Origin of the sequence: Rhizobium sp. N621 (assembly GCF_001664325.1) — a bacterium.
GTDB lineage: Bacteria > Pseudomonadota > Alphaproteobacteria > Rhizobiales > Rhizobiaceae > Rhizobium > Rhizobium esperanzae.
The window spans coordinates 2,424,710-2,481,781 of sequence record NZ_CP013495.1 but is presented as its reverse complement, the minus strand read 5'-3'; the positions used below and the strand labels follow the sequence as shown (position 1 = coordinate 2,481,781).

The following is a 57,072-nucleotide window of genomic DNA, read 5'->3' as shown; positions in this document are numbered from 1 at the left end:
GCGTCCGCCGAGGATGCGCTCGCGACGGCTTTCCTCACGGCTCTCGAAAAATGGCCTGTCGATGGCGTGCCCGACAACCCCGATGCCTGGCTGTTGACCATCGCCCGCAGGCGCAAGCTCGATGACTGGCGCAGGCACAAAGTGAAGGCGAAGAGCGCCGATCATCTTGCTCTCATTACCGAGGAACTCTCGACCGCGGCGGAAATGGACGAGGAGATTGCGGACAGGCGACTGGCGCTCATGTTTGCCTGCGCACATCCTGGCATCGATGTCTCGGCGCGAACGCCGCTGATCCTCCAGACCGTGCTGGGCTTGACCGCTGCAGATATCGGCGCACGGTTTCTCGTCTCTCCTGGGGCCATGGGGCAGAGGCTTGTAAGAGCCAAAGCGAGGATCAGAGATGAGAAAATTCCGTTCCTTGTGCCGGAGAAGGAGGAACTGTCGCACCGCTTGCCGCCTGTACTCGCCTCCATCTATGCCGCCTATACCAGCGGGTGGATGGACATCGACGGGGCGGAAGCGCTTGGACAAGAGGCAATCTGGCTCGCAAGCGTGGTCGTATCCCTGCTTCCGCAAGAGCCGGAACCGAAAGGTCTTCTCGCGTTGATGCTTTATACGGAGGCGCGGCGATCGTCTCGCAGAGGCCCCGACGGCGCATTCGTACCGCTGGACAGCCAGGATGTCGGACTTTGGGATCGCAAGCAATTGCGCCTCGCCGAAGGACTCCTCAGAGAAGCAAATGCAAACGGTCCGACCGGCCGCTACCAGATCGAGGCGGCCATCCAATCTGCTCATGTCGCGCGCCGTTTGAGCGGTATCTCAAACTGGCAGGCCGTCGTTTCTCTCTATGACGTGCTGGGCAGGATTGCCCCGTCGCCTGTCGTGACACTCAATCGGTGCGTGGCCCTCATGCGGATAGGGCAGGTGGACGCGGCTCTTGATGACATACATGCGCTTGCCCGCGATCCGCGAATGGCCGACTACCTGCCGTATTGGACGGCCCGCGCGCAGATTTGCGCCGATCTAGGCAGGCATGTCGAGGCGGCGGAAGCTTTCACGATCGCTATCGGATTGTGTTGGTCGGAGGCAGAACGACGCCACCTCGAAGAACAGCGCTCAAAAGTTTTGTGTTGATGCGAGCTTTTTTGCGCGGCCTGTCGAAATCGACAACTCCTTCACGACATCCGTTTGTCCAACCAAGGAGTACGACATGACCACCACTTCAATAACTGTCCAGAGCATCTTCGCCTCCGCCGCCGTTTCCAACTTTGACGAGGCGCTCATCTGGTATGAGAAGCTCATGGGACGTCCCGCAGATAGCAAACCGATACCGGGCATGGCTCAGTGGCGTAATATGGGCGGAGCCGGCCTGCAGGTCTGGAAGGATAACGAACGCGCCGGCAACGGGATCATAACGATCGTCGTCCCCGAGCTCGAGGTTGAGCTCGAAAGGCTTTCGCGTCAGGGCTTGCAACTCGCCAACAAAATCGAAGGCGACTTTGGGCGCGTGGCTCAGATATTCGACGGTGAGGGCAACCGGATCAACCTGGCCGAGCCTCCCAAACGATCTGCGAACAACTGACGTCGCCGTCTCCAGACCGTTCAGCCTTTGGCCCAGAGCAATGCCTGCTTTGGGCCAAGGCCAGAAGCGGCTGCCAGACCATCGGCGCCGCTGACATCAGTAGTTGACACAACGGAAGGTACAATTCCAATGTCCGCTTCGGGCAACGGGCTTAGCGAAGGCGAAAATGGCAGTCATTTCCACCGAGCTATGCTGCCCCGCAATGACAGCCGGGGTGCCGGAAGCTCAACACGGGCTCCACGTCTTCGTGGACGGTTGTTATGACCCCTGTTCCGGGCACGGAGGCTGGGCCTTTGTCGTCTATCGCGAGGCGGCGGAAATCGCATCCAGCTTCGGCGGTGTGCGTGATTCCGCCAATAATTCGATGGAATTGACCGCCGTCTTGCAGGCAGTCATGTGGATCAATAGCGAAGCAACGGGCGAAGCCGCGACCATCTGGTCGGATTCGATCTATGCCGTCAAAGGCTGCAACGACAGGCGGCACATTTGGAAGAATAACGGCTGGAAGAAAAGCGGTCCGAACGGGCACGCCCGAAGCCGGACCATCGCTAATGCGGAACTCTGGAAAGCGGTCGATCTTCAACTATCACAGAATGCCCTGGTAACCATTGCCTGGTGCAAGGGTCATTGCGGCATCGCCGGCAACGAACGCGCGGATGAGCTTGCGGATGGAGGACGGCTATCGGTACAGGGTGCGTGACATCTCTAGCATATCAACCGCTGGAGATGCTCGGGACAAGCCCGAGCATCACGAAATAGGCCCTGCCGACTTTATCAGCAGCCTGCAGCTTTCACGCCGGCTGCGATGCCTCGACGACGGCGAGTGCGGCCATGTTGACGACGCCGCGAGAGGTGACCGAGGGTGCGAGGATGTGGGCCGGCATGGCGGCGCCGAGCAGGATCGGGCCGACATGCAGGCCGTCGGTCATCGACTTCACAACGCCGAGCGTGATGTTGGCGGCATCGAGGTTCGGGAAGACGAGGAGGTTCGCCTCGTCATGCAGCGTGGTGTGCGGCATGACGCGCTTGCGTAGCGCTTCGGTGATGGCGCTTTCGCCGTGCATTTCGCCATCGACTTCGAGATCGGGGGCAGCGTCGCGTACAAGCTGTAGCGCGTTGCGCATCTTTGTCGCGCTTTCGGACTCGCGCGAGCCGAAATTGGAATGCGAGACGAGGGCAGCGCGCGGCGTGATGCCGAAGCGGCGGATTTCCTCGGCCGCCATGACAGTCGCCTCGGCGATCTCTTCGGCGCTCGGATTGAAAGTGACGTAGGTGTCGGTGAAGAAGGTGGCGCCACGCTGCGAGATCATCAGGCTCAGCGCCGAGAAATCGCGGACATCCTTGCGTTTGCCGATGATCTGACGCACGTCGCGCAGGTGCTTTTCATAACGGCCTTCGAGGCCGCAGATCAGCGCATCGGCCTCGCCGCGCCTCAGCGCCAGCGCGCCGATGACAGTCGTATTGGTGCGCACGATGGTGCGGGCGGCTTCCGGGATGACGCCGCGGCGGCCGACGAGCGAGAAATAGAGATCGACATATTCGCGGAAACGCGGATCGTCTTCCGGATTGATGACCTCGAAATCCTGCAACGGCCGGATGCGCAGCCCGTAGCGTTTGAGGCGCGTCTCGATGACCTGCGGGCGGCCGATCAGGATCGGTTTGGCCAAGCCTTCCTCGAGCAGCACCTGGGCGGCGCGCAACACGCGCTCATCCTCACCTTCGGAGAAGATGACGCGCTTGCGCTCGGCGGTCTTTGCCGCCGTGAAGATCGGCTTCATGACGAAGCCGGAACGGAAGACGAAACGGTTCAGCTGATCGAGATAGGCGTCGAAATCCTGGATCGGGCGGCGCGCGACGCCGCTCCGTTCGGCGGCCTTTGCGGCGGCAGGGGCGATGCGCAGGATGAGGCGCGGATCGAAGGGGGAAGGGATCAGATAGTCGGGGCCGAAGACCGGAGTCTCGCCGGAATAGGCGCGGGCAGCGACGTCGGAGGGTTCTTCGCGGGCAAGCGCTGCGATAGCGCGCACGGCCGCCATCTTCATTTCCTCATTGATCGTCTCGGCGCCGCAATCGAGCGCGCCGCGGAAGATGTAGGGGAAGCAGAGGACGTTGTTGACCTGGTTGGCAAAGTCCGAGCGGCCAGTGCAGATCATTGCGTCGGGGCGGGCGGCGCGGGCGAGATCCGGCATAATCTCCGGCGTCGGATTGGCGAGCGCCATGATCAGCGGCTTGTCCGCCATTTGCGCCAGCAGCTCCGGCTTTAGGACGCCTGCAGCCGAGAGACCGAGGAAGACATCGGCGCCGCCGATATTTTCGGCGAGCGTGCGCGTGTCGCTCTTCTGGGCATAGACGGACTTCCACTCGTCCATCAGCTCGGTGCGGCCCTCGTAGACCAGGCCTTCAATATCGTGGACCCAGATGTTTTCGCGTTTAGCGCCGAGCGTCACCAGCAGATTGAGGCAGGCAAGGGCGGCCGCTCCCGCGCCCGAGGCGACGATCTTGACGTTCTCGATCGCTTTACCGGCAAGTTCCAGCCCGTTCAGGATTGCGGCGGCGACGATGATCGCGGTGCCGTGCTGGTCATCGTGGAACACCGGAATTTTCATCTTCTCGCGCAGGCGCCGCTCGACCTCGAAACATTCCGGCGCCTTGATGTCTTCGAGGTTGATGCCGCCGAAGGTCGGCTCCAGCGAGGAAACGGTCGAGACCATCTGATCGACGCTTGCGGCGTCGACCTCGATGTCGAAGACGTCGATGCCGGCGAATTTCTTGAAGAGCACGGCCTTGCCCTCCATGACCGGCTTCGAAGCCAGCGGCCCGATATTGCCGAGACCGAGCACGGCGGTGCCGTTGGAAATGACGGCGACGAGATTGGCGCGCGAGGTATATTCGGCCGCCATCTCCGGATTGTCGCGGATGGCAAGGCAGGGGGCGGCAACACCAGGCGAATAGGCGAGCGCCAGGTCGCGCTGATTGCCGAGCGGCTTGGTCGCCTGGATCTCCAGCTTGCCGGGGCGGGGATAGCGATGGAAGAAGAGCGCCTGCTCGTCGAGATCGCCGCCCGGCAGGTTCTTGTCCGTCTTGGATTTATCCTGGTGATCCATTGCCGCCTCCGTGCACGTCTTTTTCTGGAGTTCCCTCCATACATCAATCAGATACGGGCGACAGTATGGAAATGAGGGATGGTAGAAGTTTTCGTCGAGAGCGAGTGCCGTGTACTGCGGGTAGGCCTGACGTACCGTCATCGCCGGTACTAATCCTTTTGGAAAACTTGTTTGACGCCCCCTGCGAGCGCAAGATGCCGGCCGCGACGGTGCGGGGCGCCGGTCGCATGGAGGAAATCATGGACAATTTGAACCTCACGACCCTGCAACGGGGTCAGACGATGGTCAATGACGTGGCCATGGATGCGTTTGCCGCTGGTTTTCGCGGCAGTCTCCTGACCAGCAAAGACATGAATTACGGCGAGGCGCGGGCGATCTGGAACGCGATGATCGATCGCCGGCCGGGTCTGATTGCGCGCTGCGCAGGGGCGGCTGATGTGGTGCGCGCGGTGCGCTTTGCGCGCGACAACAATCTGCTCGTTTCGGTGCGCGGCGGCGGGCACGGCATTGCCGGCAATGCGGTCTGCGAAGGTGGTGTCGTTATCGACCTATCGCCGATGAAGTCCGTGCGGGTCGATCCCGAGATACGCCGCGCCAGGATCGAACCCGGCGCCACGCTCGGCGATGTCGACAAGGAAACGCTGGCCTTCGGACTGGTGCTGCCAACCGGTATCAATTCCACGACCGGCATAGCCGGCCTGACGCTCGGCGGCGGTTTCGGCTGGCTCACCCGGAAATTCGGTCTGACGCTCGACAATCTGATTTCCGTCGATGTGGTGACGGCCGATGGCGAACTGGTGAAGGCGAGCGAGACGGAGCGGCCGGACCTGTTTTGGGCGCTGCGCGGCGGCGGCGGCAATTTCGGTGTCGTGACCTCATTCGAATTCCAGCTCAACCCACTCCATCCGGAAGTTTTCGCCGGACTGGTGGTGCATCCCTTCGCCGATGCGGAAAAAGTTCTCAGGGAGTATCGGGAGGCGCTGGAAACAGCACCCGACGAGCTGACCTGCTGGGTGGTGATGCGCCAGGCGCCGCCGCTGCCTTTCCTTCCGGCTGAGTGGCATGGCAAGGAGATCGTGGTGCTCGCCATGTGCTATTGCGGGGACATGGCGGCGGGCGAAAAGGCGGCGGCTGGATTGCGCGGGATCGGAAAGCCGATCGCCGACATCGTCGGCCCAATGCCGTTCATCGGCTGGCAGCAGGCATTCGACCCGCTTCTAACGCCAGGCGCCCGTAACTATTGGAAGAGCCAGGATTTCGCCTCCCTTTCCGACGCGGCGATCGAGGTTCTCATCGATGCGGTGCGGAAGCTGCCGGGGCCGGAATGCGAAATATTCATCGGCCATGTTGGCGGCGCCGCCGGTCGCGTGCCGACCGAAGCCACGGCATTTCCACAGCGCAGTTCGCATTTCGTCATGAATGTCCATGCACGCTGGCGGGAAACCGAGATGGACGGAAACTGCGTTGGCTGGGCGCGCGAACTTTTCGAGGCAACCAAGCCGCATGCTGTGGGTACTGCCTACATCAACTTCATGCCGGAGGACGAGACCGACCGGGTCGAAATGGCTTACGGGGCCAATTATGCGCGCCTTTCGGAAATCAAGCTGCGCTATGATCCCAACAACCTGTTCCGGATGAATCAGAACGTGAAGCCGATGGCGGCGGTGCGAGCTGCGTGAAGAGCGTAGAAAACCCCGCCCCAACCCCTCCCCACAAGGGGGAGGGGCTAGGATGCCGCACCGTCCTTCTTTAACTCACCGTTTCATCCGCGGAGAGGCCGGGGTTTATCACCGTTGATGCCGCTCGTTAGTCCCTCCCCCTTGTGGGGAGGGGTTGGGGAGGGGTCTATCCGCCGCGCTTCGGGCGTCATCGTCACATCAGCGCCATATGCATCGCGCAGTCTGTCCTCCTGTCCCGGCTGCCGGTCGGCGGCCTGGTGCAGCAGTGTGGTGTCGTAGCCTTGCAGACGCGTTCCCTCGATCAGCGTGACGTCGGAATTCCCAGGATTGTCGGAGCGCTCGAACCAATCGACGGAGTGGTGCAGGAAATTCATTTCGACCGCCCGGTTGGTGACGCCATGGCCGACGATCGCGACATTGTGGTTGCCGCTTTCGGCCTCGCGCATGACGGTCTGGAGGAAGAGACGCACCCGCTGCGCCACATCTGCCCGGCTTTCGCCGTCCGGCGGCCGCGCATAGAACTTGCCGCTATTATTGCGCAGCCTCGCCCATTTTTCGAATTCCTCGGGGAATTTCTGTTTCTGCTCGGCATGGTCGTATATTTCGGTGAAGAGGCCGAAATCCTGCTCACGCAGGAGATAATCTTCCCTGACATCGCCGACGATGTTTTCCGGCAGCGCTTCGAGCAGCGCATCCTTGCTCTGGCGCGTGCGCAGAAACGGCGAATACCAGATATGCAGCTTCTGAAATCCCTGGCTCGGCAACCCTCTCAGGTACGAGGCGATGACAGCGCCTGCCTCCGCTGCCTGGCGATAGCCCCATTCCGTCAGCGGCACGTTATGATCGCCGAACTGGCGGTAGGCCTGCTCGTTGATATTGCCGAGGGATTCGCCATGGCGAACGAGAAAGAGACGCATCGGCCATCCCGCTTTTTCGGATATGAAATCGTCGTCATCATGAACGCGCTCGATCGGCAGGGCAACATCGCCGTCCGAAAGAGGGGCGAGTGTCCAGTGGCCGCTCCCCCCCCCCAATCCGCTTGGCCCGTCGAACTTGTTCACGTCGGTTTCAAAATCGACGAGCGAGAGGGCGTCTTCCGGGCTATCAGCGGCCCTGGAAGATCTTGATGAGCTTTGGCGTAAACCGGTGAGCCTTGATGTCGAGCAGATCCTGATACGTGGCGCGACCGGAGGTCGCGGCCGTCAGATATCGCTGGCAGGCGACCCTCGGAGCGTCCTTGTCGGAGGCGTTTGTCACGATCCCTGCGGTGCGACGCGCATTTGCATCGAAATCCTTTGCGCACACTTTGACGAACTCATTTCTCGCTCTCGCGCTGCCCTGCAGCAGCGTGACTGTCGCATCATAGTCCTGCTGCGTCGGTGCGCAGCCTGCAAGCAGTGCAATAGAAATCATTATTGTCGCGGTGTGGGCGCGCATCATCAATCCCCCAGGTTACGCCTTGATCGGCAGCTGCTGTTAATTTGATTCTCGGTATACGGGAAAGATCCGGAACATCGCGGCGAGAAATTATGATGATCGGATTTCCGATGTCGGTATTGCGAGCTTCGCCACCGACGAGATCGGCGTTTACCATCCGGACGGAATGGGTGGAGTCTGAAGGGCTTTTCCCCAGCTTGTCATCTTCCTGAAACACGAGTCTGGTTTTGGAAGGCTAGATGAAAGATGGGGCATGAGCGGCAGCTCGTGATAGACATGATGGAACCCAGACATTTCCGCACGCTCTTCATTTCCGATGTCCATCTCGGCTCGAAGGCCGCGAAGGCTGATTTCCTGCTGGATTTCCTGCGCTACCACGAGGCGGACACGATCGTGCTCGTCGGCGACATCGTCGACGGCTGGCGCCTGAAGCGCAGCTGGTATTGGCCGCAGGTCTGCAACGACGTCGTTCAGAAGCTGCTGCGCAAGGCGCGCAAGGGCACGCGCGTCGTCTACGTCCCGGGCAATCACGACGAATTTCTGCGCGACTTCCCGGGCATGCATTTCGGCGGCATCGAGGTCGTCGAGCGTATGATGCATGACGGCGCGGACGGCAAGAAATACCTGATCCTGCACGGCGACGAGTTCGACGTCGTCGTCCGCAACGCCCGCCTGCTCGCCTATCTCGGCGACTGGGCCTATGATACGGCGATTCGGATCAATATCCTGCTCGCGGCCGTACGCCGCCGCCTCGGTATGCCCTATTGGTCGTTCTCCGCCTGGGCGAAGCTGCAGGTCAAGCATGCGGTCAATTTCATCGGCGAGTTCGAGCGCGTCGTGGCCGAAGAGGCCCGCAAGAGCGGCGCCGACGGCGTGATCTGCGGCCACATCCACCACGCCATCATCCAGGACATGGACGGCATTCGCTACATCAACACGGGTGACTGGGTGGAAAGCTGCACGGCGGTTGCCGAACATGCCGACGGCACCTTCGAACTGATCACCTGGCGGGCGCTTGCCACCGCCGTACCGGCGCTTACCGCCGTCGAGCGTCCCGAAGAGGCGGAACTCGCCCCGCAGGCGGCTTGATTTTGGCGCCGTCGCAGTCGCGGCGGCTCTCCAGCAATTTAGCCGTTACCGCGAGGTGACAGGCCCAATTTATTTCTTAAAACGTTTCCGGACGGCTATTTCTCGCAATAGTCGCTTTCCGGGTGGTGTGTTAGGACAACGTCCAGTTTCCTTCAGGTCCACCCATGATTCCCGCTCAACATTCCTCGGGTGAGGGAGCGCCGCAGCGCTTCCGGCTGCTCAGCGCGCTGTCCTATTGCGCGCCGCTGCTCGTCAACGGCGTCGTGCTGCCGTTCTTCCCCGTTTGGCTGGAAACCCACAGTTTCAGCGACCATGAAATCGGCATCATCCTTGCCATACCAATGGTGGTTCGTGTTCTGGTGGCGCCTGTCGTCGCCATGATCGCCGACCGCCTGAAGGAGCGCGCCGACGTGTTGCTGTGGTCGGGCGGCCTGTCGCTGCTGACCGCAATCGCACTTTATTGGACGACGAGCTTCTGGCCGGTGACGATCGTCTTCGCGCTGCAGGGCGCCACCTTCGCGCCTTATCTGCCGGTCGTCGAATCGATCGTCATTTCGGGTGTGCGCCGCTGGGGGCTCGACTATGGATCGATGCGGGTGTGGGGGTCGATCGCCTTCATCATCTCGACGCTCCTCGGCGGTCAGCTGATCGGCCGGTGGGGCGGCGGCATGGTGCTCGTCGTGATGGTGTTCGGCTTCACGATGACCGTGGTGATGGCGATCTTCTGTCCGCGGATCGGACCGACGCGGCGGCGCGGCCAGCCGATCGATCTTCCGGCCGCCACCGGGCGCGGTCTGAGCGAGCCGCATTTGCTGCTGCTTCTGATCGGCGTCGCCATCCAGCAGTCGAGCCATGCGGTGCTTAATGCTTTTTCCTCGATCTATTGGCATCAGCTCGGCTTTTCCGGCACGCAAGTCGGCCTGCTCTGGAGCGCCGGCGTTGCCTCGGAGGTGACGGTGTTCTTTCTGTCGAAGCGTCTCAATCGGCGCTTCAGCGCTTGGACGCTTATCCGCTTCGGCTGCGCCGTCAGCGTCTGCCGCTGGATCCTGTTTCCCATGAACGCCGGTTTTGCCGGCTTCTTCCTGCTGCAATGTTTCCACGGCTTCACCTATGCCTTCGTGCACACCGGCGTGCAGCGGCGGATCATGGCGACGGTGCAGGAAACGCAGGAGGCCTCGGCGCAGGGCGCCTATTTCTTTTATGTCGGCATGGCGATGGGGTTGATGACCATCGCTTCGGGCTATCTTTACGCCTGGCTCGGCCTCGTCAGCTATTACGTTATGGCGCTCGTCGCGCTTTCCGGCCTCGGACTCGTCATCTCAGCCTATTATCTTCAGCCCCAGAGGGCGCTTTCCGGTGGAAAGACCACGGAAGCGGCGTAGCGCAGGCCGGGCTCGCGGTCGCGGGCAAGCAGCAGCGGGCCGTCGAGATCGACGAAATCGGCATTCTGCGCAAGCAGCACGGCCGGCGCCATGGCCAGCGAGGTGCCGACCATGCAGCCGATCATGATCGAAAAGCCGAGTCTCTCGGCTTCGGCCTTCATCGCCAAGGCCTCGGTGAGGCCGCCTGTTTTGTCGAGCTTGATGTTGATCGCATCATAGCGGTCGGCAAGACTTGCGAGATCGCCGGTGTGATGCACACTCTCGTCGGCGCAGACCAGCAGCGGGCGGCGGATTTCGGCAAGCAGCGCATCGCGGCCCGCCGGCAGCGGTTGCTCGACGAGGGCAACGCCCGCCTCTGCGGCGATCTGCAGATGACGTTCCAGCACCGCCTCCGGCCAGCCCTCATTGGCGTCGAGAATGATGGCGGCGTCGGGTGCGGCCGCGCGGACGGCGCGGATGCGGCTTTCATCGTCGCCGGTTCCGACCTTCACCTTGAGCAGAGCGCGACCGGCATGTTCGCGTGCGTGCGCGGCCATCACTTCCGGCTCACCGAGCGAGATGGTGTAGGCTGTCGTGAGCGGTTTGAGGGCGGTGAGGCCGAGGCGGGCAGCGACCGTTTGGCCAGTCCGTTTTGCTTCGAGATCCCAGAGAGCGCAATCAACGGCGTTGCGTGCCGCACCCGGCGGCATCGCCGACAAGAGATCGTCGCGCGAAATGCCGGATTCGACCAGCGGGCGCGCTGCCTCGATCTGCGCGAAGACGCTCTCCATGGTCTCGCCGTAGCGGCGGTAGGGCACACATTCGCCGTGCCCTTGCGCGCCTTCTTCTGTGACTGTGCAGGTAATGACCTCGGCCTTGGTCTTTGCGCCGCGCGAGATGGTGAAGGTCCCGGCAATCGGAAAGGAATTCATCTGGATATCGAGGGTGCGCGGCATTATTGCTATCCTGCGAGCATGGAAATTGGACGTTGCTTCTGTATATTGACGCGCCGGCGGCGACGATCCGCTTCGCGAGTCGGCAATGTCGCCGTAAGCCTTGAAAGACACAAGTATCTTGAACGCCGAGAATCGCAACGCCGCCTCGCTGCAAGTGGACGACCGGTCAGATGGTTCGGGGCAGCATGTTCGTCTCAGCGGCAACTGGCGCAGCGCCTATGTGCATCTTGTGCTGCGCGACTTCGAAAAGCTTCAGCGAGAGAAGACCGGCAATCTGACGCTCGATCTCTCCGATGTATCAGACATCGATACCGCCGGTATCTGGCTTCTGTGCCGGCTAAAGAAGGAGGCGGAGGCGACCGGACGCACGGTGCGCTTCGTCGGCACCAATCCGCATATCGACGAAATGCTGGAGATGTTTTCCGAGGAACCGGCCAAACCGGAGCCTGAACAGAAGGAAAAGGTCTCGATTGCCGCGCGTATCTTGGCGCCGGTCGGCAAGATGACCTACGACATCTGGGACAATCTCGCCGCCTCGATGTATATCCTCGGCTCGGCGGTGCGCGGGGCGCAGATGAAGCTCGGCCGCGGCAGCGGCGTTTCGCCGGCCTCGATCGTCAATCAGATCGATCACATGGGCGTGCGCGCCGTTCCGATCATCCTGCTGATGTCGTTTCTGATCGGTGCGATCATCGCCCAGCAGGGCGCCTTCCAGCTACGGTATTTCGGGGCGGAGGTGTTCGTCGTCGATCTCGTCGGCATTCTGCAATTGCGCGAAATCGGCGTGCTGCTGACCTCGATCATGATTGCCGGCCGCTCCGGCAGCGCGATCACCGCCGAAATCGGCTCGATGAAGATGCGCGAGGAGATCGACGCGCTGAAAGTGATGGGGCTGAACCCGATCGGCGTGCTGATCTTCCCGCGGCTAGTGGCGCTGACCATTGCCTTGCCGCTTCTGACGGTGCTGGCGAACTTCGCGTCGCTCGCCGGTGCAGCGGTTGTCGCCTGGGGCTATTCCGGCATCACCTTCGCCAATTTCCTGTCGCGGCTGCATGAGGCGATTACGCTGTCGACCGTGCTGTCGGGCATGATCAAGGCGCCGTTCATGGCGCTCGTCATCGGTATCGTCGCCGCCGTCGAAGGGCTGAAGGTCGGCGGCAGTGCGGAGTCGCTCGGCCAGCACGTGACGGCCTCGGTGGTGAAGGCGATTTTCGTCGTCATCCTGATGGACGGGCTTTTTGCGATGTTCTATGCAGCGATCGACTTCTAGCATGGCGGGCAGCGTGGACGAGCAACCGATCGAAAACGAAGGACAGGGCAGGGATGTCGTGCTTTCGGCGCGCGACGTCACCGTCGCCTTCGGCTCCAAGGTGGTGCTCGACAAACTGAACCTCGATATCTATCGCGGTGAGATCCTCGGCTTCGTCGGTGCGTCGGGCACCGGCAAATCGGTGCTGATGCGCACGGTGCTGAGGCTGCTGCCGCGCCGCTCCGGCACGATCAAGATCCTCGGCCAGGATTTCGACGAGCTCAACGAGCCGCAGCGCAACGCGCTCGACATGCGGCTCGGCGTGCTCTTCCAGCAAGGCGCATTGTTTTCATCACTGACCGTCAAGGAAAACATCCAAGTGCCGATGCGCGAATATCTCGATCTGCCGCACTCGCTGATGGATGAGCTGGCGCATCTGAAGATCCGCATGGTGGGGCTGGCGGCCGATGCCGCCGACAAATATCCGTCCGAGCTTTCGGGCGGCATGATCAAGCGTGCCGCGCTTGCCCGCGCCCTGGCGCTCGATCCCGAGCTCGTCTTTCTGGACGAACCGACTTCAGGTCTCGATCCGATCGGGGCGGCCGAGTTCGACGAACTCATTGCCAATCTGCGCGATAGTCTCGGACTGACCGTCTATATGGTGACGCACGATCTCGACAGCCTGTTTTCGGTTTGTGACCGTATTGCCGTGCTCGGAAAGAAGCGGGTAATGGTGGAAGGCACGATCGACGACATGCTGGCCTATGACGATCCGTGGGTGCAGGCCTATTTTAGAGGAAAGCGAGCACGGTCGATCGTGCCGCAGGACAATGGCGCGCGGCACGATAATGGCAGCGGCGGGAAGTGATCGGATAGATGGAAACCAAAGCCAATTATACGATTGTCGGTTTTTTCACGGTGCTGGTGATCGCGGCCGCCTTCGGCTTTGTTTACTGGATGGCCGAATATGGCCGCGGCGGCCCGATGACGGAGCTGATCGTGCGTATTCCCGGCTCGGCCAACGGGCTCAGCGTCGGCTCGCCGGTGCGCTTCAACGGTATCCAGGTGGGCTCGGTGCAGACGCTGTCGATCGATGCCGACGATCCCCAATATTCGCTCGCCTTCACCCAAGTGCGCACGGACGCACCGATTTATCCCTCCACCAAGGCCGCGCTGGAAATTCAGGGCCTGACGGGGGCCGCCTATATCGAACTGTCGGGTGGCCGTAAGGGTGAGGAGAGTATCCTTAAACATGCGATCGAAAACGGCAAACGCGCCGTTATCGTCGCCGACCAGTCGAGCGTCACCAATCTTCTGGCGACCGCCGACAAGATTCTTGATCGCGCCAATGACGCGGTCGGCGAACTTCAGGGTTTCATCGAAGATTCGCGTGCTCCGCTGACCCAGACGTTCAAGAATGCCGAAACCTTCTCGGATGCGCTGGCCAAGAATTCCGATAATATCGACGCCTTCCTGCAGAGCGTCGGTGAGCTCTCCAACACGGTGAAGGCGGTTTCCGGGCGTGTCGATTCGACGCTTCAGGCGGTGGAATCGCTGGTCAGGGCCGTCGACGCGCAGAAGGTCGACAATATCGTCTCCAATGCCGAGAAGATCACCGCCAATGTCGCCGATGCCTCGGGCGATCTCAAGGGCGCGATCCAGAAGTTCGACGAGACCGCCACCACCTTCAACGATTTCGGCAAGCAGGCGCAGGCAACGCTCGACCGCGTCGACACGCTCGTCGCCCAGATCGACCCGGCGAAGATCAAGGGTTCGGTCGACGATATCTCGCAAGCCACAAAGGATGCGCGTGCGGCCGTCGCCTCGATCCGCGACGTCGCCAACACCGTTTCGTTGCGCCAGAAAGATATCGACCAGACGATCCAGGACGTGTCGCAGCTTGCCAACAAGCTGAATTCGGCCTCGACACGCGTCGACGGCATTCTCATCAAGGTCGATGCGCTGCTTGGAACCGACAACACGCAATCGCTGTTCGCCGAGGCGCGCGGTACGCTGGAATCCTTCAAGAAGGTGGCCGACAATCTGAACTCGCGAATCGGTCCGATCGCCGATAATCTTCAGAAGTTCTCGAGCGGCGGCTTGCGCGACGTGCAGACTCTCATCAACGACATGCGCGGAACCGTGAGCAATCTCAACGATACGATCAGCAACTTCGACCGCAATCCGCAACGCCTGATCTTCGGCGGGGACACGGTCAAACAGTACGACGGCCGGACGCGGCGTTAACAGGGAAAGTCAGGGGTAGCCCAGTATGGTCGCATCGCATCTGTTGTCGCGCCGTTCGTGGATCAGGGGAACGGCGATCGCGCTGCCGCTGACTGCGTTGATCCTGTCGGGGTGTGGCACTTCAGCCAAGAACGATACCTATGATCTCTCTGCGGCCGTCGATGGCGATGGGCCTGCTGCCAAATCCCGCCAGATCCTGATCGCCGGCCCGACGGCACTCAGATCGCTCGATAGCGAGCAGATCGTCATCCGCGTCTCCTCGTCGGAAATCCAGTACCTGTCCCGGGCGCAGTGGGGCGACAAGCTGCCGCGCATCGTGCAATCGAAACTGGTCGAGGCCTTCGAGAATTCCGGCAAGCTCGGCGGGGTCGGCATGCCGGGGCAGGGGCTGGCGATCGACTACCAGATCGTCACCGATATCCGCGCATTCGAGATCGACGCTTCGAATGGCAACCAGGCGGTAGTCGAAATCTCCGCCAAGATTCTGAACGACCGAAACGGCTCGGTGCGCGCCCAGAAGGTGTTCCGCGCCATGACGCCGGCCGGCGGCGACAATGTCGGCTTCGTCAAGGGTCTCGACCGCGCCTTTTCGACGGTGGTTTCGGAGATTGTCAGCTGGACGCTGCGCTCTATCTGACAAGACGTTTGTTAAACGCTGCGCCGACGTCAAAAATTGCTGATTGCGGAATATTGGCCCCATCAGATTGGAGCGGCCACCCTATTTAAATTTCTTCATGAATTTGTGAGCTTGACTTGCCGGCTACTTCGTCGGCAGCGCATCCGTCATCGTCGCTGCAGGCTGGCTGCCTGGGATGGTGGAGGCGGTGGCGGTTGGTGATGACGGCAGGGTGCTGTCGAGGAGGCCCGCCATCTTGTCGTCGCGCAGGCTTGCAGTCTTTTCACCCATGACGACGCCGACGACGCGGCGGCCATCCTTCAGCGCCGAGGTCACGACATTGTAGCCGGATGCATCGGTATAGCCCGTCTTGATGCCATCGACGCCGTCATAACGATACATCAGATTGTTATGGCCGCGCAGTTTCATGCCGCGGAACTGAAAGCCGCGCATCGAGAAGAGCTTGAACTCCTCTGGAAAGTCCCGCATCAACGAAAGGCCGAGCGTAGCCATGTCGCGCGCCGTGGTAACCTGCTCCGGATCGGGAAGGCCCGACGGGTTCTTGAAGACCGTGTCCTTCATCCCCAGCTGGCGTGCCTTGTCGGTCATCGTTCTGGCGAAAGCCGGTTCGGAGCCGCCGAGCTGTTCAGCGATCGCCACGGCGGAATCGTTGGCAGACAGCACGACGATGCTTTCGACCGCTTCACGCAGCGTTACCTTGCGGCCGGCGCCGACGGCAAGCTTGAAGGGTTCCTTGCTCTCGGCATTTTCCGACATGGTGAGCTTCTGATCCCAGGTGAGGCGTCCATCGTGCAGCGCCTCGAAAGCGAGATAAAGCGTCATCATCTTGGTTAGCGACGCGGGATAGTTGAGATCATCCTGGTTGGAGGCTTCAAGGACCTGACCGGATTGCGCATCAATGACGAAGCTTGCCTGACCGGCCTTAGCCGGAATGAAAGCGCCCATCAGCAGGGTGGACGAGAGCGCGATGGCAAGGAGCCGGGATGTCGTCGTGGTCATCGGTATTGCTGTCTCTTTCGTTGCACGGCCGAGGCGCCGTTGGCTTTAAACGCAAGCGGATCGAAAAAGTTTGTGACGGAATGAAGGAAGGTGGGCAATAAAAAAGGCCTATCCACAGATGATACCTTTTGTCTCGGCCCCTGCGGTTTTGACAATCGCGCGCATGGCATGTAGAAATTTGTCATGAGCATGAAGCGCGCGCCTTTCTCCCACCATGACCGCACCTGCCCGCAGGTCGCGATCGCGCGCGCCATTGGCGGACGAGGTCTCCGCGTCCTGCTGTGACGTCCGGGCGCTGCATGCGTCCGGCGCGCCGCCGGACGTAAAGCCCTTCACCACGTCAACAGGGTTGCCCGGGAGACAGGCAGCATGCTCAATATTTATCACGTCAATTCGCTCGTCCATTGGGAGGAGCGCGAGATCAATCTGCGCGATCATATGATCGGCTTTTTCTCCCAAGAGGTCCGCAGCTTTCTCAGATCGGTCAATCCAGCCTGGGATATGCGAAGGGTCGAGGCGCCGGCGCTGACGCCGCGGTCGCTGGTTTCAAGTGCCTATTCGAATGCCGACATCTGGGTCCAGGAACAGCTCGCGGCCGGCGATACTGCGCTGGTGCTGAGGCCGGAGACCACGCCTTCGACCTATGTCTACATGCAGCATATTCTTGGAAACCATTCAAAGACGCGGTTGCCTCTGTGTGTCTGGCAGGCCGGCAGGTCCTACCGCCGCGAGCAGGAGCAGCCGACGAAACACATGCGGCTGAAGGAATTCTGGCAGCTCGAATTTCAATGCGCCTTCACCGCCGACAGCGGCAACGACTATCACGCGGCGTGCCTTGAGCCGGTGCGCCGCATGATCGCCTCGCTGATCCATCTGCCGACGCGGGTCGTGCCCTCCGACCGGCTGCCGGCCTATTCAGAGGTGACGATGGATGTCGAGGTCGATAATGGCGACAAGTGGATGGAGGTCTGCTCGATCTCGCGGCGTACCGACTTTCCATACCGTTACCGGTCGCAGCCCCGGAAGGCAGCGGCCGTCGATCACAACGTCCTCGTGCTCGAAATCGCCATCGGCCTCGACCGTTGCGTGTACAACTGGGGCATAGCGGCCGAGGCATGAGGGACGGAAAACCGGGACCGCATGGCGATCCCGGTTTTAGCTGCAGTTGTTCGGAAGATATAAGCGGTTGTTGCCGGAGCCTTATGAAAAGGCAATGTCGGCGGCAGGGCGGACATCCACAATCGCCTTGCCCGCATCGAAACCATCAAGCGTTTCGTTGTGGTGGGCGACAATCGCGGAGAATTTAAGGGTCGCCGTGTCGCCAGTTGTATGGCCGTCGGCAACCAAGGTCACGTCATAGCCGAGCGAAACGGCCCGCCTGACGGTCGTGTCGACGCAGAATTGCGACATGCAGCCGCCGACGATGAGGTGGGTAACCGATCGCTCTTGCAAGCGGTCGGCTAGATCGGTCCCGAAGAAGGAGTCGGCGCTTTTCTTGCGCACGACGACCTCACCTGTTTGCGGCGCAATCTCCCCGCGCAGCGCCCATCCTGGCGTGCCCACGGCCAATCGGTGACCGCTGTCGCCATCATGCTGCACCAGCACGACCGGTACGCCGGCCTGACGCGCCTTTTCCTTGAGCAACGCCAATCGAGCGACGGTCTCATCAAGTGCGGAATCGACCTCGGGCTGGCGCTCCGGCGTGGCCTTTCCGGAGAGAATTGCGTTCTGTACGTCGATAATCAGAAGGGCCTTGGTCATTTCGTTCGCGGTTCCGGGCTGGGCAGCAGATCATATCCCCATCATCAGGGAAAGCCGCCTGACACATGTTCAGGCGGCTTAAGCTCCACGATATCGGCCAGACTCTATCTCAGCCTGCCCGCTGCATGGGCGAGCATGGTGTAAACCTTGCCCGTATCCGAGGTCAGATAGGACTGTGTGACTGTCTGGTTCGGGTCGGTTCGGGCGACGTCGGCGAGCAGCTTTTCGAAATCGCCGATATAGCGGTCGACGGCGGTGCGAAATTCCGGTTCGCGGTCGTATTTGCGCTTGATCTCGTCGAAGGTCTGCTGGCCCTTCAGCGTGTAGAGCCGGCGGGTGAAGACGTCGCGCTCGCCGCGCTGGTAGCGGCGCCAGAGATCGACCGACGCATCGTGATCGATGGCGCGGGCGATATCGACGGAGAGCGAATTCAGCGATTCCACGACATGGCGCGGATTGCGGCTGTCGTTGCTGCGTGCGGCCGGTGCGGCGGTTTCCGCCGGGCGCGCGGGAGCACGGGCCGGCGCCACGTCCGCAGCGTCTTCGCGGGATGCGCCTCGCAAAAGATCGCTGATCCAGCCACCGCTTTCCCGCGCCGGTTCCTGGCGGCCCAATTCCTGGCGAGCGGGGGCTGGCTGCTGGGCGGCCCGCTGAGGAGCGGCGGCCGGAGCGGATGGCGCAATCGTTCCGCGCAGACCGGTGGCTTCGATCGGCGGAGGCGCTGCCGGCTGCGGCGGCTGGGCTGCGATCGGCGGGGTCGGGCGCGGAGCCGGCTGCGCCTGGGCAAGCGAGCGGGCGGCGGGCTCTGAGATTTCGAGCTGCTGGCTGGAGCGGCCGACAAGCTGCGAGATATCCTGCAGGGCCTTGATCTGTTCGGCGACGGCGCGGCGCATGGCCGAGGCGCTTTCCTTGGCTTCCTCCGGCAGGTCGAAGGCGCCGCGCTTCAGTTCGGCGCGGGTGGCGTCGAGTTCGCTGCGGATGTCGGCAGCGGAGCGGCGGATGTCCTCGGTGGCGCCGGAGAAGCGGCCGACGGCATCCTCGATCGCCTCACGCAGCGATTCCCGCATATGCTGGGCGGCGCCGTCGGAGGCGCGGCCGGCTTCGCCGAGCATGCGCTCGACTTCCGACAGCGAGGCGGTGAGGCCGCCGCGAATACGATTGGAGAGATCACCGGAACGGCGCTCGACATTAGCGAAGGTGCTGTCGATCGTCGTATTGGCCTCGTCGCCGGCGCGGGTGATCGCCTCGCGCATGGTTTCGGCCGCTTCCTGGGCGCGCTTCTCGGTTTCCGTCAGAACGCGACCGATATCGGCAAAGGAGGACTGAACGCCCTGGCGCAGGTTGCCGGTGACCTGGTTGGAGCGCTGCTCGGCCCGCTCGAACACGGTCTCGATCATGCCGCCGAGCCCGCGCATGGTCTTTTCGATCTCGTCGGAGCGTTGGACCAGGCTGACGGAGAGGGCTTGCAGCGCGCCTTCACGCTCTTCGAGCGTCGAGGCGAGGTTGGACTGGGCGGCACCCAGAAGCTGCGAGGCCTGGGTCAGAACCTTGGAATGGTCGTCGAAGCGGCCGATGATGCTGCCGACCTGAGCCAGAGTCTGGCCAGAGATGTCGGAGAGGCGGTCGACCTTGCCTTCGAGAAGCCTGGTCGAGGCGCTCACCATTTCGGCAGCCTTGGTGGCGGAGTCGGCAAAGCGGGTCGTGGTTTCGCCGAGACGCCCGTCGACGCTCGTCAGCTGCTCGGCGGCGCGATTCATCATCATTGCCATTGCCGCGCTGCTTTCCGACATGCGCTGGACCAGGCCGTTGACGTTGCCGACCAGGCTGTTCTCGATGGCGCTGACGGCGTTGGCAACATTCTCGGTGCGGGCGGCCACGGCGCTGGCGAGCGCTTCGTTCTCGGCACGCAGGCGATCGGCGCTGAGATTGGCTGCGGCGGTGATGCGGGCAGCGGCCTGCTCGCCGGCATCGGTGTAGCGATCGATGATCGGGCGGGCCGTTTCATCGAGTATGCGGGTCAATTCGACAGAGCGGCCCGATAGCATCGAGTTGAGGTCGCGGGTGCGTTCCTCAAGCGTCGAGCGGATCGAGTTGCCACGCGCTTCGAGCGCCCGGTCGACATCGGAGAGGGAGGTATCGATCTCGCGGACACGCTCCTCGAGATTGGAGCGGATGGCGCTGCTGCGCGCTTCGAGCGCCCGCTCGACATCCGCCATGGTGGCGGAAATCTCGCTGCCGGCCCCCGACAGCGTCGTACGGATGGCATTGCCGCGCGCCTCGAGAGACTGGCCGGCGTCCGACAGGGCCCTGGAAATGGCATTGACCTGCGTGCCGACAACGGTCTCAGCCTCGGCGACCTTGTTGACGATGGCATTGCCGGCTTCCGAGAAGGTCTGGGCGACGGCAGCGGCCTGGGTTGCCAGGCGGTTCTGAGCTTCGGCAACCCGCGTGACGATCTGCGACGAGCGCTCATCCATGGTGCGGGTGAATTCGTCGCTTTTTGCATTGAGATCCTCGGCGAACTGCTGGCCGGTCTTGCCGAGCAGTTCCGTGGTTCTCGTCGCTTCGCCTTCCATTCCCTGGGCGGCTTCGGCCACCGCGCTGCGTAGCGTCGAGGCGAGGCCGGCGGCCTTGCCCTCGATGGTGCGGTTGACGGCGTCGAGGCCGACGGTCAACGCGCGATCCATGGTGGAGAGGCGTTCCTCGATGCGTTCGTTGCCGCGGTCCAAGGTTTCGCCGAGACTTGCCGTGCGGCCCTCGATGGCGCCTGCAAGCGTGGTCGTGCGGCTGTCCAGCGTCTCGGCCAGATTGGCGGTGCGGCTGTCGATTGCCTGTGTAAGATTGGCGGCGCTGCCTTCGAGCGTCGCCGAGATGCGCCGGGTGGCGTCGTCACCGAGCGCGCCGAGCCGGGAAATGCCGTCGGTAAGCACGCCGGAGAGCTGGCTGTTGGCGGCCTCGACCTTTTCGGCAACGCCGCCGACGCCGTCACGGATGCGGGTCTCGATCGCCGTAAGGTCGGCTTCCATACGAGAACCGGTTTCTTCAAGACGTCCCGCAAGGTTCTCGACCGACTGATCGAGATGGGCCGAAAGGTTCTGGGCGGAGCTCGAAATCGTGTTTGCCGCCTCCTGGAAGCGGCCGGCGATCTGGCCGGCGCCGGCGCGCATGCGATCTTCCAATGTCTGGGCGCCGGCGTCGATCGCCTGGCGGATCGAGGCTTCACGATCTTCAAGCGACATTTCGAGCATGCTGACGCTCGTCGCCACCGAAGTGCCGATGCTGGTCGCCTGTTCGGTGAGCGTATCGCTGATCTGCGCATGCGCCTGGCTCAGCGACAACTCGATGGCATTGCCGCGATCCTCAAGCGTCGTGCGGATGCGCTCATGGGCAGAAGCGAGCCCGCCTTCGATGCGCGCCGCGGCTTCCTCGGCCAAGCTCCCGAGCCGCGCATGGGCATCGCTGAGGCGGCCTTCGATGCGGCCGGTCAAGCCGCCGACGAGATCCTCGAAGCGGGCACCGCCCGCATCGAGAACGCCCGAAAGCGCCGCGCTGTGCTCGGAGAGGGCGGATTCAAGCCGCCGCTGATTGTCGGCATAGGCGTTGTGGATGGCGTCTGTCTTGTCGGCAAAGGCGCCGGCGACGCGGGCCTCTGCACTGGTGACGGCCTCCATGATCGCATTGCTGCGGGCTTCGAGGGCGCTGTCGAAGCGGCTCTGGTTGTCATCGAGCGAAATGGCGAGCGCCATGGTCTTTTCATCGAGCGTATCGGTGAGCCGGTCATGGCTTGCCGTTACGGCACCGACGAGCGCGGCGGCGCGGTATCCCAGGGCTTCCTCGAGGCGGACCTGCCCTTCGTTCAGCGAGGCGGCCAGGGCGCTGGCCTTCTGGTCGAGCACGCCGTTCAGGCGTTCATGTGTGCCGGAGACCGCATTGGTGATCGCATCGGCGCCTGATGTCAGCGTCTCCTCGAGGCGGCTCTGGCTCTCGTTCAGCGAAATGGCAAGGGCCATCGCCCGATCGTCGAGCGTCTCGGACAGGCGGTCATGGGTGGCGGAAACCGCACTGAGGAAGGATTCCGAGCGGCTCTCCAGCGTGTCCTGCAGGCGGCTCTGACCTTCGCTCAAGGAGGCGGTCAGCGCCGATGCCTTCTCATCAAGGGTTTCGGCGATACGCTCATGCGTACCGGAGACGGCCTTGAGGAAAGCTTCGGAGCGGGCTTCCAGCGTGTCTTCGATCCGCGTCTGGTTCTCGTTGAGAGAGATTGCGAGCGCCATCGCCTTCTCGTCCAGCGTTTCCGACAGGCGGTCATGCGTGCCGGAAACGGCGTTCAGCAGCGCCGACGACCGGGTCTGCAGCGTGTCCTCGATGCGGGCCTGGCCTTCGCTCAGCGAGATGGCAAGCGCCATCGCCTTTTCATCGAGCGTCTCGGAGAGACGGTCATGAGTGCCGGATACGGCATTCAGCAGGGCCGCGGAGCGGGTTTCGAGGGTATTTTCGATGCGTGCCTGGGTCTCATTTAGCGAGTTGGCAAAAGCTGCCGCCTTATCTTGCAGCGTCTCGGCAAACCGGTCATGGGTGCCGGAGACGGCGTTCAGCAGGCCTGCAGAACCATTTTCCAGCGTTTCCTCGATCCGGGCCTGGCTCTCGTTCAAGGAAATGGCAAGCGCCATCACCTTTTCATCAAGGGTTTCGGCAAGCCGGTCGCTCGTGCCGGACACGCTGTTCAACAATGCTTCGGCGCGGGTTCCGAGCGCGTCCTCGATGCGGGCATGGCGCTCGTCCAACGAGGTCGTCAGGGCCGCTGCCTTGGTATCCAGCGTTTCCGACAGCCGATCATGTGTGCCCGAGACGGCGTTGAGAAAGGCTGCGGAACGGGTCTCTAGCGTGTCTTCGATGCGGCTCTGGCTTTCGTTCAACGAGATGGCGAGCGCCATTGCCTTTTCGTCGAGCGTCTCGGAGAGGCGGTCATGAGTGCCGGAAACGGCGTTGATGATGGCGTCGGAGCGGGTCGTCAGCGCTTCCTCGAAGTGGCCGTGATGGGTGGTCAGCGCATCGATCAGCGCGCCGCCGCGCTCCGCCATGACGCTGTCGATACGCTCATGGGCTGTGCCAACCGCGTCCCGGATTTCTGCTGCGCGCGCTGTCAATACGCTGGTCAGTTCCTCGGCGCGGCCGCCGAAGGCCGTCGTAACCTGCTCGGTGCCGGCGGCAACGGCGGCGGTCAAATCGGTGGTGGTTGTGTGCAGCGTATCGCGGAACTCGGCCGAGCGGGCCTGAAGATTGTTCTGCAGGTCGGAGGTGCCGGATGCAAGCGCCAGCGCGATGTCCGACGTGGCGCTCTGCAGCGCCGAGGTCAGCTCGCCGGTGCGGCTGGTGAGTGCGGTGGTGATTTCTTCGGTGCGGCTGCTGAGCGTGCTCTCCAGCACTTCATGACCGGTTGCGAGCGCCGCCGCGAGCGCCAGCGACTGGTCGGTCATCGAGGAGCCGAGCCGGTCGATGCTGGAGCTCAAAATGCCCTCGATCGAATCCGACCCGCCGGTCAGCGTTTCGTTGATGCGGGCAAGGCTCTCCATCAGCTTGGTGTCGAGCGAGCCGGTGCGCTTGTCGAAAGCGCTGGTGAATTCGGCGACCCGCTCGTCGAAGGCGGTCGACAGCTGGGCGACGGTCGTCTGCAGCCGCTCTTCGAAGAAGCCGGAGCGCAGGTCGAGATCCATGACGGCGTCGTCGGCGGTACTCTGCAGGCTCTGGCGGAAGCTTGCGCCCTTCTCATCGAGCGCGCTGTTCAGCTTCGAGAGCACATCGTCGAGCGTCCCGCCGATGGTGCGTTCGCCCGATGTCAGGCTCTCGTTGATCTCGCGGGTGCGGGCGATCAGGATCTCGTTCAGCTGATGCGTGCGCTCGTTCAGCGCCGCGTTCAGCTTCTCGGTGCTGCTGTCCATGGTCGAGGCGCGCGTCTCGAACTGGCTGAGAAGTTTTTCGCCGTGTTCGTTGAGGTTGACGGAGAGCGCCTCGAGGCGGTTGTCGAATTCGGTGGCGAGCGCAAAACCGGAAGCGTTGAGGGTCTGGAGCAGGCTGTCGGTCTTGGCGGCAAGCAGGCTGCCCATCGACTGCAGGGCGCTGTCCGATTTTTCCAGGATGGTCGCCGCCCGCGTGTCGATCAGCGAGGCGAAGGCTTCGCCCGATGTGGCGAGCCGCACGGCGATCTCTTCGGTCGCCAACGACAGTTCTTCCTTCAGCTGGTCGTGGACGCTGCCGATCGAGGTGCGGATGCGGTCGGCATGGTTGACGATCGCCTCCCGCTCCGAACCGAGTTCATGGACAAGACCGCGCACGCGCAACTCGTTGTCCGCATAGGAGCGTTCGAGAGCGTTGACTTCGGAATGGACCAGCGTTTCCAGCTCGGAAGCGCGCGCGATGGTGCGCTCGATGCCTTCGTTCATCGCCGAGACTTCGCGGCGCACCGCCTGGCCAACGGTCATGATGCGTTCGGAGGCGATGGTTTCCGGCTCCGCCAGGCGCAATGCCACCTCTGCCATCGAGCGGGCGGCGTTGCGCATGTCCTGGGCGCGGGAGATCATGATGGCGAAAGCATAGAACATCATCACCGGAATGATGATGCCGACCAGGCCGGCAATGACGCCGGGCAGGGCGACGAGATCGGCGATCGAGCGGATCTGCCAGATCTGCGGCGCATATAGCAGCGACATCAGGCCGAGGCCCGCCATCACCCAAAGCACGGAAAACAGGGTAGCGGTGCGCATGGCCGAGCGGCTGGAAGCGCCGTCGAAAGATTTCAGGATCGAGGCGGGCGTATTGCGGCTAGCATCATTGGCGGGCGCGAAGGACGAAGCCCTGGAAGCCTGCTCGGCCCCGGCGCCGCGGCGGCTGCGGCGCTGCGCTTCTTCCTGGCCCTGTTGATTGCGCGCATTCGATGGATCAGACACATTACCCTCCGGCGCCTGCGGCGCGTCGCCGCGGCGAGACGGCACGTTATCCTTGCCGAAGTCGATCTGGAGCGCCTCGTCCAACGCCTTGAACGCCTTGTCCTCGATCGACTCGTTATATTTGTTATTCGCCATTCGGTTACGCCTCGTTACTGTCGGCCGGCCCGGCAGCACATCCCCGGCTTCCACCTTGTCCGGGAACAACTTTGCCGTAACGGCCCTCCATCCCAACCGCGGACGGATAAGCATGTCATTTCAGAGTAGATAGCCGCTTTTTCAAACGGAAGGTATCAAAACACTACCATTATCCACTCACTCGGCAAAGGCGCGTACCATAAACCCGCTCCACCAGTATCGTAGTGACACATCTGGGCTCTGCACACAATTAATGAAGGCCTGAGATTCATGGCTCATTAACCCGTTGTTAACATCTTTGAATCCGAGGCCCTGCTTAAAAACCAATAATTTAGGGATATTTAACGGATGTTAACCATATGGCGAGATTTCCGCGCCGGATGTGCCGGAATTTAACGCGATGGCCACCCTTCTGACGCAGAACTGTAGCAAGTGCGGACGATCTGAGACGGGAGAAATGGCAAATGGCGGCCCAGCTGGCAGCATTGAAGATCGTATTCGAGGCGCCTGATAATGCAAAGGGGTCGTGCCCCTCGAAGGTCCGGCCGATCGATCTCGTCCATCTCGCAAAGCAGACGATGGGCGACAAGTCTCTGGAAATCGAAGTCCTTCAAATGTTTGCGCGCCAGGCGCGGGCGTGCCTCCAGGACATGACGAGCGGTGAGACCGTGCGTGTCGGCGCGGCCGCGCACCGGCTGAAGGGCGCGGCGAGCTCGGTCGGCGCATTCCGCGTGTCGCAGACGGCTGAGGTCGTAGAGGAGACCGGCGGCGATGCCAGCGCAGTGGCGGCGCTCGGCGCTGCCGTCCTCGATGCCGAGAACTTCATTCTCAAGCTCTGCCGCGGCTGACCTCCAAGTCTTCTTTCGTTGATCGAACGAGGCCCGTTGTTTCATTGCGGAACCACGGGTCTTTTTGCGACGTCCCAGATGACGCTTTGAAGACGGCGGGCGAAGGCCCGATCTGCGAGGTTATGGCGGATTTCCGAATGTTGACTGACGCGTCGAATTGTCGGAAGAAACTTCGCCCACCCATTTGAAGACCGGAAATAGTCCTGATGCCCAAACTTACCATCGTCGCCTTCGACGGCACGCGCTTCGACCTCGACGTCGACCAAGGCTCCACCGTGATGGAGAATGCCGTGCGCAATTCGGTGCCCGGCATCGAGGCCGAATGCGGCGGCGCCTGCGCCTGCGCCACCTGTCACGTCTATGTCGACGAGGAATGGACGGAGAAGGTCGGCCAGCCGGAAGCGATGGAAGAGGATATGCTCGACTTCGCCTTCGACGTGCGCCCGACCTCGCGGCTCTCCTGCCAGATCCGGATGAAGGCCGCTTATGACGGGCTCGTCGTGCACGTGCCCGAACGCCAGGCCTGAGGCGCCCCGCGTTTCGCGCTAACGTATCGGCCCGAAAATCGGAACCGATTTTCGGAGTTGAATAACCGACACCATCACCACAAAAAAGACGCCTCGCGCGCTGGTGCGAGCGAGGCGAGGCGGGCGCATTACCAACGGATGAGGGAGGAACATCCGCGGCTTCGGAACGCGCCAGGAGAACCCAGCGAGGAAAGTCCAGATGCCGTAGCTGAACTTTCGAATGTGTTCATATTAACGCGTTACGGTTGAGTCTGCCAGGATGAAAAATGACCATTAAAACGCTGGGGAAGGGGTAAGTTTCGCACAAGTTTCGTTGCGCAGCTAAGTTTTTCCGCTCGTCACCAGTTCGAAAAAGCCTTATTTTCCGCCGGCTCGACCGTTGATTCGATTTTTCAGCAATCTCAGCATGCGCTTCTGGAAGTTGACCGCCTCAACCCGGTCGAATCGCGCCTGCAGCCGATCGTGCTCCTCTATGCCGCGAGTTGATTCGTTGGAGACGAGCTCCTGCATGGCCTCGCAGCTGCGCTGCTGCGGCAATGCGCGGATGGCGCGCTCCATGGCGCGGGCCTGATCTCTGGCGATCTCGGCGTGACGCTCCTCGTGGCGCTTGATGTCACTCGACAGTGCGTCCCATATCATCGACAGCTCCTTGCTGGCGCCTCTGCGGCTATTCCAGCGCGGCAGGATGATCTGGGTGTGAACGGTGACCTTGACATTGCCGACGCGGCATCTGCCATTATCCTGGATATAGGTGGCCTCGCCGCCGAAGCGAATCTTGGTGGCCCCGGGATGGCGTGCCGACGAACCGCTCGCCGTCGGGCCGCGCCGGCTGAGTTCCCGGTCTAGCTCATCGGCGGTTTTGCCGCGGATGTCGAAATAGGAATAACTTTTCGATGCGATCACTTCGGCTGCCGCTGGACTGCTGAGAGAAAGAGCAATGGAAAAGGCGACAGGAAGGCACATATAACGCATTGCAAGCGGCATTCTGAACGCAACCCATGTTGAAATCGGCAGGAGCTTGGGGCATAGCCACCGTAAGCGCAATATCGGATGGCGGCTTTTTTCGTCATCAATAGGACAAGTCTGGTGACAGGGCTCGAAGGCAGTTTCTGGCGTGTCGGCCATGGCCGGGAAATCGAACTCGGCCGTCGGTCGGCGATCATGGCGATCGTCAATGTGACGCCGGACTCCTTCTCCGACGGCGGACGTTTTGAAACCGTCGATGCCGCCGTCGAACACGCATTGCAGGCGGTCAGCGACGGTGCTGCGATCGTCGACATCGGTGGTGAATCGACCCGGCCGGGTGCGGCATCGGTCAGCCCTTCGGAAGAGCAGGCGCGGGTGTTGCCGGTCATCGAGGCGCTACGCGGTCGCACCGAGGCGCTGATCTCGATCGATACCTATCGCGCCGAGACGGCGCGGCTGGCCGTCGGCGCCGGCGCCCATATTGTCAACGACGTCTTCGGACTGCAGAAAGATGCAGGTATCGCGGATCTGGCCGCGGCCACGGGGGCGGGGCTCTGCATCATGCATACCGGCCGCGACAGGGCCAAACTTGCCGATGTGATCGCCGACCAGGCGCATTTCCTCGAACGGTCGCTGGCGATCGCCGCCGCGGCCGGAGTAAACAGCGACCGGATCGTGCTCGATCCGGGTTTCGGCTTCGCCAAGGAGACGGCGGAGGAGAACCTGGAGCTGATGGCGCGGTTTTCCGAACTGTCGCGCTTCGGCCTGCCGCTGCTTGCCGGCACCTCACGCAAACGCTTCCTCGGCGCGGTCACGGGGCGCGAGGCGCCGGAGAGGGATGCGGCGACGGCCGCATCAAGCGCGCTGCTCAGGCTTCAAGGGGCTGCGGTTTTCCGGGTGCACAATGTCGCAATCAACAGGGATGCGCTTGCTATCGCCGATGCTATGCTCAATGCGCGCCAGGAATTCGAGAGGAAGCGGCCGACATGACGACCTACACGATCACGCTGCAGAACTGCGCCTTCTTCGCGCGCCACGGCGTGCATGACGAGGAGGAATTCCTCGGCCAGCGATTCTTCGTCGATGCCGAGCTCGATGTCGTCGCGGGCGAGGCGCTGGAAAGCGATTCGATCAACGACACCGTCAATTACGGCATTGCCTTCACGGTGATCGAGGAGATCGTCACCGGCAAGCGACGCTATCTAATCGAAGCCCTCGCGCTCGATATCGCCAAGGGCCTCTGTCAGACGTTCCCGCAGGTGCGGCGGGCGAAGATCACGGTGCGCAAGCCGAATGCGCCGGTGCCCGGCGTGCTCGATTTCGTGCAGGTGAGTGTTGAACATTTTGCCTGAGGCTGCATCGCAATCAGCCACGCTCGGCCTCGGCGGCAATATCGGCGATCCGGTAAAGGCGATGGCCGCGGCGCTGCAGAGACTGGACGGGCGCGACGACTGTCGTGTCACCGCCGTGTCGCGGCTCTATCGCACGCCGCCGTGGGGCAAAACCGACCAATCGTTCTTCTTCAATGCCTGCGCCGCCGTCGAAACCCGGCTCCCTCCAGAGGCGCTGCTCGACGTCTGCCTGTCGATCGAGCGCGAGATGAAACGCGAGCGTGTCGAACGCTGGGGGCCTCGCACGCTCGATATCGACGTGCTGACCTATGGCGACGTCGTCCAGCAGGCGCCGCGGCTGGAGTTGCCGCATCCCCGTATGACCGATCGCGGTTTCGTCCTGATGCCGCTTGCCGATATCGCCCCAGGCCTTCTCGTCAGGGGCCGGCCGGTAAGCGACTGGCTGCTCGATGTTGACGTGACCGGCATCGAGGTCGCCGATGACAGCGGCGACTGGTGGCGGAACGCCTAAGGCCCTAAAATGCGAAACGGCGGGAAACCCGCCGCTTCAGGAAAACCCGTCATGCAGTCCGTCTACTGGATGGAGCCGACTGCCATTTCGTCGACCTGACGAGTCAATGTCAGGCCGATGACCGGGATCATCTGGCTTTCGACCTTGACCGACACGGTGACGTTCATCGTCTTGTCGTCACGCACGCGAGCGATCATCGCGCCATTCAGCTTGGCGCGGTTGATGCCGACCACGACGGTATCCTCGGTTACGGCGCCGGAGACGACGTCAAGACCCTTGCCGGCGGCGCCGTCGAGGAACTTGCCCGTGTAGGTGGAGCCCGACTGCGAGATGACGGCGCTCATCGGCTGCTTGAAGACGCCGACGCGGCAGGTTCCATCGAGCTTGATGCCAGCAGTGCCGTCGCCGGTGGGTTCACCGGTCAGATTGCAGGTGAATTTCGTGCCCTTGTACTTGCCGGCGACGATCTCGCCGGGGCCCTTCCAGGAGCCGGTGACGGATTCGAAGAAGGCCTTGTCGCGGGTTGCGGCAGTGGCTGCCGGAGCGACGTCTGCGACAGGAGACAATGCCGCGGCGGCGAGGCCGCATAAGAAGAGAAACTGGCGCGAATACATGGATTTTCCTTGGCAAACACCACTCACGAAGTGGTGCCAAGTTTTGCCGAAGAATGGTTAATCCTTCCTTTCGATTGTGCCGAAATGCGAGGGGTTGGATTTCTGTCGCGCCCGCGGATCTTAGGATCCGGCGGCTACGGTGTTGAATCTGCTTAATTTCGCCAACTTCACCTACGGGAAGGTGAGAGCTACGGAATCGCCTCGTCGGTTAAGGATTGTTGCCGCGCGGCGACATTGAAGGTGTGAGATCGCCGATAAAATCGCCGATTCCCGGTCGCTTCACCGCACGAAAGGCAAGCGGGCGACAGAGATCCATCGCCGCGATTCCGATGCGAGCGGTCATCAGGCCGTTGATCACGCCTTCGCCGAGTCGGGCCGATAGCTTCGAGGCAAGCCCATGGCCGAGCACCTGCTGGACGAGACTGTCGCCGACGGCGATCGAGCCGGTGACGGCGAGGTGGGCCAGCACGTCACGCAGGAGGCGGAACATGCCGAGCGTGCCGGGGCGGCCGCCGTAGAGCTCGGCCATGGCGCGGATGAGGCGCACGGATTCGTAGAGCACGTAAAGCAGATCGACGATCGCGCGCGGGCTGACGGCGGTGACGATCGAGACGCGCTTGGAGGCGTTGACGATGAGCGCCCGCGCTTTGCGGTCGAGTGGGGCCAGCAGCTCGCGTTCGGCCAAGACGATCAGATGCGGGGGGTCGATGACCTCACCCTCGGTCGCCTTCAGCGTCGCGCGACCCTTCGATGTCTCGGGATTGGCCGCAAGAAGCGTGGTGAGTCGCGCAACGACGGCGCGCGCTTTCGCCGGCCGTGTTTCGAGGATCGCCGCCTCTGCTTCCGCCTTGATCGCCTGAACAGCGGCAAGGCGCATCATGCCCGCGGTCTCGCGGATGACGAGGGCAAGCACGGCGAGGACGCCGATCGCCAGCACGCCAAGAGCTGCATAACCCAGCCAGTCGGCGCGGGTGAAGAGATCGCGGATCAGGCGGTCGGTCCAGAGGCCGATGCCGAGCGATAGCAGGATCCCGAAGGCGCCTAGCGCAATCTTGCCAAAAGAGGTGCGCCGCTTGCGCGGTGTTGCCACCGGCACTGCGCTCGCATCCCTGTCAGGATTGATGAAGGGATCCTCGTCGTCGGGCGTCAAGATGATCTCGTCCGAGAAGCTTTCCGGTTTGCGCCGGCCTTGCTGTTTCCGACCATTGTCGCGCGACACGGCAGCCTCATCCTCATAGGCGAAGGCGGCGGGTGGGCGGTGCGGCAAATCGGAGGGGGGCTTACTCATGCGAGACGGTCTCCGAACAGGAACTGCATGGCGCGGTCAAGGCGGATATGCGGCACCGACAGCTTGATGCCGCCGCCGGTCTCCTCGAGATGCGGCGGACGGAACCTGACGACGTTGACCTCGGGCAGGGTATCGGCGGTCTCGCCCGAGGCGATGCGATTGAACAGGCTTTCCGGATCCTGCGGCAGGTCTCCGGGGAAGATTGCGGTCTTTCTCTGGCCGTCGAATCGCTCGCCGGCAATGGTTTCGCCCTCCATTGGCGTGCCGACGATGACAGGCAGTTCATGGCCGTCGCGCTTGACCGATGCCTCGCGCGTGGCGCGCACGGAAGCGAGCGCCATCACGTCGATGCCGGCTCCGGCCATGCCGATGCGGGCGATGGCGCGATCGACGAGGCGGCGGGTCAGCGCATCGAGCCGATCATGGCTCTCATGATGGAGATGGTCGGCCTTGGTTGCGGCGACCAGCACACGGTCGATGCGGCGCCCCAGCAGCGACGAAAGCAGCGAATTGGTGCCTGGGCGGAAGCAGGCAAGCACGTCGGTCAGCGCGCGCTCCAGATCCTGGACGGCTTCGGGGCCGCGGTTCATCGCCTGCAGTGCGTCGACCAGCACGATCTGCCGGTCGAGCCGGGCGAAATGTTCGCGGAAGAAAGGTTTGACGACGACCGATTTATAGGACTCGTAACGCCGCTCCATCATCGTCCAGAGTGAGCCGCGATCGGGACGCGCGCCCGGCGACAGGACGAGCGGGGCGAAGGTCAGCGCCGGCGAGCCGTCGAGATCGCCGGGCAGAAGCAGGCGCCCGGGCGGCAAGGTGGAGAGCGAGCGTTCGTCGGCCTTGCAAGCCTTGAGGTAATCGGCAAAGGCGGTGGCAAGCTCGCGGGCTGCCATCTCGTCGGCGCCGGCATTTATATCGGCGGCACGGGTCAGCGCCAACCATTCCCGCGACAGTTCGGAGCGCACGCCATTTTGCGCAAGCGCGATCGTTTCCTCGCTGAAGGTGCGGTAATCCTTGCCGAGCAACGGCAGGTCGAGCAGCCATTCGCCTGGATAATCGACGATATCGATCGACAGCCGGCCGGGCGAGAACAGGCGATTCCAGCCGCTGGCGCTCTGATAATCGAGCGTGATGCGCAGTTCGGAAATGGCGCGAGTGGAATCCGGCCAGACGCGGTCCTTCACCAGCGCCCGGATATGATCCTCATATTGGAAACGGGGCACGGCGTCATCCGGCTGAGGCTCCAGCCGCACGGCTGAAACGCGGCCCGACTGCACCGGCTCGAACAGCGGCAGTCGGCCGCCATGCAGGAGATTGTGGACAAGGGAGGAGATGAAGACCGTCTTTCCGGAACGGGAGAGGCCGGTGACGCCGAGCCGTACGATCGGATTGACGAGGCCGCTTGCCCTGTCGGCGAGATTGTCAAACGCGATGCGGGCGTCGTCGGCGAGGGATGTCAGGCGTGGCGGCAAGGCGCAATTCCGGTTGATGACTGCCGGCAATATAGGAAGACTGCGCTGCTCGCAAAAGAAGCGGAGCGAAAGACTTCAGACGACGAGGAAATCGATAAGCCGCCAACCGCTGGCGGAAGCGTCGAAATCGATAACGGCGAGACCTGCCGTCGGAAAGCCGGCGGGAAGTGCGTTCACCATGGCCTCGTGGCCGATCAGCGCCTCAAGCGCCTGCTCGATCGTCGGGTTGTGGCCGACCAGCATGACGGCGGCATTATGCTGCGCGTCGACGATTTCGACATAGGTATCGACCGTGGCGTTGTAGAGCGCATCGACGTAACTCACGTCCAGTGCTACACCCATCGCCCGATGGACGGCATCGGCGGTATCGCGGCAGCGCAGCGCCGTCGAACTGATCAGAAGATCGGGACGGTAGCCCTTATCGGCGGCTTTGTCGGCGATAACCTCGGCATCGCCGTAACCTTTTTCGTTGAGCGGCCGGTCGAAATCGCGCTGTCCGGGTTCGGCCCAGGCGGCCTCGGCATGACGCAGGAGATAGATGCGATTGGGCGGAGGCAGCGGTACGGTCATGGGCAAATCCAGGATCGGCGGGTCTTTTCAGTAGCGGTTGCGATCATCCGCCGTCAACCGCCAGCCATGCCGCAACGGCCCAAAACGTGGCCGACAACACGGCGTTTTGAAGACCAAACGAAAATTGCGAACGCGAATAATCATGAGAAAATAGTCCGTTAGCCGAAAATTGTAACAGATTTAAAAATCTGTTTAGCTGTCGTATTTGGCTTGAATCGCGGCTAGCGCTTGGGATATACACCCCGCCAGATGAGATGTTCTTCAGGAGAATCGCGTTGAGTGAGAAGATCGATCTTAGCAATTACGTTCCCTCGGAAGAGGAAGAATTCATGAACGTAAACCAGCGTGCCTACTTCAGGGCAAAGCTGGTCGCCTGGAAAAACGATATCCTTAGAGAAGCGCGCGAAACACTCGACCATCTGGCCGAGGAAAGCGCAAACCATCCCGATCTCGCCGACAGGGCGTCGTCGGAAACCGACAGGGCGATCGAACTTCGCGCCCGCGACCGGCAGAGAAAATTGATCTCCAAGATCGACGCGGCGCTGCAGCGCATCGAAGACGGCACCTACGGCTATTGCGAGGAAACCGGCGAACCGATCGGTCTCAAGCGTCTCGACGCCCGTCCGATCGCGACGCTGTCGATCGAGGCGCAGGAACGCCACGAACGTCGCGAAAAGGTCTACCGCGACGAATGATCTTTCCCATGCAGAGATGAGACACATTCAGCGCCGCGATCCGACCGCGGCGCTTTTTGTTGAGCCATCTCCGGCGTGTCGAAGAGGCGGTTACGGGAAAGAGTCGGTCGCCAGAGCTTTCCAGAATGGCTCCCGCTCTGCCTGCGTGGCGAGATCGATTGTGACGAGGGTGCCATTCATGATCCGCCGCCTCATGATGTCGGCCCGCTCGGGTTCCGTTCGACAGAGGCCCCGATCGTGAAGAGCCTGCAGGCGGGAGCGTGATATCTTCAACTCGCCGGCCAGCAACCGGTCCAGGCGTAGGCTTGTTGGAAACGGGGCCGTTAGTTCGATTTCCAGGCTCGTCCAGCCTTCGGTCTCGTGCCGAATTTCCTTGGCGATCTCGAATTCGGCGAACTCGTCCACGCGCTGTGACTTGCGCCGCAGCGCATCAAGATTGAAGGTTTCCGCCCGAATCCAGTCCGGGTCGTTGGACTGCAGCGCGTCGAGAATCATCGGATCGACGTCTCGGATATTTCGGCGTTCGAAGATTGGTCGGTTCCACGTCCTGTCGCAGATCAGGCATTTGTAGATCAGCCAGGCGTCGAGCTTGCGACCGTTGGCATTGAGCCGGATCTTGCCGCTGGATCGGAAAGCTCTGAGGCCCCCGCATCCGCCGCAGGCGATCCATGGCTGGGGCGCCGTCTTGGGAGTGATGGTCCATCGGACCCGAAGTGTCTTGCACATATCGTCTTGGTCTTCCATTCGGAAGTCCACCAAGATGGTGCATGAGAAAACCCTTGCGGGCGCGGTATGGCGATGTCTTGGGCGGCTGAAGAGCTGAGACAGCGGAGCTGCACATGGCAAGTTGTAACAATGCCAAACCGGTCTCTCGCCACCACCCGATGAACATGTTCGCATGCCGCCAGCGCGTCGCTTGCGACAATACGGGTGAAACTGGGGTGAGACCGGTATTTACTTAGGCAAAGTCTACCTCGAATGCGCCAACGCTCTTCAGCCTGATCGATAGCAAATGATCAGTGAGATAGGGAGTCCCCGAGGCATCGGTGACGTGAAAGCCGCAGCATTGCGGCTTTTATGCAACTTCATGACGAAGGCTGAGCGACGGCAACCGGATGTAAGCGTTGTCTTACTTGTCGCGATTGACACTCATTTCGCCGAAGATGCGGGCAACTTCTTTCTGCAGGTCGGTGTCGGCACCAGTGATGGGGGCAAGCTCGGGATCGCGGCGCGGCAGGTTGGCTGGCTGCGGTGCGGCCTGGCGAGCGGCCTGGTTTGCCGGGGCCGGCACGATGCGCTCGGCGGTCAGATTGTTCGACATTTCCTCTTCCAGCACCCGTTGGAAATCACGGCGGATCGCCGCTGCCGATTGCGCAGCCGCATCGTCCTCGGCCGTAGCGGCTGCGGCGCGGGGCGCGGGCATGTCCGGGGCGGAGACCTCGGGCTCGATGCGCTGCTGCGGCAGCACGCGCTGGCGGGCGGCATCCAGGATTTCGGCGGCGCTTGCGGTATCGCGGAACGATGCCGGTTGCACACCGGCGGGAGCAGAGGGACGCTCCGGCTCGCGCGCCTGGGGCGGGACAGCTCGTAGGGGTTGGTCGCGTTCGGCCGATAGAGGTGTCGTCGCGGGTTCTGGCGGAAGAGGGCTGGTGGCCACCGGCGGCGGCATGGTGGGTGGTGCCGGCGGCTCGGGACGCGGCCGCGGCTCCGCGGCGGCAGGCGCAGTGAAGGAGGGCTCGGCGGCGGGGGTGACCGGCGCACGGGCGGCGGAAACAGGCGGTGTTTCCGGCCGCGGGACTGCAATCGGCCGCTCGGCGGCAGACTCCGGGCGTGAGAGGCTTTCCGGCTGTTCGGCCGGCTCCGGGAGGATGCGGCTTTCGATGACGATATCGGTCGGCCCGCCGATCATGATAAGATGCTCGACATCATCGCGGCGCACGAGCACCAGCCGGCGGCGGGCATCGACGGCTGCCGCATCCAGCACCTGCAGGCGGGGCTGACGGTTGCGGCCGCCGCGTACGAAGGGCGACGGGGCGCGGCCTCGCATCAGCCAGAGTGCCAGAATGAGCAGGAGGAGCGCCAGGCCGACGCCACCGGCCGCAAGCAGGAAACGGCTGCCATAGGCTGCGACAAGATCATCGAACATAGTCACTCACTCCATTTCACATTCGGCACATATTGACGACTTTTCCGTTCCTTAGGCAAGGGCAGCCGGTCCTGTCCAGTCATGCACGAAGGCGATTTCGTGTTATGCCGAATTGCAGCTGCCGGCTTGGCGCGAGCACTTGCCGCGGGCATCAGGCGCAGATGGCGCTCTTGCCTGTGAATTCAAGCGATCTTGCCGGCGACCGGTGTTTTTGCCGGCGTGGCAAATTGCTAAGAAGGAAAGAGCGCCTGATTCCCGCTTCTTGTTCGTGCTACGAGGTGGGAGGGGCTTATGCGAGGAATATATGACGAAACCGCGTCAGGTCGACGACTATAACGCACCGCTTGTGGATCGTGGGGGGCGTTCTGGCACGGTTTTGCGCATTCTTCTTCTGGCGCTCGTGCTGATCGCGGCCGCCGGGGCTTTTGTCGTCTTCAAGCGATCGCTCGACAACGAGATGGTGCTCGGCGGTCTCGGCGTTCTCGCCATGGTCGGCATCTTCTTCCTGGTATCTTCCGTTATCGGCTTCATCGAAGTGATGCCGCAGCGCCAGTCCGACAGCCTGGCGCGCACCTTCCTCAACAGCCACCCGGACGGCACGCTGATCACCGACGATAAGGGCCGGATCATCTATGCCAACGCCGCCTATGGCGCGCTGACCGGCGCGCGCAAGGCAACAGAAGTGCAGACGCTGGAAACGCTGCTGTCGCGGCACCGTGAATCCAACGAGGCGCTCTACCGGCTGGTCAATGGTCTGCGCGAGGGCAAGGAGGGTCGGGAGGAATTCCGCCTGCTGCGCGCCGTCGGGCCCGGCAGCAACAGCTCGGGCGCGCATTGGTACCGGCTGAAGGTGCGGCTGCTGCAGCCGGAGGATGATGGCGGCAAGCCGCTGCAGATCTGGCAAATCACCGACATCACCGCCGAACGCGACGATCAGGAGCGCTTCTTCAAAGAGCTGCAGAATGCGATCGACTATCTCGACCACGCGCCGGCCGGCTTCTTCTCCGCCGGCAGGAAGGGCGAGATCTTCTACCTGAATGCGACGCTTGCGGAGTGGCTGGGTCTCGACCTGACCAAGTTCCTGCCGGGCTCGATGTCGATCGGCGACCTGGTGGCGGGCGAGGGGCTGGCGCTGATCCAGTCGGTGCAGGCCGAGCCCGGCCTGAAAAAAACCGTGACGCTGGATCTCGATCTGCGCAAAACCAACGGCCAGAGTCTGCCGGTGCAGATCCTCCACAGCGTCACCTCGATGCGCGACGGCGCGCCCGGCGAAAGCCGGACGATCGTGCTGGCGCGCGGAAAGAGCAGCGAGAGCGGCCAGTCCGCTTCGGCTGCGGCCATGCGCTTCACCCGCTTCTTCAACAATACCCCGATGGCGATCGCCTCGGTCGACGGCGACGGACGCATCCTGCGCACCAACGCGCCGTTCCTGAAGCTGTTCTCCGGCATCGTCTCGCGCGACGACCTGGAAAAGGCGCCGTATCTCGAAACCATCGTGCAGGAGAGCGACCGGCCGCAACTGGCCGCGGCGCTGACGGCCGCCAAGGACCGGCAGGGTGACATCCCGCCACTCGATACCCGCACGCCGACCGACGAGGCGCGCTATTTCCGCTTTTATGTCAACGCCGTCATCGATCAGAGCGACGAAGCGCCAGAAGAGGCGGCGATCGTCTATGCGGTCGAGGTGACCGAGCAGAAGGCGCTGGAAGCGCAGATGGCGCAGACGCAGAAGATGAACGCTGTCGGAACGCTCGCCGGCGGTATTGCGCATGACTTCAACAACGTCTTGACGGCGATCCTGCTTTCTTCCGATCATCTGCTGCTGCAGGCGCGTCCTTCCGATGCAAGCTTCGCCGATCTGATGGAGATCAAACGCAACGCCAACCGCGCCGCGGTGCTGGTGCGCCAGCTGCTCGCCTTCTCGCGCAAGCAGACGATGCGGCCCTCGGTGCTGAACCTCACCGATGTCGTCGGTGACCTGCGCATGCTGGTCGACCGGCTGCTCTCGGGCACCAATGTCAAGCTCGATGTGCAATATGGCCGCGATCTCTGGCCCGTCAAAACGGACCTTTCGCAGTTCGAACAGGTGCTGATCAATCTCTGCGTCAATGCGCGCGACGCCATGCCCGACGGCGGCACGCTGACGTTGCGCACTCGCAATCTGACCGCAGCCGACGTCGCGACGTTCAACTATTCGTACATGCCGGCCGAGGACATGGTGCTGGTCGAAGTCGCCGATACCGGTACAGGCATCGCGCCCGAGATCATGGACAAGATTTTCGAGCCCTTCTTCACCACCAAGGATGTCGGCAAGGGCACCGGGCTCGGTCTCGCCATGGTCTACGGTATCGTCAAACAGTCTGGCGGCTACATCCAGCCGGAATCCGAAGTCGGCAAAGGCACGACCTTCCGGGTCTTCCTGCCGCGCCACATCCCTGAGCCGGCGATTGCCGCGGAGGCGGGTTCGATCGACAACGCGATCAATGAAGTCCCAGCCGCGCCCGCGGTGGCCGCGCAGCAGCCGGAGGATCTGACCGGCTCGGCCGTCGTCCTTCTCGTCGAAGACGAGGAAGCGGTGCGCCGCGGCGGCAAGCGCATGCTGGAAACGCGCGGCTACACCGTGCATGAGGCGGGCTCGGGCGTCGAGGCTCTGAGCATCATGGAGGAGCTTGAGGGCAAGGTCGACATCGTCGTTTCCGATGTCGTGATGCCCGAAATGGACGGCCCGACGCTGCTGCGGGAGCTGCGTAAGAACTACCCCGATCTGAAATTCATCTTCGTCTCCGGCTATGCCGAGGATGCCTTCGCCCGCAATCTGCCGCCGGATGCGAAATTCGGATTTTTGCCGAAGCCGTTTTCGCTGAAGCAATTGGCTGTTGTGGTGAAAGAGACGCTGGACGGGTGAGGGAAGTGAGTGTTGGAGGGCACGCTGTGCCGTGCCGCACCCCCCTCTGCCCTGCCGGGCATCTCCCCCACAAGGAGGGAGATCGGCTGGGCGCAGCGGCTTCCCCAACCAAGTATCCATTGCAGCTTGGCGAAACGTTGATGTGAACCGAAGATTTCGCAGCTTGTAATCTCCCCACCTGTGGGGGAGATGCCCGGCAGGGCAGAGGGGGCTGGAACGGCACCACCTATCTGGGCAAGGCGGTTCCGGCCAGCCCCGTAGGCCTCACTCCCCCAGCGCCACGGCAATCTCTGCCGCCAGCCGCGCATTGTTTTCAACAAGCGCAATATTCGTCTTGAGACTCTGGCCGTCCGTCAGGTCGAAGATGGTCGAGAGCAGATAGGGCGTCACCGCCTTGCCGGTCACTTCGTCGCGTTCGGCACTGTCCAAGGCCCGCTCGATGTAGATCTCCATCTCTTCGCGCGCGATCTCGTCGGCTTCCGGCACCGGATTGGCGACGAGCATGCCGCCGTCGATACCGAGCTGCTCGCGCACCGTCTGAAAATTGGCGATGGCCGCTGGGCTGTTCAGCGACAGCGGACTGCGGATGCCTGAGGAGCGCGACCAGAAGGCGGGGAATTCTTCGCTCTCATAGGTGACCACAGGCACGCCGCGGGTCTCCAGCACTTCGAGAGTCTTCGGAATGTCGAGGATCGCCTTGGCGCCGGCGCAGACGACGATAACGCCGGTGCGCGCTAGCTCCTCGAGATCGGCTGATATATCGAAGCTTTCCTCGGCGCCGCGATGCACGCCGCCGATGCCGCCTGTGGCAAAGACACGAATGCCGGCGCGGGCCGCCGCGATCATCGTCGCCGCGACCGTGGTGGCGCCGGTGCGGCGCTCGGCGATCGCGAAGGCAAGATCCGCGCGCGACACCTTCATCACCTCGGTTGCCTTGGCAAGCTGCTCCAGTTGCGCGGCTTCAAGGCCGATATGCAGCGTGCCGTGGATGACCGCGATCGTCGCCGGCACCGCGCCCTGTTCGCGAATGATCGTCTCGACGCTGCGCGCCATTTCGATATTGCCGGGATAGGGCATGCCATGGGTGATGATGGTCGATTCCAGCGCCACCAGCGGCGCGCCGCGCTGCTTGGCGCTGGCGACCTCCTTCGAATAGGCGATCGGCAGAAGAGGGGAGATGGGCTTGGTCATGATCTTGTCCTGTGATCGGCAGAGCATGATAGCGAAAAGCGTGGCGGCTCTCGAACGGCATCATGCTCAACTCTTTAATTCAGTCGCTTCAATGTAGAATTCTGACCTCGGGAACAAGGGCAAGCGCCTCATTCAAGAGGTCCGGCGTCAGATTTTCGTTGACGGCGTGCCGCGACTGCACCGTGAGCGCTGCCGCCGCCGCGCCGTGGCGAATGGCCTCTTCAAGCGGCAGGCCTGATATCAAGGCGGCGAGCGTGCCGGCGGCAAGGGAATCGCCGGCGCCCGTGACATCGGCGACGGTATCGGCGATTGGCGGCTGCAGCGCCACGGCGCGGTCTTTGCAAATCGCAACGAGCTCGCGCCGGCCGCGGGTGACAACGGCGTTTCTGATGCCGATCTCGTTCAGGAGCGGCAGCCAGCCGCCCGAATCCTCCGGCTGCACGCCGGTAACGGCAGCGGCTTCGGCCTCGTTCAGGAACAGATAGTCGATATCTCCAATGCAGGGTTTCAGCCGGACCACCTTGGCCGGCGAGATGGCGATGGCCGCGACGGGTTTGGCCAGGAAGTTCGCCTTGGCGACAATCGCCGCGATCGTCTCTTCCGGCAGATTGGCGTCGACGAGAATGAAATCATGGGCGGCGAAGGCCTCGCGCACCCAGCGGATGGACAGGCGCCGCGGCACGAAGAACCGATAGAGATCCATGTCGGCAAGGGCGATCACGAGGTCGCCGTTGTTCTCGATGATCGCTGTGTAGCTCGGTGTCTTGCGGTCGAGGAAGACGAAGGGGCGGTCGTCAATGCCGGCGAAATCGGCAGCTTCGCCGACCATTTCGCCGAAGGGATCGCCGCCGCGCGGCGAGATCATCGTCACGTGAAAGCCCAGTCTTGCAAGGTTGCGCGCCGCATTGAAACCGCCGCCGCCCGGCTCCTCGAACCAGGTGCCGGGATTGCTGGCGCCTGGCGCCGTTTCGCCGGAGATGCGGCCACGCCGGTCGACATGGGCACCGCCGAGAACGAGAATCTTTTTCATCAACTCACCCGCTCTCATAACCCGCGAAGGGCGAATCGAAGCGTTCCGCCTGGCTGCGACAAAGCCGGCTTATATGGTCTAAGCCGTTGCTTTGCATCGATAAAACAAAAGTAGAACACGGACCGTTTTGCCTTTCTCTTTCAAATGTTTGTACGCCTATTGCGGGAATGGAACAAATCGGGTACAAACTCGACATTGCTTGAGCGGCTTCAATAACCTAAAGGTGGATCGGATGTCTCAGAATTCATTGCGGCTGGTAGAGGACAAATCGGTGGACAAAAGCAAGGCGCTTGAAGCGGCACTCTCACAGATAGAGCGGTCGTTCGGCAAGGGCTCGATCATGAAACTCGGTTCCAACGAGAACGTTGTCGAGATCGAGACGGTTTCGACGGGCTCGCTTGGCCTCGATATCGCGCTTGGCATTGGCGGCCTGCCGAAGGGCCGTATCATTGAAATCTATGGGCCGGAAAGCTCGGGCAAAACAACGCTTGCGCTGCAGACCATTGCGGAATCGCAGAAGAAGGGCGGCATCTGCGCCTTCGTTGATGCCGAACACGCGCTCGATCCGGTCTATGCCCGCAAGCTTGGGGTCGATCTGCAGAACCTTCTGATCTCGCAGCCAGACACCGGCGAGCAGGCGCTCGAAATCACCGACACGCTGGTGCGCTCCGGCGCCGTCGACGTTCTCGTCGTCGACTCGGTCGCCGCTCTGACGCCGCGGGCCGAAATCGAAGGCGAGATGGGCGACAGTCTGCCGGGCATGCAAGCCCGCCTGATGAGCCAGGCGCTGCGCAAGCTGACCGCTTCGATCTCCAAGTCGAACTGCATGGTGATCTTCATCAACCAGATCCGCATGAAGATCGGCGTCATGTTCGGTTCGCCTGAGACAACGACGGGCGGCAATGCGCTGAAATTCTATGCCTCCGTGCGCCTCGACATTCGCCGCATCGGCTCGGTCAAGGAGCGCGAAGAGGTGGTCGGCAACCAGACCCGCGTCAAAGTCGTCAAGAACAAGATGGCGCCTCCCTTCAAGCAGGTCGAGTTCGACATCATGTATGGCGAAGGCGTGTCGAAGACGGGCGAACTCGTCGATCTCGGCGTCAAGGCCGGTATCGTCGAGAAGTCAGGCGCCTGGTTCTCCTATAACAGCCAGCGTCTCGGCCAGGGCCGTGAAAACGCCAAGACCTTTCTGCGCGACAATCCGGATCTCGCCCGCGAAATCGAGCTGGCGCTGCGCCAGAATGCCGGTCTGATCGCCGACCGGTTCCTGCAGAATGGCGGTCCGGATGCCGATGACGGCGATGCCGCCGCGGAAATGTAATTTTCGCGCTTGAACTTGATCTGATATTTCAGCCGGCTGCATTCCCTCATCAGAATGCCGCCGGTTTTGTTTGTCTGCTGGACAGTGGCGGAGGCGAACGTTAAAAGCCGATGGATTTGTATTTACCGGCCTCGGGCCGCATTGAAGGGCATAGAATGAGCGGCGTGAACGATATCCGGTCGACCTTCCTCGACTATTTCAAGAAGAACGGCCACGAGATCGTTCCGTCCAGTCCGCTCGTGCCGCGCAACGACCCGACGCTGATGTTCACCAATGCCGGCATGGTGCAGTTCAAGAACGTCTTCACCGGCCTTGAGAAACGTCCTTATGCGACGGCGACAACTTCGCAGAAGTGCGTGCGCGCCGGCGGCAAACATAACGACCTCGACAATGTCGGCTATACCGCGCGTCACCTGACCTTCTTCGAAATGCTCGGCAATTTCTCCTTTGGCGATTATTTCAAGGAGAATGCGATCGAGCTTGCCTGGAAGCTGGTGACCGAAGGGTTCGGCCTGCCGAAGCATCGTCTGCTGGTGACCGTCTATTCCGAAGACGAGGAAGCCGCGGCTTTGTGGAAGAAGATCGCCGGTTTCTCCGACGACAAGATCATCCGCATCCCGACCTCCGACAATTTCTGGCAGATGGGCGATACCGGCCCCTGCGGCCCGTGCTCGGAAATCTTCATCGACCAGGGCGAGAATGTCTGGGGCGGCCCTCCCGGTTCGCCCGAGGAAGACGGCGACCGGTTCCTGGAATTCTGGAACCTGGTTTTCATGCAGTTCGAGCAGACCGAGCCGGGTGTTCGCAATCCGCTGCCGCGTCCGTCGATCGACACCGGCATGGGTCTGGAGCGCATGGCCTGCATCCTCCAGGGCGTTCAGAGCGTCTTCGATACCGATCTTTTCCGCACGCTGACCGGCACCATCGAGGATACGATAGGAGTCAAGGCGGAAGGCAGCGCCAGCCACCGCGTCATCGCCGACCATCTGCGCTCCTCGGCCTTCCTGATTGCCGACGGCGTGCTGCCGTCGAATGAGGGCCGTGGCTATGTGCTGCGCCGTATCATGCGTCGTGCCATGCGCCATGCCCAGCTTCTCGGCGCCAATGAGCCGCTGATGTACAAGCTGCTGCCAACGCTGGTGCAGGAGATGGGCCGCGCCTATCCGGAACTCGTGCGCGCCGAGGCGCTGATCTCGGAGACGCTGAAGCTCGAAGAAGGCCGCTTTCGCAAGACGCTGGAGCGTGGCCTGTCGCTGCTCTCGGATGCGACCGCTGATCTCGACAAGGGCGACATGCTGGATGGCGAGACCGCCTTCAAGCTTTACGACACCTACGGCTTCCCGCTCGACCTGACGCAAGACGCCCTGCGCGCTCGCGAGATCGGCGTCGACATTGCTGGCTTCACCGATGCCATGGAGCGCCAGAAGGCCGAAGCCCGCTCGCACTGGGCCGGCTCCGGCGAGAAGGCAACCGAAACCGTCTGGTTCGAGCTTAAGGAAAAGCATGGCGCAACCGAGTTCCTCGGTTACGACACAGAGAGTGCTGAAGGCGTGGTGCAGGCGATCGTCAAAGACAGCGCCGTGGCGGAAGAAGCCAAGGCCGGCGACAAGGTGCAGATCGTCGTCAACCAGACGCCGTTCTACGGAGAATCCGGTGGTCAGATGGGTGATACCGGCGTCATCTCCTCCGACCACGGCAAGATCGAGATATCGGACACGCAGAAGAAGGGCGAGGGTCTCTTCGTGCATTCCGGCACTGTCGTCGAAGGTGCATTCAAGACCGGCGATGCTGTCGTTCTGACTGTCGACCACGCCCGCCGTTCGCGCCTGCGCGCCAACCATTCGGCAACCCACCTGCTGCACGAGGCGCTGCGCGAAGTACTCGGTACGCACGTTGCCCAGAAGGGCTCGCTGGTTGCGCCCGAGCGCCTGCGTTTCGACGTTTCGCATCCCAAGCCGATGTCGGCCGAGGAGTTGAAGGTCGTCGAGCACATGGCAAACGAGATCGTGCTGCAGAATGCGCCCGTCACGACCCGCCTGATGAGCGTTGATGACGCGATCGCCGAAGGCGCGATGGCGCTCTTCGGCGAGAAATACGGCGATGAGGTGCGCGTCGTTTCGATGGGCACGGGTCTGCACGGCGCGAAGACCGACAAACCTTACTCGGTCGAGCTCTGCGGTGGTACGCATGTGTCGGCGACCGGCCAGATCGGCCTGGTTCGTGTCCTCGGCGAAAGTGCAGTCGGCGCCGGCGTCCGCCGAATTGAAGCCGTGACCGGTGAAACGGCGCGTGAATACCTTGCCGAGCAGGACGAACGCGTGAAGATGCTCGCGGCGTCGCTCAAGGTGCAGCCGTCGGAAGTCTTGTCGCGCGTCGAAGCGCTGATCGATGAACGACGCAAGCTCGAGAAAGAATTGGCCGATGCCAAACGTAAACTCGCCATGGGCGGCGGGCAGGGCGGCTCGGGCGATGCCGTGCGCGAGGTTGCCGGCGTCAAGTTCCTCGGCAAGTCGATATCGGGCGTCGATCCCAAAGACCTCAAGGGGCTCGCCGACGATGGCAAGACCAGCATCGGCTCCGGCGTCGTCACGCTGATCGGTGTGTCCGATGACGGTAAGGCAAGCGCCGTCGTCGCGGTGACGCCTGATCTCATCGAGCGCTACAGCGCTGTCGATCTCGTCCGCATCGCCTCTGCCGCCCTCGGCGGCAAAGGAGGCGGCGGCCGTCCCGACATGGCCCAGGCCGGCGGCCCCGATGGATCGAAGGCAGATGAAGCGATCGAGGCAGTGGCCGTAGCACTCGCCGGGTGAGCTGCCGGTTCATTCCCAAGTTTCGAAAAGGCGGAAGCTCGGCTTCCGCCTTTGTTTGCTGACAGGCTTGTTCTTCATTCGTGGTTCCCCCAGCGCTCCTCGTTCCTGTCACAGGAATCCAGCGCGCCCGCATCCTTGGGCGCGGGAGACTCTCTTCAATGTCGCATAGGTTCATTCACCGCGCAGAGGCGCGGTGGCTAGATTTCTGTGACGGGCACAGGAATTGTGAGGAGAGGCGCGGCGGAGCCGGCATATCAAAGTAGACAATGGTTCGTTGCCGGCTTCCCAATACTTCCGCGTTTCCTGTCGTCCAACACTCGTCAGAGGAGTTGCGAACCTAAACCCCGCTATTTCTCGCCCCTCGCCATATCCATAAATTCAACCTGCCCGCGAACACCGAACGCCACCGAGAGAGCAATCGGTTCTGCCGAAAGCGGTTTCTTTATCTCGCACCCAATAAAGAAGCTGACGTTTGGAATTGGATCGATTTCTGACTCTTCGATTCTGAAGCAAGTCGCAAAACGCAATCGGTCGACTTCTCCGGATTCCGTAAGGTATTTTTTTAATATATCCATCGTCTGCTCTTCCGGGCTCTTATGTGCTGGAGAGTTTCTCCATAAATATAGATAAGCAGTATAAAAAATATAGATGACACTAATATTCCGAAAAGTAGAGTCTTACCAAGTGGAAACTTCATTGTATGCCTGTGGATTTGACTGATTTACGATAGCGTGCATTTTCTCAGGGTTCTGATTTAATCCTCAAGTCACTTGCTCAGAGCGACCAACATTATGAATATCAACCATTCCCTGCGAAAGCTGCCAGTTGGGTAGGGAAAGTCAACCTAGCGCAATTTCCTAGCCCTCGCTTAGCGGGTGATGGCGTTGGCGCTCCGGAGCGCCCGCAAGTCCGCAGGATTTATCAAATCGGGCTATGCTTTGTTGCAGCCGATCGATTTGCATGAGGTTTGACATGAATGGCGAAACGGCATGGGCACTCTATGAAAGCCGTCTGAGACGGGTTTCTGCCTATATTCACGACCACCTCGACGAGGAGCTGGATATGGAGCGCCTGGCTGAGATCGCCTGCCTGTCGAGCTATCACTGGCACAGGATCTACCGGGCGATTTATGGCGAGACGCTGGCGGCCACCGTCAAGCGGCTGAGGCTGCATCGCGCGGCGGGCGAGATCGTCGGCACGGAGCTTGCCGTCAGTGAGATTGCGAAACGATCAGGCTATCCCAATCTCCAATCCTTCAATCGCATTTTCAAGTCGGTCTACGGCATGCCGCCGGCCCGCTATCGAAAAGAGGGAAGCCACACAGCCTTTAAACCCTCACCTAACGGAAAGATCCAAATCATGTTCGACGTTACCATACGTGAGATCGCACCAACCGAGCTGATCGGCGTCGCCCATACCGGCTCTTATATGCAGATCGGCAAAGCCTTCGAGACATTGTTCGGCACACTTTACGCCCGCGGCCTCGCCAGGCCCGACATGAGGATAATCGGTGTCTATCTCGACGATCCCGATATCGTGCCGGCCGAACAGTTGCGCTCGATCGCCTGTGTAACCGGCTCCGCCGACGTTCCGGCCGAAGCGCCGTTCGAGAGACGCAGGATCGACGGCGGCACCTATGCCGTGCTGCGTCACAAAGGTCCCTATGCCGACATGCACAAGGCCTATCAGTGGCTTTATGCGGAATGGCTGCCCAAATCAGGACGGCAGTTGAAGGACAGCGTTATGTTCGAGGAATATCTCAACAACCCACGCGACGTGCCGCCAACCGAGCTGCTGACAGAAATCCACATGCCGCTTGCCTGAGCTCGCGCGAGGACGCGGCGGAGTTGCCGCGTCGTCGATCGTGCCTGAACGCTCAGGCGGCCTGCATCGTCTTGCCGGCCTCGTCGTCCAGTGCATTGGCGCGCTTATAGGCGTCACGCTCGCTGACGCGGCCGAAGTAATCGACGAACGCCTGGCGTTTTTCGATGGAACCGAAGCCGAGGCCCCAGCCGATATGCGCGCCGACATAGACGTCGGCGGCGGTGAAGCGCTCGCCGGTAACATAAGTCGAGCCGGAAACGGCCATTTCGAGCGTGTTCATGACGTCGCCGAAACCGCCGCAGCCGGCCATGCGCAGGCGCTCCGTCGGAATTTCGAAACCGAGCGCCTTCATCGTCACCGCCGATTCCAGTGGACCGGCAGCAAAGAACATCCAGCGGTAATAGCTGGCGCGCTCCTCCGGTCTTGGGGCCAGCCCCTTTTCCGGGAAGGTCTCGGCGAGGTAGGCGCAGATTGCCGCGCATTCGGTGACCACGGTGTTGCCGTGGCGGATTGCCGGCACCTTGCCCATCGGATTGACACGGAGATATTCCGGCGCCTTCATGCTTTCACCGAAGGTCAGGAGTTCGGTGCGGTAGGGCTGGCCGATCTCCTCCAGCATCCAGCGCGCGATGCGGCCGCGCGACATCGGGTTTGTGTAGAATACCAGTTCTTCGGCCATGACATTCCTCCTCCTGTTGTCGTGCTGGTCAGGCATTGCCGTCGCCCGGAATCAATAGCGCGGTGGGGTCTTTGTGCAAGTCCGATCGTCAGAGAGCTTTGCGATACTGGATGAAGCCTGAGCGTTCGGCGATCCGGTCGTACAGCCGCCGCGCCGTTGCATTCGTTTCGTGCGTCATCCAGTAGAGCCGGCCTGCGCCGTTTGCGCGCGCAAGAGCGGCGACCGCATCGATCAGTGCGGCACCGGTGCCGAGGCCGCGCTGGGTATCGGCGACATAGAGATCCTGCAGATAGCAGGTCCATTGCGGCAGCCAGCAGGAGCGGTGAAAAATCGCATGCACGATGCCGACGAGGCGGCCGTCTTCATCAAAGGCGCCGAGCGCGTGCATCGGTTCGTCAGGATCGTGGAAGCGGGCCCAGGTGAGATCCGTGGTTTCGGCAGGGATGACCACCTCGTAGAAGCGCTGATACGCCTTCCATAGTGGCTCCCAAGCGGTACGATCAGAGGGTTCGAGCGGGCGCACGGACGCCGTCATCTGCGGTTCTCCCAAAATGAAAACGGCGGGGAAATCCCCGCCGTTTCAATGCTATCCCGAAACGGCTGGCTTACGCCATCGCCTTCTGCAGGTTCTGGTCGATCTTGTCGAGGAAAGCGGTGGTCGAGAGCCACGGCTGATCGGGGCCGATTAGAAGCGCCAGGTCCTTGGTCATGAAGCCGGATTCGACGGTGTCGACGCAGACCTTTTCCAGCGTCGAGGCGAACTTGGCGAGTTCGGCATTGTCGTCGAGCTTGGCGCGGTGAGCGAGGCCGCGGGTCCAGGCGAAGATCGATGCGATCGAGTTCGTCGAGGTTTCCTGGCCCTTCTGATGCTGGCGGTAGTGGCGGGTCACCGTGCCGTGGGCGGCTTCGGCTTCGACCGTCTTACCATCAGGCGTCAGCAGAACCGAGGTCATCAGGCCGAGCGAGCCGAAACCTTGGGCGACGGTATCGGACTGGACGTCGCCGTCGTAGTTCTTGCAGGCCCAGACGTACCCGCCGGACCACTTCAGGGCCGAGGCGACCATGTCGTCGATCAGACGGTGTTCGTAGGTGATGCCGGCTTCCTTGAACTGATCCTTGAATTCGGTCTCGTAGACTTCCTCGAAGATGTCCTTGAAGCGGCCGTCATAGGCCTTGAGGATGGTGTTCTTGGTCGACAGGTAGACTGGCCACTTGCGCATCAGTCCGTACATCATCGAGGCGCGGGCGAATTCGCGGATCGATTCATCAAGATTGTACATGGCCATGGCAACGCCGGCGCCCGGCGCGTTGAAGACTTCCTTCTCGATGACGGTGCCGTCTTCACCGACGAACTTGATCGTCAGCTTGCCCTTGCCGGGGAACTTGAAGTCGGTGGCGCGGTACTGGTCGCCGAAAGCGTGACGGCCGACGACGATCGGCTGCGTCCAGCCCGGGACAAGGCGCGGCACGTTGCGGCAAATGATCGGCTCGCGGAAGATGACGCCGCCGAGGATGTTGCGGATCGTGCCGTTCGGGCTCTTCCACATTTCCTTGAGGTTGAATTCCTTGACGCGGGCTTCATCCGGCGTGATCGTCGCGCACTTGATGCCGACGCCGTACTTCTTGATGGCGTTGGCGGCGTCGACCGTGACCTGGTCGTTGGTGGCGTCGCGATTTTCGACCGAGAGGTCGTAATAGTCGATGTCGAGGTCGAGATACGGATGGATCAGCTTATCCTTGATGAGCTGCCAGATGATGCGCGTCATTTCATCGCCGTCGAGATCGGCGACGGGATTGGCGACCTTGATCTTCTTCATGTATCTGCCTCGTTAAGCTTGGAAGGGGATATTGTCCCGGCTGGGTGATGTAATCCGGAGCGCTATAGCATTGTGAGCCGGGAACGCAAAGCTGCAACGGGCAGGGACATCACGTTTTTGCCGCCATTGCCAAGTGGCGGAAATTGGCTAACCTCCGCGGCATAAGCCCGCCTGAGTCCCGGACATTTTGCCATGAAGAAGATCGCCGTTCTGTTCGCCGGCCTTATTGCCGCCGTGTCTGTCGCACCTGGGCTTTTGCTTGCAGCCGATGCGACCGAGCCGGTCAAGGAAATCATGAAGGACACGCAGACGAACTGGGCGAGCGACGTCAGTGACTGGATCGATATTTTCGAGGAAAGCGTACTCGGCCGGCTCTACAGCAAGGACTTCGGCGACAAATACAAAGTAGCCGCCCAGAACCCGGCGGCCGACGAGGATGGCATTTCGCCCTTCGACTATGACGTGATCGTCAACGGCCAGGATGCCTGTCCGCTGCAGGACCTTTCCATCGAAAGCGGCCAGCCGGCAAACGGCACGACAGAGGTGACCGTGAAATTCAAGGCGGCGACCTGCATGGAAGGCGCCCCCAACAAGGATGACGTCACGACTGTGCGTTTCGAGGTGATTGAGGAGAACGGCAAATCCGTCATCGACGACATCATGGTTCAGGGTGAAGAGGGGCAGGGGCCGACCTCGCTCAAGGAAACCATGATGCTGATCGCCAAGGGCCAGTAAGCGGGCGACATCCGATCGCATCGGGGGGCGCGTCAGCGGTTTGATTTCCGCTCCCGCGGCGGTATCTATCGATGCTTCATGGCATGAGGGGCTCATGCATTTGTTTTCCCGCTTTCAGTTCCGCGACTGGCTGCTTGCCAATGATCCGGCGCTTTCGCGCCTGCGCATGGCCTCGCGGGTGACGCTGACCATTGTCCTCGTATTCCTGATCCTGCTTGCCATAGAGGCTTTCATCTTGCCGCTGCCGACGGCGGCCTTCGGCCTCGGCATCGTACTGTCGATCGAAGGTGGGGTGGCGGTGCGCGACAAGGGTAATGCGCGCCAGCTGGTGACGCGGCTGTTCGGCTGTGCCGTAAGCCTTGTTGTCGTCGCCATTGCCGCAGGGCTCGAGGATCAGCGCGTTCTCTCCGATCTCGTTTTTCTCGTCATCATCCTGCTCGCATCGGCAGGCCGGGTGTTCGGGCCGCGCGGCTTTGCGATCGGAATGTTCGCCTTCACCTCCTATTTCATGGGGGCCTATTTCCAGCCGCCGCTTGCCGAACTGCCTGAGGTGGCGATCGGGCCGGTCGTTTCCGTGCTTGTCGGCCATGTGGTAAGGGCGGTGCTTCTACCTGATGACTGGCGGCGCGATCTGCTGCGCTCGCTCGAAAGTGTCAGCGGGCGGATCAATCAGATCCTCTTCAAGCTCGCTGCCCTTGCCGCCAGTGGCGACATCGGCGATGCCGACCGGCAGGAACTGCGCCAGCTGGAAGACCGGCTGAAGGAAGTGGTGCTGATGGCCGAGACCTTCATCCCGCGCCCATCAGCGGGCGTCTTCGACGGCGCTTCCAATCCCGCTGCAGAGCTGGCGATCCGGCTCTTCGATGCGCATCTTGCCGCCGAAAGCGCTATCGTGCTGAGCTTCCAGAGCCCGCCGCCCTTTGCACTCGTTCACGCGGTGATCGAGGCCGATGCGGCAGAACTCGAAAGATATGAGGGAACGACCGAGGCCATCAAGGATCAGCCGCAGGGCGAAACCATACGGGCGTTGCTCTGGCTGGGCGAAGCGCGGCGGCAACTGACCGAGGCGATCAACACGGGACGGGCTTCCGGTTTCTCCGGCATTGATGCGGCCAAGGAAACAGCGCAAGCTCAGGCGATCGATTTTTCGCTGGCCAATCCGCTGCTGCGTTCCGCGCTGCAGATCACGCTCGCCTCGGCGATCGCCATGGGCTTCGGTCTGCTCTTGTCGCGCGAGCGCTGGTTTTGGGCGGTGCTTGCCTCTTTCCTTGTCTTTACCAACACCAATTCGCGCGGCGACACAGCCATGAAAGCTTTATCGCGTTCGCTCGGCACGGTGTTCGGCATCGCCATGGGCCTCGTCCTGGCGACCTTGATTTCGGGCGAGCCTGATATCGCTATCCCGGTTATGGCCATATGCATCTTTCTCGCTTTCTACTTCCTGCAGGTTTCGTACGCGACGATGACCTTCTTCATTTCGATCGTGCTCTGTCTGGTCTACGGCATGACCGGCGTATTGACGCTTGATCTGCTCAAACTGCGCATCGGGGAGACCGTGATCGGCGCGGCGGCCGGAACGGCAGTTGCTTTCGTCGTTTTCCCGGCGCGCACGCGCGGCGCGCTCGATGCTGCGCTCGCCCGTTGGTTCCAGGCGCTGCGCGAGCTACTCGGCGCAATCGGCGAGGGCAAGGGCGGTTTCGAGTTGATCGCACTATCGCAGAAGATCGATGCCTGCTACCGCGACGTGACGGTGGCGGCCCGCCCGCTTGGCTCCTCCTGGTCGGTGGTGACGCGACCCGGCCAGATCCGCCGGACATTGGCGATCTTCCTTTCCTGCACCTATTGGGCGCGCGTCCTGGCGAGGAGCTACGAAGCACCGCCTGCCGGCAGTGATCAGAAGAGGCTGATCGCAGCGGATGTGGCACTGATCGATGACGCGGCGCCGCGCGGTGCGAGCTGTTTCTTTATCGAACGTAAGGCGTCGCGGACGACGGGAAGGCATTTGCCAGTGTCGCGAGAGGGCGCCCGGGTGGGGCTCGAGATGATCGGTTCGGCGCTGGAAAGGCTCTATCCGCAGGCCGACACCTTGCCGTTTGCGTCGGGCGAGGCTATTGCGCGCTCGAAACAGGGATAAGACCATGGCAGGCACGAACAGCGAGCGTCAACTTCTGGCCGAAGGGCCGGCCATCATTCTGGTCGAGCCGCAGATGGGCGAGAATATCGGTATGGTGGCGCGCGCCATGGCGAATTTCGGCCTGGCCGAACTGCGTCTCGTCAATCCGCGCGACGGTTGGCCGAACGAGAAAGCGCAGGCGACGGCCTCCAAGGCGGACCACGTGATCGAGGGCACCAAAGTCTATGACACGTTGGAGCAGGCAATTGCCGATCTCAATTTCGTTTACGCCACGACGGCGCGCAGCCGCGACAACTATAAGCCGGTGCGCTCCCCGGTCTTTGCCGCGCAAACGCTGCGCACAAGGTTCCGGGCGGGCGAGGCAACGGGCATTCTCTTCGGCCGCGAGCGTTGGGGGCTGACCAATGAGGAAGTGGCGCTGGCGGACGAGATCGTGACCTTTCCGGTCAATCCCGCCTTCGCCTCGCTGAATATTGCTCAGGCCGTGCTTCTGATGTCCTATGAATGGATGAAGTCCGGCATGGAGGATCTGGAAGCGGTGCCGTTCCAGGCGCTCGAGCAGCGCCCTTCCACCAAGGAGCAGCTCTTCGGCCTGTTCGACCAGCTGGAAGAAGCGCTCGATTCGCGCAACTATTTCCATCCGCCCTCGAAAAAGCCGAAAATGGTGGACAACCTTCGCGCTGTTCTCTCCCGCCGGGCCTTCACGGAACAGGAAATCAGCGTGCTGCGCGGCGTCATCTCCTCCCTCGATCGCTTTTCGCGAAACAGTCCGCGCAAAGGCGGTTTCACCAGATCCGGCAAGGAAGCGGCAACCGATGACAGCGCCGACCAATGAGCTGAAACCCGTCCTCGTCTTCGATTCAGGCATAGGCGGGCTGACCGTGCTGCGCGAGGCGCGCGTGCTGATGCCGGAGCGCGGCTTCGTCTATGTCGCCGACGATGCCGGATTCCCTTATGGTGGTTGGGAAGAGCAGGCGCTGACGGAGCGCATCATCGGGCTCTTCGGCAAGCTGCTTCAGGATTACGATCCCGAAGTCTGCATCATCGCCTGCAACACCGCCTTCACGCTTGTCGGCGCCGACCTGCGCGCGGCCTTTCCCCAAATGACCTTCGTCGGCACCGTGCCGGCGATCAAGCCGGCGGCGGAGCGCACGCGTTCGGGCCTGGTCTCGGTGCTGGCGACGCCGGGTACCGTGAAACGTGCCTATACGCGCGATCTCATCCAGTCCTTTGCACAGCAATGCCACGTACGGCTTGTCGGCTCGGAAAACCTTGCGCGCATGGCCGAAGCCTATATTCGTGGCGAAGCGGTCTCCGACGAGGCCGTGCTTGCGGAGATCGACCAGTGCTTCGTCGAGAAAGAGGGGCACAAGACCGATATCGTGGTGCTTGCCTGCACGCACTATCCGTTCATGGCCAATCTCTTCCGCCGTCTTGCGCCCTGGCCGGTCGACTGGCTCGATCCGGCCGAGGCAATCGCGCGGCGCGCCCGCACGCTGGTGCCGCTGGTTGCCGATGCTGTGCATCCGAATAATTTCGACTTTGCAGTCTTCACATCAGGCAATCCCGATTTTGCCACGCGACGATTGATGCAGGGATTCGGCTTGAGAGCGTAAGCGGAATTGTCCTGTGGGTTGGCGAAATCCGGTCCTGAAAAACTGCAAATTCTTTGATAGACGGGGCTTTGCCGTTTCGGAAGAATGGCGCTTCATTCATGTGAGTCTCTTCGCCGCGAGGATCAGCATTGCAGGTTGGCATCGATATGGGATTGGCGTCCGGCGCTCCGGCGACGCTCGATATCGAGGAGCTGCTGGCGACGCGCCTGCTCGTGCAGGGCAATTCCGGGTCGGGCAAGTCGCATCTCTTGCGCCGCCTGCTCGAGCAGTCTGCACAATGGGTGCAACAGGTCATCATCGATCCCGAGGGTGATTTCGTCACCCTTAGCGACAGGTTCGGTCATGTCGTCGTCGACGGCGAGCGCACCGAGGCGGAATTGGCGGGCATCGCCAACCGTATCCGCCAGCATCGCGTCTCCTGCGTGCTGACGCTCGAAGGCCTCGATATCGAGCAGCAGATGCGCGCCGCCGCCGCTTTCCTCAACGGCATGTTCGATGCCGATCGCGAATATTGGTATCCGGTCCTCGTCGTCGTCGACGAGGCGCAGATGTTTGCGCCCTCCGTCGGCGGAGACGTCTCAGAAGATGCACGCAAAATGTCCCTGGGAGCGATGACCAACCTGATGTGCCGCGGCCGCAAGCGCGGGCTTGCCGGGGTGATCGCAACGCAGCGGCTCGCCAAGCTCGCCAAGAACGTCGCGGCCGAAGCCTCGAACTTCCTGATGGGCCGCACCTTCCTCGATATCGATATGGCGCGCGCCGCCGATCTGCTCGGCATGGACCGGCGCCAGGCGGAGATGTTCCGCGATCTCAAGCGCGGCAATTTTGTTGCCCTTGGGCCGGCATTGTCGCGCCGGCCGCTGCCGATCCAGATCGGTGCGGTGGAGACCTCGGCGCGCTCCTCCAGCCCGAAGCTGATGCCGTTGCCGGATGCGCCGCAGGACGTCGAGGACCTGATCTTCACGCCCGACCCGGAAGAGTTCCAGCGCCCGCTCGTGCGCCGCGCGCCGCCGGTGCCGCGACCGACGACCGATATCCTGGCCGAACTCTCGCGCTCGACGCCGGTGGCATCCCCGGCGCCGGTCGAAGCGAGGGCGAGCCAGGCGGAGATCTCGCCCGAGGAGCGGGAGGAGCGCCTTGCCGGCGTGCTCGCCGAAATACTCGACGATCCCGCATCCGCCTTCCGCACCGATTCCGTGCTTTACCAGGATTTCCTTGTCCGGCTGCGCATGCGCCGCGTGCCGGGGCCGCCGATCGCGCTGCCGGATTTCCGCCGGCGCGTGGCGATCTCGCGCTCCGGCGTCGATGCGGCAACAGCGGCGAGCGATGAGTGGGCGACGGCGCTGTTGCTGTCGGCAGACGTCACCGATGACCTGCAGGGCGTCTTCCTGATGCTCGCCAAGGCGGCCGTCCGCGGCGAAGCGTGCCCGTCCGACGCGCGCATCGCCCGCGCCTACGGCACGCATTCGGCGCGGCGCGCCCGACGGCTGCTCGGTTATTTCGAGGAACAGGGCATCGTCGTCGTGCATACGGATTTCTCCGGCAAGCGCATCGTGGCGTTCCCCGACATGAATTGTCAGACGGCGCCTGGCGACGCAAACGCGCCGGATACGGGCGATCAGCCTTTGGCGGCGGAATAGCGGCGTTTCTGGCTTTGGCGCAGTTGACATTTTCATGACGGGCCTCTAAAGACCGCGCCAAGCACCGGGCAGCAATGTCCGGTGTTTCATTTGACATGTCCCGTGGATCGTTTCTGTTCGCGTAACCGAAACATCCTGTCAGGTCTCGGCAGAGGTCAGAGGAGGGCGTGTTTCCTTCGCGCGGTTTGGAAACAAGCCGCCATAAACCTTTGAAAGGAAATACGATGAGCAAGCGCGAATCGTCCAAGTACAAAATTGACCGCCGTATGGGCGAAAACATCTGGGGTCGTCCGAAGTCCCCGGTGAACCGCCGCGAATACGGCCCGGGCCAGCACGGCCAGCGCCGCAAGGGCAAGCTTTCGGACTTCGGTGTGCAGCTGCGCGCCAAGCAGAAGCTCAAGGGTTACTACGGTGACCTGCGCGAGAAGCAGTTCCGCGCCATCTTCGCAGAAGCTGCCCGCCGCAAGGGCGACACCTCGGAAAACCTGATCGGTCTGCTGGAATCCCGCCTCGACGCGATCGTCTATCGCGCCAAGTTCGTTCCGACGGTCTTTGCTGCCCGTCAGTTCGTCAACCATGGCCACGTGACCGTCAACGGCGTGCGCGTCAACATCGGTTCCTACCGTTGCAAGGCCGGCGACGTCATCGAAGTTCGCGAAAAGTCGAAGCAGCTGGTGACCGTTCTGGAAGCCGTCAGCCTCGCCGAACGTGACGTGCCCGACTATATCGAAGTTGATCACAACAAGATGGTCGCCACCTACGGCCGCGTTCCGACCCTCAGCGACGTTCCGTTCCCGGTCGTCATGGAACCGCATCTCGTCGTCGAATTCTATTCGCGTTAAGAAAACCCAGGCGTTTTCGCATATGGAAAAGCCGCTCTTTCGGGCGGCTTTTTTGTTATCCGGAGAGAAGCGATGGCGGATTTGCAGGCGACCCTCGATAGCATCTACAGCGATATCCTGCCGCGTATCGGCGAGGGCAAGGTCGCCGACTATATTCCCGAGCTTGCCAAGGTGGACCCGCGGCAGTTCGGCATGGCGATCGTCACCGTCGACGGCCAGGTCTTTCGTGTCGGCGATGCCGATATCGCCTTTTCGATCCAGAGCATATCCAAGGTCTTCACGCTGACCTTGGCGCTCGGCAAGGTCGGTGAGGGACTGTGGAAGCGCGTCGGGCGCGAGCCATCGGGATCGGCCTTCAA

47 protein-coding genes and 1 pseudogene (2 of these 48 only partly in view) are annotated in these 57,072 nt (G+C 62.0%); 28 read left to right on the top strand and 20 right to left on the bottom strand.

Annotation, left to right across the window (positions count from 1 at the left end):
- The 3 genes from AMK00_RS12065 to AMK00_RS12055 form a co-directional block, all read left to right on the top strand.
- A protein-coding gene (locus tag AMK00_RS12065) for an RNA polymerase sigma factor (RefSeq protein WP_064810506.1) crosses the window boundary here: on the top strand, positions 1-1,134 show its 3' portion. Its footprint begins 105 nt before the window's first position; 1,134 of the gene's 1,239 nt are visible here — the last part of the coding sequence; its start codon lies beyond the left edge, outside the window; the stop codon is at positions 1,132-1,134.
- Positions 1,135-1,210: 76 nt separating this feature from the next.
- Positions 1,211-1,582 carry a VOC family protein gene (locus AMK00_RS12060; protein WP_082240299.1) on the top strand — a complete coding sequence of 124 codons (372 nt, stop codon included), beginning with the start codon at positions 1,211-1,213 and terminating at the stop codon, positions 1,580-1,582.
- Positions 1,583-1,748: 166 nt separating this feature from the next.
- Positions 1,749-2,282: a ribonuclease H family protein gene (locus AMK00_RS12055; RefSeq protein ID WP_064810505.1), complete on the top strand. Its 534-nt coding sequence runs from the start codon at positions 1,749-1,751 to the stop codon at positions 2,280-2,282.
- Positions 2,283-2,373: 91 nt separating this feature from the next.
- Here the strand turns inward: AMK00_RS12055 and AMK00_RS12050 are convergent, their stop codons facing one another.
- Positions 2,374-4,686 carry an NADP-dependent malic enzyme gene (locus tag AMK00_RS12050; protein WP_064810504.1) on the bottom strand — a complete coding sequence of 771 codons (2,313 nt, stop codon included), beginning with the start codon at positions 4,684-4,686 and terminating at the stop codon, positions 2,374-2,376.
- A gap of 239 nt (positions 4,687-4,925) precedes the next feature.
- Between AMK00_RS12050 and AMK00_RS12045 the strand changes: the two genes are divergently transcribed.
- The gene (locus AMK00_RS12045) at positions 4,926-6,365 is read left to right on the top strand and encodes an FAD-binding oxidoreductase (protein ID WP_064811700.1); all 1,440 of its coding nucleotides are present in this window, start codon (positions 4,926-4,928) and stop codon (positions 6,363-6,365) included.
- A 179-nt stretch (positions 6,366-6,544) separates the two neighbouring features.
- Here the strand turns inward: AMK00_RS12045 and AMK00_RS12040 are convergent.
- Positions 6,545-7,282: pseudogene (locus AMK00_RS12040) on the bottom strand (histidine phosphatase family protein); the annotation flags it as partial.
- Between the two features lie 187 nt (positions 7,283-7,469).
- Positions 7,470-7,802, bottom strand: coding sequence for a hypothetical protein (locus AMK00_RS12035; RefSeq protein ID WP_064811699.1), 333 nt, complete (start codon positions 7,800-7,802; stop codon positions 7,470-7,472).
- 246 nt (positions 7,803-8,048) lie between these two features.
- Here AMK00_RS12035 and AMK00_RS12030 point away from each other — a divergent pair, with 246 nt between their 5' ends.
- A complete protein-coding gene (locus tag AMK00_RS12030; protein ID WP_064802994.1) occupies positions 8,049-8,891 on the top strand; it encodes a UDP-2,3-diacylglucosamine diphosphatase in 843 nt (280 codons plus the stop codon).
- A gap of 164 nt (positions 8,892-9,055) precedes the next feature.
- On the top strand, positions 9,056-10,273 hold the full coding sequence (locus AMK00_RS12025; RefSeq protein WP_064810503.1) for an MFS transporter: 1,218 nt from the start codon (positions 9,056-9,058) through the stop codon (positions 10,271-10,273).
- Here the strand turns inward: AMK00_RS12025 and dgcA are convergent.
- The gene (dgcA, locus tag AMK00_RS12020) at positions 10,225-11,208 is read right to left on the bottom strand and encodes an N-acetyl-D-Glu racemase DgcA (RefSeq protein ID WP_064810502.1); all 984 of its coding nucleotides are present in this window, start codon (positions 11,206-11,208) and stop codon (positions 10,225-10,227) included. The genes AMK00_RS12025 and dgcA overlap by 49 nt on opposite strands.
- A 100-nt stretch (positions 11,209-11,308) precedes the next feature.
- Here dgcA and AMK00_RS12015 point away from each other — a divergent pair, with 100 nt between their 5' ends.
- Genes AMK00_RS12015 through AMK00_RS12000 form a run of 4 tightly spaced genes read left to right on the top strand, consistent with a single transcriptional unit; the run spans position 11,309 to position 15,341 of the window.
- Positions 11,309-12,478: an MlaE family lipid ABC transporter permease subunit gene (locus tag AMK00_RS12015; RefSeq protein WP_189637601.1), complete on the top strand. Its 1,170-nt coding sequence runs from the start codon at positions 11,309-11,311 to the stop codon at positions 12,476-12,478.
- A gap of 1 nt (position 12,479) precedes the next feature.
- Entirely contained in the window at positions 12,480-13,325 is an 846-nt protein-coding gene (locus tag AMK00_RS12010) for an ABC transporter ATP-binding protein (RefSeq protein WP_064802987.1), read from the top strand.
- 8 nt (positions 13,326-13,333) lie between these two features.
- Entirely contained in the window at positions 13,334-14,704 is a 1,371-nt protein-coding gene (locus tag AMK00_RS12005) for an MlaD family protein (RefSeq protein WP_064802985.1), read from the top strand.
- A 25-nt stretch (positions 14,705-14,729) separates the two neighbouring features.
- Positions 14,730-15,341, top strand: coding sequence for an ABC-type transport auxiliary lipoprotein family protein (locus tag AMK00_RS12000; protein WP_064802983.1), 612 nt, complete (start codon positions 14,730-14,732; stop codon positions 15,339-15,341).
- 123 nt (positions 15,342-15,464) lie between these two features.
- Here the strand turns inward: AMK00_RS12000 and AMK00_RS11995 are convergent, their stop codons facing one another.
- Positions 15,465-16,340 (bottom strand): D-alanyl-D-alanine carboxypeptidase family protein, encoded by an 876-nt coding sequence (locus AMK00_RS11995; RefSeq protein WP_064810500.1) that lies wholly within the window; start codon positions 16,338-16,340, stop codon positions 15,465-15,467.
- 369 nt (positions 16,341-16,709) lie between these two features.
- Between AMK00_RS11995 and AMK00_RS11990 the strand changes: the two genes are divergently transcribed.
- A complete protein-coding gene (locus tag AMK00_RS11990) occupies positions 16,710-17,459 on the top strand; it encodes an aminoacyl--tRNA ligase-related protein (protein WP_064810499.1) in 750 nt (249 codons plus the stop codon).
- A gap of 81 nt (positions 17,460-17,540) precedes the next feature.
- Here AMK00_RS11990 and AMK00_RS11985 read toward each other — a convergent pair whose 3' ends face one another.
- Positions 17,541-18,101: a cysteine hydrolase family protein gene (locus AMK00_RS11985; RefSeq protein ID WP_064810498.1), complete on the bottom strand. Its 561-nt coding sequence runs from the start codon at positions 18,099-18,101 to the stop codon at positions 17,541-17,543.
- 104 nt (positions 18,102-18,205) lie between these two features.
- A complete protein-coding gene (locus AMK00_RS11980) occupies positions 18,206-25,180 on the bottom strand; it encodes a hypothetical protein (RefSeq protein WP_064810497.1) in 6,975 nt (2,324 codons plus the stop codon).
- A gap of 464 nt (positions 25,181-25,644) precedes the next feature.
- Between AMK00_RS11980 and AMK00_RS11975 the strand changes: the two genes are divergently transcribed.
- Both AMK00_RS11975 and AMK00_RS11970 read left to right on the top strand, forming a co-directional pair.
- A complete protein-coding gene (locus AMK00_RS11975) occupies positions 25,645-26,028 on the top strand; it encodes an Hpt domain-containing protein (RefSeq protein WP_064810496.1) in 384 nt (127 codons plus the stop codon).
- 206 nt (positions 26,029-26,234) lie between these two features.
- Complete coding sequence (locus AMK00_RS11970; protein ID WP_011425597.1) at positions 26,235-26,555, top strand: 2Fe-2S iron-sulfur cluster-binding protein; 321 nt, start codon at positions 26,235-26,237, stop codon at positions 26,553-26,555.
- Between the two features lie 357 nt (positions 26,556-26,912).
- On the opposite strand, the gene AMK00_RS11965 is transcribed toward AMK00_RS11970, so the two are convergent.
- On the bottom strand, positions 26,913-27,539 hold the full coding sequence (locus AMK00_RS11965) for a DUF922 domain-containing Zn-dependent protease (RefSeq protein ID WP_064810495.1): 627 nt from the start codon (positions 27,537-27,539) through the stop codon (positions 26,913-26,915).
- A gap of 102 nt (positions 27,540-27,641) precedes the next feature.
- Here AMK00_RS11965 and folP point away from each other — a divergent pair, with 102 nt between their 5' ends.
- Genes folP through folK form a run of 3 tightly spaced genes read left to right on the top strand, consistent with a single transcriptional unit; the run spans position 27,642 to position 29,384 of the window.
- Positions 27,642-28,511, top strand: a complete 870-nt coding sequence (gene folP / locus AMK00_RS11960; protein ID WP_064806161.1) for a dihydropteroate synthase — start codon at positions 27,642-27,644, stop codon at positions 28,509-28,511.
- The gene (gene folB / locus AMK00_RS11955) at positions 28,508-28,873 is read left to right on the top strand and encodes a dihydroneopterin aldolase (protein ID WP_008525873.1); all 366 of its coding nucleotides are present in this window, start codon (positions 28,508-28,510) and stop codon (positions 28,871-28,873) included. Before folP ends, folB begins: the two co-directional genes overlap by 4 nt.
- The gene (gene folK / locus AMK00_RS11950; protein ID WP_064802970.1) at positions 28,866-29,384 is read left to right on the top strand and encodes a 2-amino-4-hydroxy-6-hydroxymethyldihydropteridine diphosphokinase; all 519 of its coding nucleotides are present in this window, start codon (positions 28,866-28,868) and stop codon (positions 29,382-29,384) included. The genes folB and folK overlap by 8 nt, the downstream gene beginning before the upstream one ends.
- A 62-nt stretch (positions 29,385-29,446) precedes the next feature.
- On the opposite strand, the gene AMK00_RS11945 is transcribed toward folK, so the two are convergent.
- The 4 genes from AMK00_RS11945 to AMK00_RS11930 all read right to left on the bottom strand — a co-directional run bounded on the left by AMK00_RS11945 (position 29,447) and on the right by AMK00_RS11930 (position 33,328).
- Positions 29,447-29,998, bottom strand: coding sequence for a hypothetical protein (locus AMK00_RS11945; RefSeq protein ID WP_064802969.1), 552 nt, complete (start codon positions 29,996-29,998; stop codon positions 29,447-29,449).
- Positions 29,999-30,206: 208 nt separating this feature from the next.
- Positions 30,207-31,286: a YcjF family protein gene (locus AMK00_RS11940; protein WP_064810494.1), complete on the bottom strand. Its 1,080-nt coding sequence runs from the start codon at positions 31,284-31,286 to the stop codon at positions 30,207-30,209.
- Complete coding sequence (locus tag AMK00_RS11935; protein ID WP_064810493.1) at positions 31,283-32,758, bottom strand: YcjX family protein; 1,476 nt, start codon at positions 32,756-32,758, stop codon at positions 31,283-31,285. The genes AMK00_RS11940 and AMK00_RS11935 overlap by 4 nt, the downstream gene beginning before the upstream one ends.
- A gap of 75 nt (positions 32,759-32,833) precedes the next feature.
- Positions 32,834-33,328: a SixA phosphatase family protein gene (locus AMK00_RS11930; RefSeq protein ID WP_064810492.1), complete on the bottom strand. Its 495-nt coding sequence runs from the start codon at positions 33,326-33,328 to the stop codon at positions 32,834-32,836.
- 275 nt (positions 33,329-33,603) lie between these two features.
- Here AMK00_RS11930 and dksA point away from each other — a divergent pair, with 275 nt between their 5' ends.
- Complete coding sequence (dksA, locus tag AMK00_RS11925) at positions 33,604-34,023, top strand: RNA polymerase-binding protein DksA (protein WP_008525884.1); 420 nt, start codon at positions 33,604-33,606, stop codon at positions 34,021-34,023.
- A gap of 90 nt (positions 34,024-34,113) precedes the next feature.
- Here the strand turns inward: dksA and AMK00_RS11920 are convergent, their stop codons facing one another.
- Positions 34,114-34,749, bottom strand: a complete 636-nt coding sequence (locus AMK00_RS11920) for a DUF1062 domain-containing protein (RefSeq protein WP_064810491.1) — start codon at positions 34,747-34,749, stop codon at positions 34,114-34,116.
- Between the two features lie 403 nt (positions 34,750-35,152).
- Positions 35,153-36,169, bottom strand: coding sequence for a flagellar biosynthetic protein FliO (locus tag AMK00_RS11915; RefSeq protein WP_189636962.1), 1,017 nt, complete (start codon positions 36,167-36,169; stop codon positions 35,153-35,155).
- A gap of 304 nt (positions 36,170-36,473) precedes the next feature.
- Between AMK00_RS11915 and cckA the strand changes: the two genes are divergently transcribed.
- A complete protein-coding gene (gene cckA / locus AMK00_RS11910) occupies positions 36,474-39,074 on the top strand; it encodes a cell cycle histidine kinase CckA (RefSeq protein ID WP_064802957.1) in 2,601 nt (866 codons plus the stop codon).
- A gap of 264 nt (positions 39,075-39,338) precedes the next feature.
- On the opposite strand, the gene AMK00_RS11905 is transcribed toward cckA, so the two are convergent.
- Positions 39,339-40,265, bottom strand: coding sequence for a pseudouridine-5'-phosphate glycosidase (locus tag AMK00_RS11905; protein WP_064806159.1), 927 nt, complete (start codon positions 40,263-40,265; stop codon positions 39,339-39,341).
- Positions 40,266-40,353: 88 nt separating this feature from the next.
- The gene (locus tag AMK00_RS11900) at positions 40,354-41,298 is read right to left on the bottom strand and encodes a carbohydrate kinase family protein (RefSeq protein ID WP_064810490.1); all 945 of its coding nucleotides are present in this window, start codon (positions 41,296-41,298) and stop codon (positions 40,354-40,356) included.
- Between the two features lie 229 nt (positions 41,299-41,527).
- Between AMK00_RS11900 and recA the strand changes: the two genes are divergently transcribed.
- Entirely contained in the window at positions 41,528-42,616 is a 1,089-nt protein-coding gene (gene recA / locus AMK00_RS11895) for a recombinase RecA (RefSeq protein WP_011425583.1), read from the top strand.
- 155 nt (positions 42,617-42,771) lie between these two features.
- Complete coding sequence (alaS, locus tag AMK00_RS11890) at positions 42,772-45,426, top strand: alanine--tRNA ligase (protein ID WP_064810489.1); 2,655 nt, start codon at positions 42,772-42,774, stop codon at positions 45,424-45,426.
- Positions 45,427-45,773: 347 nt separating this feature from the next.
- Here the strand turns inward: alaS and AMK00_RS11885 are convergent, their stop codons facing one another.
- Positions 45,774-46,001 carry a hypothetical protein gene (locus tag AMK00_RS11885; RefSeq protein WP_064802951.1) on the bottom strand — a complete coding sequence of 76 codons (228 nt, stop codon included), beginning with the start codon at positions 45,999-46,001 and terminating at the stop codon, positions 45,774-45,776.
- Positions 46,002-46,398: 397 nt separating this feature from the next.
- Here AMK00_RS11885 and AMK00_RS11880 point away from each other — a divergent pair, with 397 nt between their 5' ends.
- Positions 46,399-47,250 carry an AraC family transcriptional regulator gene (locus AMK00_RS11880; RefSeq protein ID WP_064802944.1) on the top strand — a complete coding sequence of 284 codons (852 nt, stop codon included), beginning with the start codon at positions 46,399-46,401 and terminating at the stop codon, positions 47,248-47,250.
- Positions 47,251-47,302: 52 nt separating this feature from the next.
- On the opposite strand, the gene AMK00_RS11875 is transcribed toward AMK00_RS11880, so the two are convergent.
- From AMK00_RS11875 to AMK00_RS11865, 3 genes are all read right to left on the bottom strand, one after another.
- Positions 47,303-47,929 carry a glutathione S-transferase family protein gene (locus tag AMK00_RS11875; RefSeq protein WP_064802942.1) on the bottom strand — a complete coding sequence of 209 codons (627 nt, stop codon included), beginning with the start codon at positions 47,927-47,929 and terminating at the stop codon, positions 47,303-47,305.
- A gap of 88 nt (positions 47,930-48,017) precedes the next feature.
- Positions 48,018-48,464 carry a GNAT family N-acetyltransferase gene (locus AMK00_RS11870; RefSeq protein WP_064810488.1) on the bottom strand — a complete coding sequence of 149 codons (447 nt, stop codon included), beginning with the start codon at positions 48,462-48,464 and terminating at the stop codon, positions 48,018-48,020.
- A 70-nt stretch (positions 48,465-48,534) separates the two neighbouring features.
- Complete coding sequence (locus tag AMK00_RS11865) at positions 48,535-49,746, bottom strand: NADP-dependent isocitrate dehydrogenase (RefSeq protein WP_020921416.1); 1,212 nt, start codon at positions 49,744-49,746, stop codon at positions 48,535-48,537.
- Positions 49,747-49,938: 192 nt separating this feature from the next.
- Between AMK00_RS11865 and AMK00_RS11860 the strand changes: the two genes are divergently transcribed.
- From AMK00_RS11860 to AMK00_RS11830, 7 genes are all read left to right on the top strand, one after another.
- The gene (locus tag AMK00_RS11860) at positions 49,939-50,481 is read left to right on the top strand and encodes a hypothetical protein (protein WP_064810487.1); all 543 of its coding nucleotides are present in this window, start codon (positions 49,939-49,941) and stop codon (positions 50,479-50,481) included.
- Positions 50,482-50,575: 94 nt separating this feature from the next.
- Positions 50,576-52,615, top strand: a complete 2,040-nt coding sequence (locus AMK00_RS11855; RefSeq protein WP_064810486.1) for an FUSC family protein — start codon at positions 50,576-50,578, stop codon at positions 52,613-52,615.
- A gap of 4 nt (positions 52,616-52,619) precedes the next feature.
- Positions 52,620-53,450 (top strand): RNA methyltransferase, encoded by an 831-nt coding sequence (locus AMK00_RS11850; RefSeq protein ID WP_064802935.1) that lies wholly within the window; start codon positions 52,620-52,622, stop codon positions 53,448-53,450.
- Complete coding sequence (gene murI / locus AMK00_RS11845; protein ID WP_064802933.1) at positions 53,431-54,231, top strand: glutamate racemase; 801 nt, start codon at positions 53,431-53,433, stop codon at positions 54,229-54,231. Before AMK00_RS11850 ends, murI begins: the two co-directional genes overlap by 20 nt.
- Positions 54,232-54,359: 128 nt before the next feature.
- A complete protein-coding gene (locus tag AMK00_RS11840; RefSeq protein ID WP_064802927.1) occupies positions 54,360-55,871 on the top strand; it encodes an ATP-binding protein in 1,512 nt (503 codons plus the stop codon).
- Positions 55,872-56,095: 224 nt separating this feature from the next.
- Positions 56,096-56,713 carry a 30S ribosomal protein S4 gene (gene rpsD, locus AMK00_RS11835; protein ID WP_064685423.1) on the top strand — a complete coding sequence of 206 codons (618 nt, stop codon included), beginning with the start codon at positions 56,096-56,098 and terminating at the stop codon, positions 56,711-56,713.
- A 72-nt stretch (positions 56,714-56,785) separates the two neighbouring features.
- Positions 56,786-57,072, top strand: partial view of a glutaminase gene (locus AMK00_RS11830; RefSeq protein WP_064802925.1) — the beginning only. It continues 643 nt past the right edge of the window; only the first 287 of its 930 coding nucleotides appear in the window; the start codon lies at positions 56,786-56,788; its stop codon lies beyond the right edge, outside the window.

What these genes read in the sequence shown, in the direction of transcription:
- AMK00_RS12060 (WP_082240299.1), top strand. Translation starts at nt 1,211, where the DNA reads ATGACCACCACTTCAATAACTGTCCAGAGCATCTTCGCCTCCGCCGCC.
- AMK00_RS12055 (WP_064810505.1), top strand. Translation starts at nt 1,749, where the DNA reads ATGGCAGTCATTTCCACCGAGCTATGCTGCCCCGCAATGACAGCCGGG.
- AMK00_RS12050 (WP_064810504.1), bottom strand. Translation starts at nt 4,686, where the DNA reads ATGGATCACCAGGATAAATCCAAGACGGACAAGAACCTGCCGGGCGGC.
- AMK00_RS12045 (WP_064811700.1), top strand. Translation starts at nt 4,926, where the DNA reads ATGGACAATTTGAACCTCACGACCCTGCAACGGGGTCAGACGATGGTC.
- AMK00_RS12035 (WP_064811699.1), bottom strand. Translation starts at nt 7,802, where the DNA reads ATGCGCGCCCACACCGCGACAATAATGATTTCTATTGCACTGCTTGCA.
- AMK00_RS12030 (WP_064802994.1), top strand. Translation starts at nt 8,049, where the DNA reads ATGGGGCATGAGCGGCAGCTCGTGATAGACATGATGGAACCCAGACAT.
- AMK00_RS12025 (WP_064810503.1), top strand. Translation starts at nt 9,056, where the DNA reads ATGATTCCCGCTCAACATTCCTCGGGTGAGGGAGCGCCGCAGCGCTTC.
- dgcA (WP_064810502.1), bottom strand. Translation starts at nt 11,208, where the DNA reads ATGCCGCGCACCCTCGATATCCAGATGAATTCCTTTCCGATTGCCGGG.
- AMK00_RS12010 (WP_064802987.1), top strand. Translation starts at nt 12,480, where the DNA reads ATGGCGGGCAGCGTGGACGAGCAACCGATCGAAAACGAAGGACAGGGC.
- AMK00_RS12005 (WP_064802985.1), top strand. Translation starts at nt 13,334, where the DNA reads ATGGAAACCAAAGCCAATTATACGATTGTCGGTTTTTTCACGGTGCTG.
- AMK00_RS12000 (WP_064802983.1), top strand. Translation starts at nt 14,730, where the DNA reads ATGGTCGCATCGCATCTGTTGTCGCGCCGTTCGTGGATCAGGGGAACG.
- AMK00_RS11995 (WP_064810500.1), bottom strand. Translation starts at nt 16,340, where the DNA reads ATGACCACGACGACATCCCGGCTCCTTGCCATCGCGCTCTCGTCCACC.
- AMK00_RS11990 (WP_064810499.1), top strand. Translation starts at nt 16,710, where the DNA reads ATGCTCAATATTTATCACGTCAATTCGCTCGTCCATTGGGAGGAGCGC.
- AMK00_RS11985 (WP_064810498.1), bottom strand. Translation starts at nt 18,101, where the DNA reads ATGACCAAGGCCCTTCTGATTATCGACGTACAGAACGCAATTCTCTCC.
- AMK00_RS11980 (WP_064810497.1), bottom strand. Translation starts at nt 25,180, where the DNA reads ATGGCGAATAACAAATATAACGAGTCGATCGAGGACAAGGCGTTCAAG.
- AMK00_RS11975 (WP_064810496.1), top strand. Translation starts at nt 25,645, where the DNA reads ATGGCGGCCCAGCTGGCAGCATTGAAGATCGTATTCGAGGCGCCTGAT.
- AMK00_RS11970 (WP_011425597.1), top strand. Translation starts at nt 26,235, where the DNA reads ATGCCCAAACTTACCATCGTCGCCTTCGACGGCACGCGCTTCGACCTC.
- AMK00_RS11965 (WP_064810495.1), bottom strand. Translation starts at nt 27,539, where the DNA reads ATGCCGCTTGCAATGCGTTATATGTGCCTTCCTGTCGCCTTTTCCATT.
- folB (WP_008525873.1), top strand. Translation starts at nt 28,508, where the DNA reads ATGACGACCTACACGATCACGCTGCAGAACTGCGCCTTCTTCGCGCGC.
- AMK00_RS11945 (WP_064802969.1), bottom strand. Translation starts at nt 29,998, where the DNA reads ATGTATTCGCGCCAGTTTCTCTTCTTATGCGGCCTCGCCGCCGCGGCA.
- AMK00_RS11940 (WP_064810494.1), bottom strand. Translation starts at nt 31,286, where the DNA reads ATGAGTAAGCCCCCCTCCGATTTGCCGCACCGCCCACCCGCCGCCTTC.
- AMK00_RS11930 (WP_064810492.1), bottom strand. Translation starts at nt 33,328, where the DNA reads ATGACCGTACCGCTGCCTCCGCCCAATCGCATCTATCTCCTGCGTCAT.
- AMK00_RS11920 (WP_064810491.1), bottom strand. Translation starts at nt 34,749, where the DNA reads ATGTGCAAGACACTTCGGGTCCGATGGACCATCACTCCCAAGACGGCG.
- AMK00_RS11915 (WP_189636962.1), bottom strand. Translation starts at nt 36,169, where the DNA reads ATGTTCGATGATCTTGTCGCAGCCTATGGCAGCCGTTTCCTGCTTGCG.
- cckA (WP_064802957.1), top strand. Translation starts at nt 36,474, where the DNA reads ATGACGAAACCGCGTCAGGTCGACGACTATAACGCACCGCTTGTGGAT.
- AMK00_RS11905 (WP_064806159.1), bottom strand. Translation starts at nt 40,265, where the DNA reads ATGACCAAGCCCATCTCCCCTCTTCTGCCGATCGCCTATTCGAAGGAG.
- recA (WP_011425583.1), top strand. Translation starts at nt 41,528, where the DNA reads ATGTCTCAGAATTCATTGCGGCTGGTAGAGGACAAATCGGTGGACAAA.
- alaS (WP_064810489.1), top strand. Translation starts at nt 42,772, where the DNA reads ATGAGCGGCGTGAACGATATCCGGTCGACCTTCCTCGACTATTTCAAG.
- AMK00_RS11885 (WP_064802951.1), bottom strand. Translation starts at nt 46,001, where the DNA reads ATGGATATATTAAAAAAATACCTTACGGAATCCGGAGAAGTCGACCGA.
- AMK00_RS11880 (WP_064802944.1), top strand. Translation starts at nt 46,399, where the DNA reads ATGAATGGCGAAACGGCATGGGCACTCTATGAAAGCCGTCTGAGACGG.
- AMK00_RS11875 (WP_064802942.1), bottom strand. Translation starts at nt 47,929, where the DNA reads ATGGCCGAAGAACTGGTATTCTACACAAACCCGATGTCGCGCGGCCGC.
- AMK00_RS11870 (WP_064810488.1), bottom strand. Translation starts at nt 48,464, where the DNA reads ATGACGGCGTCCGTGCGCCCGCTCGAACCCTCTGATCGTACCGCTTGG.
- AMK00_RS11865 (WP_020921416.1), bottom strand. Translation starts at nt 49,746, where the DNA reads ATGAAGAAGATCAAGGTCGCCAATCCCGTCGCCGATCTCGACGGCGAT.
- AMK00_RS11860 (WP_064810487.1), top strand. Translation starts at nt 49,939, where the DNA reads ATGAAGAAGATCGCCGTTCTGTTCGCCGGCCTTATTGCCGCCGTGTCT.
- AMK00_RS11855 (WP_064810486.1), top strand. Translation starts at nt 50,576, where the DNA reads ATGCATTTGTTTTCCCGCTTTCAGTTCCGCGACTGGCTGCTTGCCAAT.
- AMK00_RS11850 (WP_064802935.1), top strand. Translation starts at nt 52,620, where the DNA reads ATGGCAGGCACGAACAGCGAGCGTCAACTTCTGGCCGAAGGGCCGGCC.
- murI (WP_064802933.1), top strand. Translation starts at nt 53,431, where the DNA reads ATGACAGCGCCGACCAATGAGCTGAAACCCGTCCTCGTCTTCGATTCA.
- rpsD (WP_064685423.1), top strand. Translation starts at nt 56,096, where the DNA reads ATGAGCAAGCGCGAATCGTCCAAGTACAAAATTGACCGCCGTATGGGC.